49 protein-coding genes and 1 tRNA gene (1 of these 50 cut by a window edge) are annotated in these 57671 nt (G+C 35.8%); 19 read left to right on the top strand and 31 right to left on the bottom strand.

Annotated features, from left to right (window positions below; translation table 11 throughout):
- The 4 genes from lpxL to ABN099_RS10730 form a co-directional block, all read right to left on the bottom strand.
- A protein-coding gene (gene lpxL / locus ABN099_RS10745; RefSeq protein ID WP_349463764.1) for an LpxL/LpxP family Kdo(2)-lipid IV(A) lauroyl/palmitoleoyl acyltransferase crosses the window boundary here: on the bottom strand, window positions 1-86 show its 5' portion. Its footprint begins 844 nt before the window's first position; the window shows 86 of its 930 coding nt (coding positions 1-86); it begins with the start codon at window positions 84-86; its stop codon lies off the left edge, out of view.
- A gap of 493 nt (window positions 87-579) precedes the next feature.
- The gene (gene cspE, locus ABN099_RS10740; RefSeq protein WP_064719564.1) at window positions 580-792 is read right to left on the bottom strand and encodes a transcription antiterminator/RNA stability regulator CspE; all 213 of its coding nucleotides are present in this window, start codon (window positions 790-792) and stop codon (window positions 580-582) included.
- A gap of 465 nt (window positions 793-1257) precedes the next feature.
- Window positions 1258-2118 (bottom strand): alpha/beta fold hydrolase, encoded by an 861-nt coding sequence (locus ABN099_RS10735; protein ID WP_349463763.1) that lies wholly within the window; start codon window positions 2116-2118, stop codon window positions 1258-1260.
- A gap of 447 nt (window positions 2119-2565) precedes the next feature.
- Window positions 2566-2898, bottom strand: a complete 333-nt coding sequence (locus ABN099_RS10730) for an MliC family protein (RefSeq protein ID WP_349463762.1) — start codon at window positions 2896-2898, stop codon at window positions 2566-2568.
- A gap of 362 nt (window positions 2899-3260) precedes the next feature.
- Here ABN099_RS10730 and ABN099_RS10725 point away from each other — a divergent pair, with 362 nt between their 5' ends.
- Window positions 3261-4157, top strand: coding sequence for a helix-turn-helix domain-containing protein (locus tag ABN099_RS10725; protein WP_349463761.1), 897 nt, complete (start codon window positions 3261-3263; stop codon window positions 4155-4157).
- Window positions 4158-4248: 91 nt separating this feature from the next.
- On the opposite strand, the gene ABN099_RS10720 is transcribed toward ABN099_RS10725, so the two are convergent.
- Entirely contained in the window at window positions 4249-5745 is a 1497-nt protein-coding gene (locus ABN099_RS10720) for a C69 family dipeptidase (protein WP_349463760.1), read from the bottom strand.
- A 570-nt stretch (window positions 5746-6315) separates the two neighbouring features.
- Between ABN099_RS10720 and dkgB the strand changes: the two genes are divergently transcribed.
- Complete coding sequence (dkgB, locus tag ABN099_RS10715) at window positions 6316-7119, top strand: 2,5-didehydrogluconate reductase DkgB (RefSeq protein WP_349463758.1); 804 nt, start codon at window positions 6316-6318, stop codon at window positions 7117-7119.
- A 47-nt stretch (window positions 7120-7166) separates the two neighbouring features.
- Here the strand turns inward: dkgB and yafC are convergent, their stop codons facing one another.
- The 4 genes from yafC to ABN099_RS10695 form a co-directional block, all read right to left on the bottom strand.
- Window positions 7167-8057, bottom strand: coding sequence for a DNA-binding transcriptional regulator YafC (gene yafC, locus ABN099_RS10710; RefSeq protein WP_349463757.1), 891 nt, complete (start codon window positions 8055-8057; stop codon window positions 7167-7169).
- Between the two features lie 90 nt (window positions 8058-8147).
- Complete coding sequence (cbpM, locus tag ABN099_RS10705; protein ID WP_349463756.1) at window positions 8148-8477, bottom strand: chaperone modulator CbpM; 330 nt, start codon at window positions 8475-8477, stop codon at window positions 8148-8150.
- Complete coding sequence (cbpA, locus tag ABN099_RS10700; protein ID WP_349463755.1) at window positions 8477-9454, bottom strand: curved DNA-binding protein; 978 nt, start codon at window positions 9452-9454, stop codon at window positions 8477-8479. Before cbpA ends, cbpM begins: the two co-directional genes overlap by 1 nt.
- 167 nt (window positions 9455-9621) lie before the next feature.
- Window positions 9622-10494 (bottom strand): LysR family transcriptional regulator, encoded by an 873-nt coding sequence (locus tag ABN099_RS10695; RefSeq protein WP_349463754.1) that lies wholly within the window; start codon window positions 10492-10494, stop codon window positions 9622-9624.
- Between the two features lie 98 nt (window positions 10495-10592).
- Here ABN099_RS10695 and ABN099_RS10690 point away from each other — a divergent pair, with 98 nt between their 5' ends.
- From ABN099_RS10690 to ABN099_RS10680, 3 genes are all read left to right on the top strand, one after another.
- On the top strand, window positions 10593-11045 hold the full coding sequence (locus ABN099_RS10690; protein WP_349463752.1) for a multidrug/biocide efflux PACE transporter: 453 nt from the start codon (window positions 10593-10595) through the stop codon (window positions 11043-11045).
- Between the two features lie 172 nt (window positions 11046-11217).
- Complete coding sequence (locus ABN099_RS10685) at window positions 11218-11679, top strand: hypothetical protein (protein WP_349463750.1); 462 nt, start codon at window positions 11218-11220, stop codon at window positions 11677-11679.
- Window positions 11680-11688: 9 nt separating this feature from the next.
- Window positions 11689-12213, top strand: a complete 525-nt coding sequence (locus ABN099_RS10680; protein WP_349463748.1) for a DUF4303 domain-containing protein — start codon at window positions 11689-11691, stop codon at window positions 12211-12213.
- A gap of 80 nt (window positions 12214-12293) precedes the next feature.
- On the opposite strand, the gene ABN099_RS10675 is transcribed toward ABN099_RS10680, so the two are convergent.
- The 3 genes from ABN099_RS10675 to ABN099_RS10665 all read right to left on the bottom strand — a co-directional run bounded on the left by ABN099_RS10675 (window position 12294) and on the right by ABN099_RS10665 (window position 15891).
- Complete coding sequence (locus ABN099_RS10675) at window positions 12294-13709, bottom strand: DKNYY domain-containing protein (RefSeq protein ID WP_349463747.1); 1416 nt, start codon at window positions 13707-13709, stop codon at window positions 12294-12296.
- 183 nt (window positions 13710-13892) lie between these two features.
- On the bottom strand, window positions 13893-15443 hold the full coding sequence (locus ABN099_RS10670; RefSeq protein WP_349463746.1) for a methyl-accepting chemotaxis protein: 1551 nt from the start codon (window positions 15441-15443) through the stop codon (window positions 13893-13895).
- Between the two features lie 360 nt (window positions 15444-15803).
- Window positions 15804-15891 (bottom strand) — tRNA-Ser (locus ABN099_RS10665).
- A 181-nt stretch (window positions 15892-16072) separates the two neighbouring features.
- Between ABN099_RS10665 and tusE the strand changes: the two genes are divergently transcribed.
- Entirely contained in the window at window positions 16073-16402 is a 330-nt protein-coding gene (gene tusE / locus ABN099_RS10660; RefSeq protein WP_349463745.1) for a sulfurtransferase TusE, read from the top strand.
- 47 nt (window positions 16403-16449) lie between these two features.
- Here tusE and ABN099_RS10655 read toward each other — a convergent pair whose 3' ends face one another.
- Window positions 16450-16728 carry an acylphosphatase gene (locus ABN099_RS10655; protein WP_349463744.1) on the bottom strand — a complete coding sequence of 93 codons (279 nt, stop codon included), beginning with the start codon at window positions 16726-16728 and terminating at the stop codon, window positions 16450-16452.
- 201 nt (window positions 16729-16929) lie between these two features.
- Between ABN099_RS10655 and hspQ the strand changes: the two genes are divergently transcribed.
- Window positions 16930-17250, top strand: a complete 321-nt coding sequence (hspQ, locus tag ABN099_RS10650; RefSeq protein ID WP_349463743.1) for a heat shock protein HspQ — start codon at window positions 16930-16932, stop codon at window positions 17248-17250.
- Between the two features lie 70 nt (window positions 17251-17320).
- Here hspQ and ABN099_RS10645 read toward each other — a convergent pair whose 3' ends face one another.
- Window positions 17321-17734 carry a CoA-binding protein gene (locus tag ABN099_RS10645; RefSeq protein WP_349463742.1) on the bottom strand — a complete coding sequence of 138 codons (414 nt, stop codon included), beginning with the start codon at window positions 17732-17734 and terminating at the stop codon, window positions 17321-17323.
- A gap of 139 nt (window positions 17735-17873) precedes the next feature.
- Here ABN099_RS10645 and ABN099_RS10640 point away from each other — a divergent pair, with 139 nt between their 5' ends.
- Window positions 17874-18332 carry a methylglyoxal synthase gene (locus ABN099_RS10640; protein WP_349463741.1) on the top strand — a complete coding sequence of 153 codons (459 nt, stop codon included), beginning with the start codon at window positions 17874-17876 and terminating at the stop codon, window positions 18330-18332.
- A 2-nt stretch (window positions 18333-18334) separates the two neighbouring features.
- Here the strand turns inward: ABN099_RS10640 and helD are convergent, their stop codons facing one another.
- Entirely contained in the window at window positions 18335-20386 is a 2052-nt protein-coding gene (gene helD, locus ABN099_RS10635; RefSeq protein WP_349463740.1) for a DNA helicase IV, read from the bottom strand.
- A gap of 115 nt (window positions 20387-20501) precedes the next feature.
- Between helD and yccS the strand changes: the two genes are divergently transcribed.
- The gene (gene yccS, locus ABN099_RS10630; RefSeq protein WP_349463739.1) at window positions 20502-22670 is read left to right on the top strand and encodes a YccS family putative transporter; all 2169 of its coding nucleotides are present in this window, start codon (window positions 20502-20504) and stop codon (window positions 22668-22670) included.
- A gap of 156 nt (window positions 22671-22826) precedes the next feature.
- On the opposite strand, the gene ABN099_RS10625 is transcribed toward yccS, so the two are convergent.
- Window positions 22827-23426, bottom strand: coding sequence for a TfoX/Sxy family DNA transformation protein (locus ABN099_RS10625; protein ID WP_349463737.1), 600 nt, complete (start codon window positions 23424-23426; stop codon window positions 22827-22829).
- A gap of 226 nt (window positions 23427-23652) precedes the next feature.
- Between ABN099_RS10625 and sulA the strand changes: the two genes are divergently transcribed.
- The gene (gene sulA / locus ABN099_RS10620; protein WP_349463736.1) at window positions 23653-24204 is read left to right on the top strand and encodes an SOS-induced cell division inhibitor SulA; all 552 of its coding nucleotides are present in this window, start codon (window positions 23653-23655) and stop codon (window positions 24202-24204) included.
- 348 nt (window positions 24205-24552) lie between these two features.
- The gene (ompA, locus tag ABN099_RS10615; protein ID WP_349463735.1) at window positions 24553-25638 is read left to right on the top strand and encodes a porin OmpA; all 1086 of its coding nucleotides are present in this window, start codon (window positions 24553-24555) and stop codon (window positions 25636-25638) included.
- 209 nt (window positions 25639-25847) lie between these two features.
- Here the strand turns inward: ompA and matP are convergent, their stop codons facing one another.
- A complete protein-coding gene (gene matP / locus ABN099_RS10610) occupies window positions 25848-26312 on the bottom strand; it encodes a macrodomain Ter protein MatP (RefSeq protein ID WP_349463733.1) in 465 nt (154 codons plus the stop codon).
- A 350-nt stretch (window positions 26313-26662) separates the two neighbouring features.
- Here matP and ABN099_RS10605 point away from each other — a divergent pair, with 350 nt between their 5' ends.
- A complete protein-coding gene (locus ABN099_RS10605) occupies window positions 26663-28405 on the top strand; it encodes a Lon protease family protein (RefSeq protein WP_349463732.1) in 1743 nt (580 codons plus the stop codon).
- 83 nt (window positions 28406-28488) lie between these two features.
- Window positions 28489-29007: a bifunctional 3-hydroxydecanoyl-ACP dehydratase/trans-2-decenoyl-ACP isomerase gene (fabA, locus tag ABN099_RS10600; RefSeq protein WP_349463731.1), complete on the top strand. Its 519-nt coding sequence runs from the start codon at window positions 28489-28491 to the stop codon at window positions 29005-29007.
- A gap of 512 nt (window positions 29008-29519) precedes the next feature.
- On the opposite strand, the gene rmf is transcribed toward fabA, so the two are convergent.
- The 6 genes from rmf to rlmKL all read right to left on the bottom strand — a co-directional run bounded on the left by rmf (window position 29520) and on the right by rlmKL (window position 37975).
- Window positions 29520-29690, bottom strand: a complete 171-nt coding sequence (rmf, locus tag ABN099_RS10595; RefSeq protein ID WP_064719533.1) for a ribosome modulation factor — start codon at window positions 29688-29690, stop codon at window positions 29520-29522.
- A gap of 652 nt (window positions 29691-30342) precedes the next feature.
- Window positions 30343-30906, bottom strand: a complete 564-nt coding sequence (gene pqiC, locus ABN099_RS10590) for a membrane integrity-associated transporter subunit PqiC (protein ID WP_349463729.1) — start codon at window positions 30904-30906, stop codon at window positions 30343-30345.
- Window positions 30906-32558 carry an intermembrane transport protein PqiB gene (pqiB, locus tag ABN099_RS10585; RefSeq protein WP_349463727.1) on the bottom strand — a complete coding sequence of 551 codons (1653 nt, stop codon included), beginning with the start codon at window positions 32556-32558 and terminating at the stop codon, window positions 30906-30908. Before pqiB ends, pqiC begins: the two co-directional genes overlap by 1 nt.
- Window positions 32551-33876: a membrane integrity-associated transporter subunit PqiA gene (gene pqiA / locus ABN099_RS10580; protein ID WP_432807505.1), complete on the bottom strand. Its 1326-nt coding sequence runs from the start codon at window positions 33874-33876 to the stop codon at window positions 32551-32553. Before pqiA ends, pqiB begins: the two co-directional genes overlap by 8 nt.
- Before the next feature lie 46 nt (window positions 33877-33922).
- Window positions 33923-35854 (bottom strand): ABC transporter ATP-binding protein, encoded by a 1932-nt coding sequence (locus ABN099_RS10575; protein WP_349463725.1) that lies wholly within the window; start codon window positions 35852-35854, stop codon window positions 33923-33925.
- 6 nt (window positions 35855-35860) lie between these two features.
- A complete protein-coding gene (gene rlmKL / locus ABN099_RS10570; RefSeq protein ID WP_349463724.1) occupies window positions 35861-37975 on the bottom strand; it encodes a bifunctional 23S rRNA (guanine(2069)-N(7))-methyltransferase RlmK/23S rRNA (guanine(2445)-N(2))-methyltransferase RlmL in 2115 nt (704 codons plus the stop codon).
- A 106-nt stretch (window positions 37976-38081) separates the two neighbouring features.
- Between rlmKL and ABN099_RS10565 the strand changes: the two genes are divergently transcribed.
- On the top strand, window positions 38082-39239 hold the full coding sequence (locus tag ABN099_RS10565) for a YcbX family protein (RefSeq protein ID WP_349463723.1): 1158 nt from the start codon (window positions 38082-38084) through the stop codon (window positions 39237-39239).
- A gap of 335 nt (window positions 39240-39574) precedes the next feature.
- Here the strand turns inward: ABN099_RS10565 and ABN099_RS10560 are convergent, their stop codons facing one another.
- The 4 genes from ABN099_RS10560 to pyrD form a co-directional block, all read right to left on the bottom strand.
- Entirely contained in the window at window positions 39575-39832 is a 258-nt protein-coding gene (locus ABN099_RS10560; protein WP_349463722.1) for a colicin E3-like toxin immunity protein, read from the bottom strand.
- Window positions 39833-39845: 13 nt separating this feature from the next.
- Window positions 39846-40982 carry a colicin E3/pyocin S6 family cytotoxin gene (locus tag ABN099_RS10555; protein WP_349463720.1) on the bottom strand — a complete coding sequence of 379 codons (1137 nt, stop codon included), beginning with the start codon at window positions 40980-40982 and terminating at the stop codon, window positions 39846-39848.
- A gap of 387 nt (window positions 40983-41369) precedes the next feature.
- Window positions 41370-41921, bottom strand: a complete 552-nt coding sequence (locus ABN099_RS10550; protein WP_349463718.1) for a cell division protein ZapC — start codon at window positions 41919-41921, stop codon at window positions 41370-41372.
- A 220-nt stretch (window positions 41922-42141) separates the two neighbouring features.
- Entirely contained in the window at window positions 42142-43152 is a 1011-nt protein-coding gene (pyrD, locus tag ABN099_RS10545) for a quinone-dependent dihydroorotate dehydrogenase (protein WP_349463716.1), read from the bottom strand.
- A 470-nt stretch (window positions 43153-43622) separates the two neighbouring features.
- Here pyrD and ABN099_RS10540 point away from each other — a divergent pair, with 470 nt between their 5' ends.
- Entirely contained in the window at window positions 43623-44654 is a 1032-nt protein-coding gene (locus ABN099_RS10540) for a PDDEXK nuclease domain-containing protein (protein ID WP_349463714.1), read from the top strand.
- A 164-nt stretch (window positions 44655-44818) separates the two neighbouring features.
- Here the strand turns inward: ABN099_RS10540 and pepN are convergent, their stop codons facing one another.
- Window positions 44819-47434 (bottom strand): aminopeptidase N, encoded by a 2616-nt coding sequence (pepN, locus tag ABN099_RS10535; protein ID WP_349463712.1) that lies wholly within the window; start codon window positions 47432-47434, stop codon window positions 44819-44821.
- 341 nt (window positions 47435-47775) lie between these two features.
- Here pepN and pncB point away from each other — a divergent pair, with 341 nt between their 5' ends.
- From pncB to ABN099_RS10515, 4 genes are all read left to right on the top strand, one after another.
- Window positions 47776-48990, top strand: a complete 1215-nt coding sequence (gene pncB / locus ABN099_RS10530; RefSeq protein WP_349463711.1) for a nicotinate phosphoribosyltransferase — start codon at window positions 47776-47778, stop codon at window positions 48988-48990.
- A gap of 306 nt (window positions 48991-49296) precedes the next feature.
- The gene (gene asnS / locus ABN099_RS10525) at window positions 49297-50697 is read left to right on the top strand and encodes an asparagine--tRNA ligase (RefSeq protein WP_349463709.1); all 1401 of its coding nucleotides are present in this window, start codon (window positions 49297-49299) and stop codon (window positions 50695-50697) included.
- A 341-nt stretch (window positions 50698-51038) separates the two neighbouring features.
- A complete protein-coding gene (locus tag ABN099_RS10520) occupies window positions 51039-52127 on the top strand; it encodes a porin (protein ID WP_349463707.1) in 1089 nt (362 codons plus the stop codon).
- 482 nt (window positions 52128-52609) lie between these two features.
- A complete protein-coding gene (locus ABN099_RS10515; protein WP_349463705.1) occupies window positions 52610-53800 on the top strand; it encodes an amino acid aminotransferase in 1191 nt (396 codons plus the stop codon).
- A gap of 109 nt (window positions 53801-53909) precedes the next feature.
- Here ABN099_RS10515 and ABN099_RS10510 read toward each other — a convergent pair whose 3' ends face one another.
- The 3 genes from ABN099_RS10510 to ldtD all read right to left on the bottom strand — a co-directional run bounded on the left by ABN099_RS10510 (window position 53910) and on the right by ldtD (window position 57304).
- Window positions 53910-54560: an MBL fold metallo-hydrolase gene (locus ABN099_RS10510; protein ID WP_349463703.1), complete on the bottom strand. Its 651-nt coding sequence runs from the start codon at window positions 54558-54560 to the stop codon at window positions 53910-53912.
- 37 nt (window positions 54561-54597) lie between these two features.
- Window positions 54598-55146, bottom strand: coding sequence for a YcbK family protein (locus ABN099_RS10505; protein WP_349463701.1), 549 nt, complete (start codon window positions 55144-55146; stop codon window positions 54598-54600).
- A 355-nt stretch (window positions 55147-55501) separates the two neighbouring features.
- Window positions 55502-57304 carry a L,D-transpeptidase gene (gene ldtD / locus ABN099_RS10500; protein WP_349463699.1) on the bottom strand — a complete coding sequence of 601 codons (1803 nt, stop codon included), beginning with the start codon at window positions 57302-57304 and terminating at the stop codon, window positions 55502-55504.
- Between the last annotated feature and the right edge of the window lie 367 nt (window positions 57305-57671).

Below are 57671 nucleotides of genomic sequence, written 5' to 3'. Positions count from 1 at the left end.
AATAAAAAAAGAATAAAGACGCCAAACCAAGTTAAAAAATATTTTGGGTGTAATAAATGCAATGAAAAAAAATTTTTAGCGTACACAGGTTTTGTCCCTTAGAAGCTTAAAAGACCTTCCTTTAAGCTGTATTTATATTAGACAGCAGTTATCCAAGATAAATCATTAATAATATATTTATTTTTTTCTTTAAATCATATTTTTATCATTTATCTGATATCTTTATATTTTAAAGTAACTTTTTTCTTTCTTTTCATTGAAAAACCCCTTCTCACTCTACTTAATTTTCCTATTGTGAGATTTTTATTACTTTTCAAAAATATTTTTCAAAACTAACTCTAACTTTTAAACTAAATAATAAGCTTATAATTGTTAATTAGTTTAAAAGCTTTACATTACTTTAATAATATTATTTTCTGTAAAAGTTTCTAATGCATATGTGGCATATGAAATTAGAGGATCAATAGATATAAAAAAACCCCACCAAAGTGAGGTTCTTAAAACAGTTTTGTTAATTATATCGATAGCTATTAAGCTAGACAAAAATGATAACAAAAAAGCTGTTTTATTATCTTCGTCTTACAGAACGATTACATTCGCTGCAGCAGGACCTTTAGCGCCATTTTCGATAGAAAATGAAACTTCTTGGCCTTCTTTCAGTGATTTGAAGCTGTCGCTCTGGATTGCAGAGAAGTGAACGAATACGTCTTTGCTGCCATCTTTAGGAGTGATAAAACCGAAACCTTTATCATCGTTGAACCATTTTACTGTACCAGTCATTGTATTAGACATAGAATTTCCTTTAATTAATTTAGTTTGCCATAGGGCTTTGTTTGCGGTTTGATTTCGATTTTTACTTATGGGTACTAGAACTAATTAGAAGGAATTCGCAACGCAGAGGTATCATATACAAGGATAACACTAAACGGTGAACTTCTTAAAACTGGACTAACATAAATAGGTCTGTACTTCCAAACCAATGCCGCTATTAAGTCATAGAATTCATTATATAGCAAACGATTTTCTATTTTATTTTTGTCTATCTATCTTTACTAAAGAAAACAATGTCATTTTGACCTCGAACTGGCTAAATATTCAACTAAAATACACTTTTTTACTTGTGCAAATAGCCAAATAGAAACTTGATTTTTTGTTTATATCCAAACAAAAATAGACACCAACACACGACCAAAAATTTTTAGTATAAAGTGCTAGCATCTATTTATTTAATTTAATCTATTTCTAATGACTCAAATTTTAGTCAACAAGTTGCGTTAGGATCTTCTCAGTCTGGGTCCACAATAATGAGCCGCCTTCATTAGGATATTCATGCCGCAGGGCATCAGAAAAGCGTTTACATAACGTTTTGCCAAAATCTGGAGAATGCACCGTACTCGAGTCTTTCATTCCATACCACAATGTGGTTGGCGTCTTTATCTCTTCTGGCGTAAATCCCCAAGGCTGTAATGTATTTAACAGATCTTGTGTATAACCACCATTACCTTGCTTAAATGCTTCTTTCATACATTGCTGATATGCAGAGAAAAAATCCGGCGATTGATAAACCGCTAAATCAACTTCAGCACTGTAATTTAAAATAAAATTCATTAGCCAATTTGCGGTTATATTTTGTTTAATCCAACTTACAAGTCCATCAGGATTATCTATAGCTTGTTTTTGCATATTAACAACCTCAGGTATCAGTTGTTTATTTGTTGTTGGATAATCAAATTGATCTTGTCCTGCAACAATAGCAAGTTTATGAACAGTGCCATATTTACAAAGCGCCATAGCGTAAACTGCACCTTGAGAAAAACCAATAACACTAAATTTATTAATACTAAGATGTTGATTTAGTAGAAACAATATATCTTCAGAAAAAGATTTTAATGTTTTTTTCGGTTCAAAAGTTGAATCACCCAAACCAGCTCGGCTAGGTGTAATAAGTCTAATATTTAATTTATTTAAAATATTAACATCAACACCAAGTAAACCACTCATGCCAGCACCAGTGCAAAATAGTACTGGCGTTCCGTTTTCAGGTCCTGATTCATACCAACTGAGAACTCGATTATTTGATAATGTTATATTCTGTTTTCTTGTGTTTTTAAACGTCATTATATTAGTCTACAATTTATACATACGAAATTAACACCCATAAAGATATTAATATGGCTATATATTTCAATCGATTAAATAAAAACCGACTATTAATTAAATTAATTGTAAGACTAGCTAAGGGTAAGATTTCATATTAACTCACAATAAACGTTATTTTATTTCTCTATAAAAAGGATTCTACATATGTCGAATAAATTATCGAATATCCAGTGATAATATCGTTTTATATACTAAAATAACAGTAATGTTAAGTAGAATATTAACATTGTTTACTACTGAAAATGATCACTTAACATTATTGATAAGCTAATTTAGTTCCGTAAACTAAATTCTTATTAACTTATTTTTATATTTCACTGTTTATAGGAAATTTTTCTATTTTATAAAAGATAAGGGCGAGATATCTCGCCCTCATTAGAATTGTTAATTCTCAAATAATTAAACCTATTTTACTAATTTACAGGTACGACCTTTATCTTCAGCGACTCGACCATTCACTGCATCATCTTCTGAAATAGTAGCTAAATTAAATTCATTTTTTCCTTTAGCCCATATTTGAAAATTTTCGCCTACATAGCGAGCGCCACTGGCTGAGATTGCCTCTTTCAGCACGATCAATTCATCGCTATAATACATCACAGCAGTTTTGTCATCAGGAAAAGATACTTTAATTTTCTGACCATCACAATTATAGCTATCTGTTTTTGCAGCCATTGCAGGCACTGCTAATAATGAAGAAACCAAAGTAATTGCCGAGATAGAAAGTAATTTACGCATTTACAGCTCCTAATATAACGGGTTAATTCATTTATATATTCAAACTAATCTTTAAGATGAAAATAAAAAATAAGATATCTCCGTATTTTATTAAAATTAACATCAAAAAATACGTGTCATTACATATAAAACTCATTTTATAACATCTGGATATTATGTATAAAATTTTCTGTTCTAATTTTTATTTTATGAAAATATCATACATAACTTTACACTATTCTTGTGTAGTTTTACCTAATATTAAGTAACAGTCGCTATTTGATATGTTATTATTTGCTCCCTAACTAATAAATTCATTGCAGTTTAATAAATTTTTCGATTTGATTGAATTTGATCGATAGAGTGAAATCATAGGAACACTCATGCTTCAAGAAAATGTCGTTAAAGATATCATTATTTGGATAGAACAAAATTTAGACTCACGTTTATCGTTAGATGTCATTGCTAAAAAATCAGGCTATACAAAATGGCATTTTCAGCGTTTATTTAAAGCATACACAGGAATATCTTTAGGAAAATATATTCTTGCCCGTCGTTTATCTTGTGGAGCGTATGCACTACGGATCACCAAAAACAGTCTGTTAGATATCTCATTGAAATATCAATTTGATTCGCAACAGACTTTTTGTCGTGCATTTAAAAAACAGTTCAATATTACACCATCAGAATATAGAAAAAAAATTGGCTGGGATATTAGTGAGCTATTTTTTCCTGCTTTAGATAGCGTTGAATTAACAGCAAAATATGAGGTAATGACCCTTCCTTCTATTCATTTAGTGGGTACACACCATTACTATAATAAAGATATATCAGCATGGAACTCAGATAAAAAGAGATTTCGAAAAGAATTCTGGGAGAAATTTTTAAGAGAAACACAATTTGTACCATCAGAGATGTATGCAATGCACAGAGCATCTGCAGGTTCACTTGATGACACTGCTTATATCTACACTACAGCGATAGATCAAGCGCAACTACCCACTTCTGTTAATGTGTCTTCTATGACTCAAATGGAACTACCTGGTGGTAACTATTTAGCCATTACTTTTACAATGGACGAAATCCTAGATTCAATCAAAGGTTATGATGACATTATCTACACCGTATATACCAAAGTTCTTCCTAAAATGAATTTACTGCGTAGACCAGGGGCAGATATTGAACGCTACACACTAAAACAGCCTGTTAGTTATGACAAACTAGTTACACAGAGTGGAAAACATCTACAAGAAATAAAATACTATATACCCGTTATTTAATGATTAATTAAATCTTTATATGTAAAAAGATCTCAATAAAATAAATTGAGATCTTTTAGATTTTATTATCTAATTCGAAAATAATCTTTAATTAATCTTTTTTGGACTTGTTAGCAAAGAAGATGTCACTCTGAATATCTTCAGTGCGAACAGTAAATAATTCATTAGTAAGATTTTCTGTTAATTTTTCAGCATCAGCCATTACGCGTAAATTAAATTCATTAAGCATTTTATCTGCGCCTGCTTTATCTGTTTTGACCATTGCTAAATATTTGGTTTCCATCTCTTTTTGTTCTAAAGCAGTTTTAGCTTCCCATTCTTGATACGCTTTTTTTACAATAGGAGCAAGCGTTGGATAATCAGTCATAACAAGAGTTTGTAATTTACGATATTTCCAATAAATAGAATTACTATCTGCCTTATCTGTTCCAACACCATAATGTTGAGGATATGCTTTTAATCCACTGTAATAAGGAACAAATGCAGTTAAATCAGCCATACCTAAACCAACATAAGTTACTTCACCAATTTCTTGAGGAAGTTCAGGGCGTACTTGCATAACATGAGCTTCATAAGTTCTAAATACACTGATAGGACGCCAAGACTCATTGCCATTTAATCCATTTGTATAAGGGTCATGTTTAGTTCCTTCAAAATGGTTACGAAGCATAGCTTTAGCATCATCAACCGACACTTTTTTCTCTGGTACTAAGAAAGGTGCAAAATTTCTTCCGTCATCAACTGCTTGTTTTAACGATGGATTAAATTGTTGCTGAATAACCCATACTCGTGGATCGTTATATGTACGATCTCGTTCATCATCTCGGGTATAAGCTTTAGAAAAATTAAATGTCCCTTCTTTTGCAGGATTATACAGTCCTTTTTCTACCGCAAATTCCACCAGATTTTTAGATCCTAATATATCTTCACTTTTTACATCATAAAGTTGTAAGCGTCCTTGATTACCTGTAGCAAAATATTGATCTTTAGGTAACCGTTGAGCAATCCAATGATGCCCTGTACCTGTTTCCAAATACCAAAGTTCATTTTTATCAACAACTGCAACACCAAAACCTTCACCCGCACCTTGCGTTTCAATAATATTACCTAATAACTCAATAGCTTCGCGGGCTGTTTTTGCCCTAGATAATAAAACATCTGGAATATCATCTTCAGTGATCCCAGTCTCTTCAACATATGGGTCAAAAGAGAGTGCTTTAGGTGAAGCAAAAATAGATTCTGTGCCACTAACTCCAACGCCTAATTCATTAAATCCTGTTGCGCCATGTAATTGTGTTTTCCAGTTTGGCACAGTGGTATAACGCAATGAGTTTTTAGGTAATGGATAGGTAAAATTATTTGCGCCATTATGTTCTTTAGTGCTGTAAATACCGGTTTGATTATCTTTAGCTGGATGAATAACAAAGTGTTGCGCTTTTAATGCATCGCTATCTGCGCTACGAGCGATAATTAATGAACCATCATTTGTTGCTTCACTACCTGCAAGAAGTGTTGTGCAGGCAAAACCTGAAGATATTAATGCTATATTAATTGACAATGCGATAACACATTTTTTAAATAGATACATATTTATACCTCATTTGCTTGTTATTTATAATTTATATATCAATTAATTATCCTTAAAAATCAAAATAAAAAACTAGATAACTAAAATGACGTAGGATATTAGCAATGATTAATGTTCAATTACCGTGATTAACGTCTCAATGATTATTATATTAGAATAAAGAAATGATTAATTAAACAAATTATATAAATACAAGAAATAAAACAAATGAAGCAATCATTAATATAGATTAAAAAGAGAGTTTTTTACCGACTATATCTGTGTTTATATTATGTTATTATTTTATAAATAAATGCATTAATGTAACCGATAAAAGATAATCATTTCATAACACATGATTTTATCGTTATCTCCTACTTTTATTTAACATGCAATAACGTGAATTTAAAAATAACCACAACATAAAGCTTACTTTATTTATTACCATTTATTATTGTCAATTTCGTAAAAGTCTTTTGCGTTTCCTCTACTTTTTAGAATAAAAAAAACACATACAATAGCTAACATTCAACGATTACAGAAGTAACTCACGTCAAAGTGATTAACCCTTTTATTTTTAGAGAGAATATTATGAGCATTCCTGCATTAGGTCTTGGTACTTTTCGTTTAAAAGATGATGTTGTTATCGCATCAGTTAAAACTGCGTTAGAACTAGGGTATCGAACCATTGATACTGCGCAGATTTATGAAAATGAAGCAGCCATTGGTCAAGCTATTATAGAGAGTGGTATACCTCGCAAAGATCTTTATATTACGACTAAAATTTGGATTGAGAATTTAAGCAAAGATAAGCTAATCCCTAGCTTGAAAAAAAGCTTGAGTGATTTACAGACCCATTATGTAGATTTAACACTGATTCATTGGCCTTCGCCTAATGATGCAGTATCTGTAGAAGAGTTTATGCAAGCATTATTAGAAGCTAAAAAATTAGGCTTAACTCGTGAAATTGGGATCTCAAACTTTACTATTCCATTAATGAAACAAGCTATTGCCACTGTTGGAATTGAAAATATTGCCACACATCAAATCGAATTATCACCTTATCTACAAAATAATAAAGTGGTGAATTTTGCTAAAGAGAATGGGATCCATATTACATCATATATGACTTTAGCTTATGGCAAAGCTTTAAAAGACAATGTTATTCAATCTATTGCGGAAAAACATGGCGCAACACCAGCTCAAGTTATTTTAGCTTGGGCAATGGAAAAAGGATATTCAGTAATTCCTTCCTCAACAAAACGAGAAAATCTGGCAAGTAATTTACTCAGTGTAAATATAAAACTTGATAGTGAAGATAAAAAAGCGATTGATTCTCTAGATAATAATGATCGCCTAGTTAATCCTGAAGGACTAGCACCTAATTGGGATTAATCGTTATTAAGTAATTTATGAGAAAGGGTGATGTTAGTGCTATCACCCTATTTTCTTGCAATATACTCACTTAATGCATCAATAAATACACGTATACGTTGGCTTACCATCTTTTCACTATAATAAACGGCATTAAAAGGCCATGATATAGGTTGCACTTTATCTGTCAGTAACTCAATACAGTGCCCTTTCTTTATATCATCTATCAACATAAAATCAGACAAACATGCAATTCCATTTCCCTCAAGGCAAAGCTGCCTAATTGTTTCACCGCTATTTGAGGAGATACCTGGTTTTATTTCTAATAGCTGTCCATCTTGTAATGCAATAGGCCATGTATTTAATGAAACCGGCTCAGTAAAAGTCAAACATGTGTGTGCTTTTAAATCTTCTGCGCTTTTTGGCGTTCCATAGCGTTCAAGATATTTTGGTGACGCAATAATCTTACGATAACTACTAAAGAGAGGACGAGCCCGTAAACTAGAATCGGTTAAATTTCCGACCCTAATCGCGATATCCACTTTATGCTCTATTAAATTTATAAACGTTTCTGAAGAAATTAAAGAAAGCGTTATTTCTGGATAAGCTTGCTGAAACTGTTGAATAAAAGGCACTAATAAATGTAAAACAACCGGTGTTGCTGCATCAATTCGTAATAAACCTTTTGGTGAATTTTGAGTATCAATTAACTCATTTTCTGCGGATTCCATATCTTGTAAGATTATCTGCATACGATGAAAATAACGCTCACCTTCTTCTGTTAAACTTAATTGCCGAGTTGTACGATTCAATAAATTAACACCCAGTTTAGATTCTAGTTTTTTCACTGTTCGACTGACAGCAGAATTGGCTAATGTTAATTGCTCAGCCGCTTTGGTAAAACTGCCACACTCGACTACAGTAATAAAGACTTGAACTTCTTCTGAGGTTGCTTTCATTACTTCCCTTTTATTATCTTATGCTTTAATAGGTTTATAATTTTCCTATTAAAACATCTTCTTATAAAGCTATTATTAGTAACGAATAACTTATTCACTAATAAAGCGCATTAATTGTTGTCGCAGATGCTTATTATCTCGTTTAAGGCGCTCATTTTCATCTAAAAGAGTAAGTGCAATAGCAATACCATGCCAATCTAAGGCTAGTTCTTTATGTAGTTTTAATGCTCGATGCATAATAAGAACAGCATCATCATCAAAACACCACTCTTGAGTTTCTATTGTTAACGGTTCAATGACACCTAAGCTAATAATTTCATTTAATTCATCTTCAGATACACCCGTATGAAGACAAAACTCAGTTACAGTAAATACTGTTGTCGTTAATTGTGTAGTCAAATATGTGGTTAAAGGCGCCATTATTTATTCTCCCAATCTTGACGTGGATTATAAGTAGCTTGGCTATCTGCAATTTTTTGCCATAATGCGAGAGTTTCTTCATCTGCTTTTGGTGGCATTACAATTTTTATAATGGCATAGAGATCACCACTATGTTGTTTATTAACCAATCCCTTACCTTTAATTCGTAATCGCTGCCCTGCTTGGCTCCCAGCAGGAATAGTTAATAAAATTTTGTCTTTTATTGTTGGGATAGGAATTTTTGCACCTAATGCCGCTTCCCAAGGTGCAATAGGAACGACAATTTCCAGATCATGTCCTTTAATATCAAAAAGCGGATGGGGCGCAATACGGATAGTTAACCATAAGTCACCATTCTCACCGCCATTTTCACCGACTGTTCCTTGACCTTTTAATCTAATACGCTGCCCATCACTCACACCCGCAGGAATTTTTACATTAAGTGTCTTAGGAATTTCTTGTTCTAATATGCCGAAAACATTATAAACGGGTAGATGATAGCTAATAGTACGTTTATGTTCTTCTAAGGTTTCTTCAAGGAAGACAGCTAGCGCTATTTCTAAATCGTGTCCACGTTGCTTAGGTGGTTGTTGATGACGTGATTGTTGATAACCTGATTGCTGATAACGTTGTTCTTGTTTACCAAAAGGAGAATCTTTACCAAAGAATGAGGCATAAAAATCATCGAAACTTTCTTGATCAAAATGTTCTTGATGTGGTTGTTGGCTTTGCTGTGTAAATTGCTTAAATTGAGGATCGTTACGATGAGCCCAAAGTTCATCATATTCAGCTCTACGTTGTTCATCTCCTAATACTTGCCAAGCTTCAGCAACTTCTTTAAATTTCTCTTCAGCATTAGGCTCTTTACTAACATCAGGATGATATTTTTTGGCTAAACGACGATAAGCTGTTTTAATTGTTTTGAGATCATCAGTCGGTTTAACACCCATTATGGTGTAGTAATCCTTTAATTCCATAGTCATGTCTCGTTTATAATCAATGAAGAATCAGTATGCATCTGTTCATCTATTAATTATAGGACAGAGAAATCATCCTCGTTAATTAAATCTAATTGATAAATTTTATCCTATTCAAACTTAGAATAATTTTCCAACAGAATCAAACGTTATGTAACTCATTATTTTTATTCAGAAAAAATAACATTACTTGTAAGTAATTTATCAATCATCCAATATCCCGCTTTTCCTGGTGGATTATTTTTAGACCACACTAAATCGAGATCTATTTTTTTAGGCCACCAATCATAATTAAGGCTAATTAGTAAATCATGACCAAATTGTTCCACTAACCAAGTCGGCAATATTGCCCATCCCATTCCTTGTTCTGCCATTTCAAGAAGCAATAAATAGTTAGGTGCTAACCAGTTTTTTTCACTGTTAATAACCATTTGCGCGCTGCTACTTAATCTTAGCTGACGGCTCATAGTTAAATGCTGATAAGTAATCTTTTTTTCTTTAGCTAATGGATGTGTCTGTTTTGCATATAATCCTAGCTCACCTTGAATAGGTAATCGAGCAAAAGCAATATCTGTAGGATATTCAATTCGTGACTCCATCATACCAATATGAGCTTGTTTATTTCGTAGCATATTGATGACATCGTCATTTTCAGCAACCAAAAATTCAAATTCAATATGTGGAAATTCTTTATCTAATATTCTAAGTAATTGCTCAGAATGTGGAGGCTGATAGATATCAGAAAAAGCGCAGCTTAATCTTGGTTCGATATCAGGCGAGAGTTCTGTTCTTAATGCCTGCAAACGCTCGTCTGCTGATAATATATCTTCAACTAAGCTCAATACTTTTCGCCCAGCAAAAGTAAGCGTTGACTCTCTACCTTTACGATCAAAAAGTGCAAAGCCCATATCATCTTCAAAGCCAGTTATCGCACTGCTAACCGTAGATTGGCTTTTATTTAATTTTCTTGCTGCAGCAGAGAATGATTTTAATGAGGCGGCTTCCACAAAGGTACGCAAAGTTTCAATAGAATAGTTCATATGGTATCGCTTTTATCGATGGCTCCTATTTTGTATATATATAAAATTTTGCTAATAATTGCACTTGTTTTTTTATTACCAATAAATTTGAGGTGTTTATGAGCAAATATCAAAAAACATTTACTGAGCGCGTTTTTCACGCGGTTTCATTTGAAGTTATCGCTATTGCAATAACGGCACCGCTTAGTGCATGGATTTTGGGACGCTCTATTTTTCAAATGGGCATGGTCGCCATTGTGTTATCAACATTAGCAATGCTTTTAAACTTATTTTATAACATGCTTTTCGACCGTTACTGGCCCCTATCAAAGGGACCTAGACCAGCAAAAATCCGTGTTATTCATACAATTGGCTTTGAATTAAGCTTTATTGTGTTTGGTTTACCCATACTCGCAATTTTGTTAAATATGTCATTGTGGAATGCATTTATGCTCGAAATTGGATTTTTTGCCTTTTTCCTTTTTTATACTTATGCATTTAATCTTAGTTACGATAAATTGCGTGAAAATTGGTTTGCCCGTAAAGAAAAACAAATTGTAGTACGTAACTAGTACTTCTGATTTATCAGCACCGCTTTTTATAAAGTGGTGCTTTTTACTAACATAAATAGATTTCACTATTTTCTTACTTTTAGCATAAGAGGCAGCGCTAGCTGTTACTCTTAATTACAATATAAGGTATAACTAAAGAAATTATTTTTGAAAAAACAATTGAGTGATAAAAATGAAAGAGTTTATTCAATTAACAATCGAAGATACTCAAACCACACTGCAATCTCAATCAGAGAAAATGACACTTCCCATTGGTATACAGCAAATCGATGGTTATAGTTTTCAACATTCTCCTATTACGCCTTATGAAGCAGAAGTTGCAATAGAGCATATTGAAAATGTGATAATTCCTGCCAGATACAAATTCTCCACGGATAATCCTATATTGCAATGTAATGATATTCGGCTTATACATCTTTTTGATAAAAATAATCAGACTGTTGATTTTTTATCTACACAACATATTGAAAATGCATTCAATGAGCTTGTTAATGTGATAAATGGCAGCCCAATAAACACGACAACATTGCCTGTAGATAAATCATTCACTGCATTTTTATTGATCTTGCGAGAGATTTCCCATCATTGGCAACTATCAGGAATTACCGTTAAAATAACTGATAAGCTTAAATAGGGTTTTATAATGTTATTAAATCAAATGCTTATTAACAAAATCAAACAGGATGTAGTCTCTTTTGCTATTGAAGAGACTGAAAATTTTCTAAAAGAAAACGAAGGTAAAATATTTTATGCCTTTGCATTTGATCTTAATGCTGAATATGGTGAACTTAATCTTTGCTTTAATACCAAAGAAGATTTTAATAAAACCTTGCAACATTACCAAAATAGCAATAGTTCTTGTGATTACCGTTCAGAAGAAGAGATACAAAATTTAAAATATAATACAGGAGATTGGGAGTATCAGTGTTTTAGTACAATCTATCCTATCAGCGAAAATGAGCTAACAGCAATTTTTCAAAAATTACCAAATGATGATTTACTTTCTAAATTTATTGAAGAAATTGTGCAAATTTTCTCTGAATGCCTAACATTATTTAAGCAAACCGAAACTTATCAAAAAATTCCTAAAACAACTGATTTTATTGTATTTACTATCGATCATGATGAAGAAGTAGAAGAAGCATTATCTCGATTAGATAGATACTAGCTTAAATGTAACTAAATAAGAAAATATAGAATATATTTTCTTATTACCCCCACTTAAAACGTTAATTAAACAAACCTTTTTCACTCTTTAATAAAATCAAAAACATTAATTATTGTATTTTTATATTGTGTTTTTGCACTTAACACTTCACTTCCAAAAACATTAAGTAAATTATTATCATCTACCATTTTACGTATATCTTTTGGTAATAAAGGCTCGTTTAATAAACGGTCTAATACTTTTTTACCATTTATAATATAAATAGTATGACCAAGAAGTTGAGATGAGCCCAAACGATCAAAATAGTAATAATTTTCACCTTTCTTCCATATTTCCCCGTAATGATGACGAGCTACATTACCAATTTTTTCCCAACTTGTTGATGGATCCTCTTCTAAAAGATAAAGTGTTGTACTACGAGAAATTAGACTCGGTGATTTTCTTCCACCCCGGCTTGATGAGTCCTGTAAATAATAAGTTTGATTATTATAAGTAAACACGAATGGTGCTATCTCTTGCCAATGCCCGTGTAAAAATGGATTATCTCCAGCTCTACGTATCTTTTCTTGTTTTTGGTCGTAAAAATAAACACCTTGTTTAGATAAAAACAGTACATGATTAACATGTCCGCCATAACGGCTAATTAATTGATACGGCGTAGACTCTAATGGAAATACGATATTATTTATTGCAACTTCTCCTGATTTAGGCTCAAAAAGATAGGCTTCTCGTTGCAGACCATCGACATAAAAACTATACAAGTTTTGACTATTTTTTATTGATAATTTATTTTGTTGATAATAAACATTGCTGTCATCATGATAAAAATCGTTACTTTTCCATTTGCTGTCATCATTGCGGATTATATTAATTGCCTCCAGTTTTTTAGGGTTAGCATCAGGCATTAGTTCTCCTCTAAAGAAAACCCGCTGACCGTCAGTAACTAAGTCGCCTTCTAATATAGATTGGTAAGAGGTTGTCGTTGTTGGAAGCACGATAAGTGGATAATAGTAAACTTGAGGTTTATCACCCTGTGACCAGCCATAAAGCCATGTTTGAAATAGATTTTTCCAACCTGAAAGATCATCGTTTATTTTCGTAAACGGTGCACAATAAACGGTATTTTGTTCATCAGTAAAATAACTATGTCCTAAAGATTTCGCTGTTTGGGGATTAAAATTAGGAATAACTCGATTACCGCAATAACTATTGTTTTTATCTATCGCAAACTGACGCTCTTTATAATTAAAGTCTTTATATATCATTTTAAAACTTTGAGAGTCTGCAATATCAATCAAATACTCACCATTACTGGGGACATTGGCATATATTTTTCCTTTATAAAGAGTATAAATACTATGATTTATTTCTTTACCTTCACTTCCTATTTCATAACCTGAATCTTTATACATTGATAAAATAAGACCTGATAGAAATATCATTGAAATTAAAATCATACCTATTGCAATATACGCTGCGATCTTCTGTTTTTTCATAGAATATATTTTTCTCTACCAGATTGAAATATTTTCAGGAAATAATAGTTAGTTTAACTCAAAAGTATTTTTTTTGATAAAAAATATGCAAGTAATCTTATTAAGATATTTATATAAAAGGCTATTACACAATTATGTAGTAATAGCCTTTAAAAAAATAATAAATTTTAATATGGTAATAAATTAGAAATGATTAATTTTAAAATAGCCAACTAATCGATTAAGATTGATAGCTTGTTCATTTAATGAACCCGCAGCTGCAACAGATTCTTCTACTAATCCAGTATTTTGTTGCGTTGTTGAATCTAACTGAGCAATTGCATTATTTATTTGCGAGATACCATCACTTTGTTCACTGCTGGCTTGTCCAATCTCCCTTAATAATGCACTTATTTCTTCAACATCAGAAACCATTTTTTGGATCTGTAGCCCTGCTTGTTCAACTAGATTCATTCCTTCTTGTGTTTGTGTTGATGAATTATCAATCAGAGCGCGTATATCATTTGCTGAGGTAGCACTTTTTTGGGCTAATAATCTGACTTCACTTGCAACAACAGCAAAACCTTTACCATGCTCTCCTGCTCTAGCAGCTTCAACAGCCGCATTTAACGCAAGAATATTAGTTTGGAATGCTATTGCATCAATTAAATTAATAATATCTGCCATCTTCGCTGATGATGTATTAATAGCTTTCATTTTCTCAGTAACTTGATCCATCATGGTTCCATTATGATGTACTGCGACTTCCGTTTTTTCTGCAACTACAATAGCATTATGAGTATGCTCAGTTGTATTTTTAACCGTTGAAGTCATCTGTTCCATCGAACTTGCAGTCTCTTCTACTGATGTTGCTTGCTCTTCTGTTCTTGCTGCTAAATTTTGACTACCTGAGGTAATTTGCTCAGCTGCTGCCGAAATGCTTTCAGAACCACTCTGTACTTCTTGCACTATTTCTAATAAATGCGCATTCATGTCTGATAATGCGTGCAATAAAGTGCCTGTTTCATCACGAGAAATAATCTTAATATTTTGTGTTAAATCACCACTAGCTATTGCTTGCGCAAGATTAACTGCTTGATCTAATGGACGTGTTATTGTTCGAGTTATAAACCATCCCATCGCACTGCCAATAACGATACTTAAGATAGCTAATAATATTAAATGCATTCTTTTTTCAATAAAATCATATTCAACTTCATTACCAAATTTATGCATTTTTTGGTTCTGTAATTCAATAAATTGAACCATTTTATCTCGATACATCTTTTGAATATCCGATGTATTCGTTAACAGTTCATTAATGGCGGCTTGTCGATTATTTTCACTAACTGCTTGAACAACATAGTTTTGAGAATTTATATATTTTTGTCGAATTTCATATACTTCAGCTATGATTTTCTTAGATTCACTATCGTGTGTATTTTCTTCTAATTCTTTCAGTAACTGAGCAACTTTTGCGGTGATCTCTTTCTTTTTACTTTCTTGCTGACTACTCAATGTGCCTTTTTCGTCTAACATTGTTAGCTGTTGAAACCCAATAAATTCATTAAAGTAATTAATCAATAAATTGGCTTTGACTGTAGAGGGATATATATCATTTACAACGTTTTTTATCCCTTCATTTGCACGATTTAAACCTACTAACCCAAGTGTAGAACCCAACATTATTAATATAATGAAGGTAATAAATGCAGTAGCTAACTTTGTACCAATCTTAAAATTTTTAAAGAACATATTTTGCCTTTTGTGCATCTGTCATTAATCAATACCAGTAACTTATTGAAGAGTTGACACTATCGGTACTCCATTAAAGAACTTTAGTGACTTAGGCAAATATATTTAGCTAAAAAAACTTGCATTGATTCTTAACACAATATTGTGACTCTAAAGAGGTTCTATTAGTATTTTAATGCGATGGATATGAGTGGTCTGTTAGGAAATATTTGTAGAAAATAAAGCCACATTGAGATTAGCAAGACTATGGTAATTAGTTACAAAAGACACTAAGAGAGAGCAAAGAGAGTATAATTTAGTGATTAAGTCTGATTTTACTTGGGATTAGGAGACTTCAGGAGACGCTAGGAGATGATGAGATGGCGGAGGAGGAGAGATTCGAACTCTCGGATGGTTTCCCATCGGCGGTTTTCAAGACCGCTGCCTTCAGCCGCTCGGCCACCCCTCCGCAATGGGGAGCAATATAAACATCTAGGCTTATATTGTAAAGCCCTTATTCTACTGTTTGCCTTAAAATTAAACGCATTGAAGTTCAATGGCTTAATTAATCAACAATTTATCTGTTGCGCTTGGGTATTTCACTCATTTTTGCTAAATTAACTTATTATTTTTTATTGGTTATATCGCATATGTTTGTATTTAATGGACGAGAAATCGAGACAGATAGTCACGGTTATTTAAATAATAGCAATGAGTGGACCGAAGACATGGTTCCAATCTTAGCTGAGCAAGAAGAGATCGAACTGACAGAGCAACATTGGGAAATTATCCGCTTTGTACGCCAATTTTATTTGGAATTTAATACTTCTCCGGCAATTCGTATGCTTGTTAAAGCGCTATCCCAAAAATATGGTGAAGAAAAAGGCAATAGTCGCTACCTCTATCGTTTATTCCCTAAAGGTCCAGCAAAACAGGCAACAAAATTGGCGGGTTTACCAAAACCTGTCAAATGTATTTAACCTATTACCTTTAGTTAAGATTTTAGCTATAAATAATCTAGTGCACTCTAGAAATGGCGGATTGAAAAATCCGTCATCTGTTCGTATTGGCAAGGTGTTGCTGACCAAAAAGTAATTTTACACCCTATTGGCCCCCCCGCTTCTAACCATTGTTCTAACAATTTTAAATTCGACTCATTGCCAAATGCTTTTATTCCTACACTGCCATCTTGGCGGTTCCAAACGTAACCTGTAATAGGTTTTTTTTGCATCCATCGATATGTATGAAAACGAAAACCGACACCTTGAACATGCCCTTGAATAATATACTCTCTGCCTATTGTCATTTTATCTCCATATTGTCCGTTTAAAATAAATATTCTAATAAGGTTATTGTCTTTTCTTTATACAATAGATAATCTGATTTTGTGGGGTGTTTAGTTCACTATGAAAAATAAAGAATTTTATTTTTTTACTCATTTCTTGAAATTTCACTTTGTGCCCTCACATATACAGTTAATAAAGCAAGGCTCAGTGGAGGTGATAATATGATGATCGCCAGCAAATTTGGAATAGGTCAGCAAGTTAGACATAAATTACTCGGATATTTGGGAGTTGTTGTCGATGTGGATGCTGAATATTCCCTTGATCAACCCAATGAGGATGATATTGCATCTAATGTAACCTTGCGAGCCGCACCTTGGTATCACGTTGTGATGGAAGATGATGAAGGACAACCCGTTCATACTTATCTTGCCGAAGCGCAAATTACCTATGAGATCTCGGATGAACATTTAGACAATGATTCATTAGATGAATTATCACAATCAATCCGAAGTCAATTACAAGCACCACGATTAAGAAACTAATAACACAGCTTAAGTTAGTATCAATGATAATCGCCGAACTGGTTTCGGCGATTTTATTTTGCCTTGTAAATTACCAAGGTAAACCATGTGCTTCAATCTCTTGCTTAGGGCAACGATCCATTACCACTCGTAAACCGGCTTTTTCTGCTAGAACTTTGGCTTCTTCATTAATAACACCTAGCTGTAACCATAATACTTTAGCCTTAATCTCAATTGCCTCTTTTGCGATATCTAACGCAAGAGATGATTGGCGAAATACATCTACCATATCAACAGCAACTGGAATATCACCCAACGAGGCATAACATTGTTGCCCAAGTAGAGTTTGTCCGGTCATACCAGGATTAACAGGAATAACCTCATAGCCTTGTTCTAATAGGAATTTCATTACCTTATAACTTGGGCGCTCTTCTTTAGCACTAGCTCCCACTAATGCTATTGTTTTGACACTTCTTAGAATGTCATAAATGTCGGAATCAACCATTTATATACTCCGTTAATTAAGCAGAAGATCGAAAATGTTATGATACATCATAGTATCTTGATGAGTTTATAGCTTGTAGAATAAAAAAAAGGTATTTTGACAATTGGAATAATAACTGTATTTATTTTAAAGGTATCAAATGGAACAAATTGACCGCACGCTCCCTATAGAAAAAAATATCGCGCTTGTTGCACATGATCACTGTAAAAGCTCGTTACTTGAGTGGGTTCAAAATAACCGAGAACAACTTGCTAACCACCAGCTATTTGCAACGGGTACAACAGGTAACCTAATTAACCATCATACTGGATTAACGGTAACTCAAATGCTAAGTGGCCCAATGGGCGGCGACCAGCAGATTGGGGCAATGATTGCTGAAAAGAAAATAGATATTATGATTTTCTTTTGGGATCCACTAAATGCAGTTCCACATGACCCTGACGTTAAAGCATTACTGCGTTTAGCGACGGTCTGGAATATTCCTGTTGCAACGAATCGTTCAACAGCAAACTTTCTAATTTCATCGCCTCTGTTCGCACAAGAATCAAAAATAAAAATTCCTGATTACGAAGGCTACTTAAAAGAGCGCTTAAAATAGTCTTAAGGTTTTTTCTGTATAGGAACACCTTGTGCTTTTAGCTCTGCAACAAAACAAGATGGCTGTTGTTTATTAAATAATAGCCATACTTGTTTTTTAGCTCTTGTAAGTGCGACATACATTAAACGTCGCTCTTCTGCATTAGGATAATCTTCAATTTTGGGTAATAAAGCGGCTTCAATAATAGATTCTCTTGCGAGTGCTGGGAATCCATCTTTTCCTTCTTGTAATCCCAATATAATAACATAATCAGCTTGTTGACCTTTTGACGCATGAAAAGTCATAAATTGTAGATTTAATTTAGGCCAGCGTGTTTGTGCTTTTTTCAATAAATCCGGTTGTAGATAGTGATAACGCGCGAGCAATAATATGGTTTCATCTTCGCTAACATAGCCGCTCATTTTATTAAGCAAGTTTTCCAGTTGATCATCTGGCAGTAATACCACAGATTTTTTATTACCTTTTACTAAACTATTTAATGGTTTTGTTAACTGAGCCGGATTTTGTTGAATAAATTCATTAGCGACCTGACCTATGGTGTCATTAAAACGGTAAGTTGTGTCTAATGCACATTCGGCGCCTTCACCAAATTGGTGATGAAAAGCAGTTGTTAATAATAATTCTGCACCACTAAAACGATAAATAGCCTGCCAATCATCACCCACAGCAAATAAAGCGGTCTGTTTATTTTGCTGTTTTAATGCCATAAGTAATTTGGCTCTTAATGGCGATATATCTTGAAACTCATCAACTAAAATATGTTTCCAAGGATTAATAAAACGCCCTTTTTCAATAAGATTAATTGCCTGATGTAGCAAACCAGAAAAATCTATCGCACCTTCCTCTTTTAATGCCGTCTTCCACGCTTTTAATAATGGTGCTAATAATTTTAGATATTTTTTAAAACTATCTATAAATTCAGGTTGAATATTTTCAATAATATCTTTCTGACTTCCACCTTGCATTCTTAATAAACTAATCCAGCGTTCTAATCTAACGGATACTCGGTTTTCTAATTTTTTATCATGCCAAAATTCACCTTCTGGAATATCCCATTCGAGCTCTTGAGATAACCATTCTCGCCAACCTTTAGCCTGTGCTTTTTTCTGTTGACATTGATTACGCCACTCTTCTAATAATAAGGTTCGACGTTTTTTACTATCAGTTTCTAAGCTACTTATTTTAGGCTGTTTTTTCGTTGATTGTTGAATAATAAATAAGGAAAGAGCATGGAATGTTTTCGCTGTGATATCAACACCGAGTCGTTCAGAAATGCGTTCGTTCATCTCTTGGGCAGCTTTACGACCAAAAGCTAATAAGAGAATTTGGTCAGATTGCGCTAATTCACGACGAAGTAACCAACCTGCCTTAGCAACTAATACCGACGTTTTTCCACTACCCGCTCCCGCCAATACAAGGATATTATTTTCACCATTAACAATCGCTCGACACTGAGACTCATTTAAAGGGGAAGATTCTATAGTATTAAAGAACTCTGCATGCTCATTTAGCATACGTGTTGTCCAACGACTATTTTCTTCTTCAATTAAGGTTTCACCTTGTTGCAACCATTGTAAACAGCGCTGATAAAGATCTCGGCAATTATCAAATTGAGTAAGGCGTTTAAGAGGCAAAGGAATAGCAGAAAAACTGTCTTGAATAGCGTGTTGAATTTCACTAAGGCGAGAATGTTTTATCCATTGATTTAAGTTGATAGCATCACTAATAGAGCGGATCTGTTTTTCAAGAACCTGAGCGCTTATTTCACTCATTTCTTGACTCCACTTTTGCCATATTTGCTGAAGATAGCGATAAAATTGTTGGGTCTCTTCCCAATCTGTTCCATGCAGTCGAACAACTTTATCTTCTGGAAGTAAAAATTCTAATTCCCCCCACACTATTCCCTTTTTGCAATAAATATCGATGAGTTCATTAAAAGGGATTACGTATTGATGTTTTTCACCACTAACTTCAATACCTGCATTTAACAATTTGACTCTATTATAAGGATGCTGTGCTAAACGTTGCCCCATAGGGGTGGATTTCAGTTCCATACTGTAATTCCTGCAATAAATAACAAATAGTCTGTTGTTAAACTCTTTTTAATCGATGATAAACCCTATATTCTAAGAGGTAATTATCTTCATCTTGTTTATTTAAGGGCTTTATGTGTTCAATCTGCTAAATGGCGCCCGCCGATTTATCTATAATAGCCACTTTTTATATTATATTCGCATAATAATCGCACTTACGGGAACGACTTTATTTCCTTGGATTTTAGGACAAGAGCCTAAATATACAATACCACTCACTTTAGGTGTGGTTGCTGCGGCATTAACTGATTTGGATGACAGACTTGTCGGTCGGCTAAAGAATTTGGTTATCACCTTATGCTGCTTTTTTATTGCTTCTGCATCAATAGGTATACTCTATCCTTATCCTATTTTATTCTTTTTTGGTCTTGCGTTCTCTACTTGGGGTTTTATTCTGTTAGGTGCGTTAGGACAACGCTATGCCACGATTGCGTTTGGTGCACTACTCATTGCAATTTATACCATGCTTGGGATGCCTATATTTCCGATTTGGTATGAACAACCCGCTTTACTACTTTTGGGCGCGATTTGGTATAACGTATTAACATTAATTGGTCATCTTTTATTTCCTATTCGCCCAGTTCAAGATAGTTTAACTCGCTATTATCAACAGCTTTCCACTTATCTTGAAGCAAAAGCAACTTTATTTGACCCTGATATCGACGAAGATTATAAGCAATCGCTTTATACCTTAGCGATGGCAAACAACCAGTTAATTGAGGCAATGAGCCAAACAAAACTGACACTATTAAGTCGCTTAAAGGGCGACCGTGGTCAGCGTAGTAGCCGTTTTACTCTTCATTATTATTTTGTTGCTCAGGATATTCATGAACGAGCAAGTTCATCTCATGTTCAATATCAACTATTAAGCAATGAATTACGCCATAGTGATGTGTTATTTCGTTTTCAACGTCTACTTTCTATGCAGGCTAGAGCTTGTGAGCAAGTTGCTCAATCTATACTCTGGCATAAAAAATATCAGCATAATCCACACTTTGAACGCGCAATTAATTATTTAGAAAATGCGCTTAATCTGTTAAAAAACACCACAACAGAGCCTAATTTAATTGGTCCCTTATATAATTTATTGCAAAACCTTCAAGGAATTGATGCTTTATTACGAAGCATTAGTACCGAGCAATATCAAATATCTCATGACCAAAAAGAAGAGACTCAGCTGTCTGATGAAGGTTTAACAGGATGGCGAGATATCGCATTACGAATAAAACAGCACCTTACTCCTAAATCGGCGCTATTTAGGCATGCTGTTAGAATGTCTCTCGTTTTATGTATTGGTTATGCCATTATTCAATTTTTTAATTTAGATAGAGGCTATTGGATCTTATTAACCAGCCTTTTTGTTTGTCAGCCTAACTATAATGCAACTCGCCGACGACTCACTCTTCGTGTAAGTGGCACTATTATTGGGATTCTGATTGGCTTTCCTATTCTCTATTTTGTTCCTTCAATTGAAGGGCAACTGGTATTGATTGTGGTGACAGGAACGCTCTTTTTTGCTTTCCGAACGATACAATATGCCCATGCCACACTTTTTATTACTTTATTAGTATTATTGAGCTTTAATTTATTAGGTGAAGGTTATGATGTCGCCTTGCCACGGATTGTAGATACTATAGTGGGTTGTGCTATTGCATGGTTTGCAGTGAGTTATATTTGGCCGGATTGGAAATTTCGCCAACTACCATTAGTCATTAATAAAACCATGGCGCATAACTGCTATTACCTTGATGCTATTCTTATTCAGTACTATCAAGGTAAAGATAATAGCGTGAGTTATCGTATTGCGCGTCGTAATGCACACAGTAGTGATGGTGAACTCGCTTCATTAATTTCTAATATGGCATCTGAACCTAAAAGTTACCAAACATCTCAAGAGGATGCTTTTCAACTACTCTGTTTAAATCACACGTTATTAAGCTACATCTCAGCATTAGGTGTTCATCGTAATAAAATGGAAGATGAAGATGTGCTTACATTGCTCAATGATACGGTTTGTTATATTGATGGTGCGTTACGTAGAAAAGAGTATCAAGACGATGCATTTAAACTGAGTCATGATCAACTTCTCGAACGAGTGAATACACTTTCTAATGCAGAAGATAGCCGAACTCAATTAGTACTCACTCAAATTCGGCTATTACTCGATTTACTTCCACAAATAGTCAGCTGTATCCAACTTATTGAACAAAGTAAATTAGGTAAAACAGTACCCGTTAAACCTTAAAAATAGTTCTTGTCTGTGATGCCCCCTCCCCCATACAAGGCGAGGGGGTACAGCAAATTTTACCAATTCTATAAGAACATTAAAGAAAGTAACGTTTAGATCTGACTTACTACCGTTATTTTATATTATTTCCATTCAATAGAATCACGATAAAAATTACAATTCATTGTGCCAATCCAGTAATTCCATTTTTAATTGATCAGGTAATACTGAGCGATGACATCCAACAATTGCTCCCGCTAAAGCGAGTAATAATTCACTATTTTTACGGTTATACAGTTGCATTAATTTTAAATAACTCGCTTTTGCGCCAACAAGCCGTAACTCCTCTACTTTATTAATCCCAATTTGATTTAGCTTTCTCTCTAACATAACCCCAAGATTTGGAAGATCTTTTATTCGACTAGGTTGTTTGCGCCGCCTTAGATACTCCTGAACACTATAGTGATATGACAAATCAATATATTGCTCTAATTTTCGTTGGTCTTCCCATATAAGATCAGTAACACGATAGTAGCGTAACGTTATTGGACTCCCCTTTTTTAAATAAACATAAGCATTCATTTTGGTTGCTTTGTACAGTGTTTCTAAAAAACCACTTCCTTTTAAATAGAATTCACCATCTGAATTTATTGCCAACATAATTTCATCAACCATCATGCTAAAACCACCAAATTGAGATTTGGTGGTCAACTCTCCATATTTCGCAATACGCGATAACATATGAGCCGTCCGTTGCTCAGATAAAAACAGCATTAGTACTCCATAATTGGTATTTCATCTTTTATCTTTGAATTCAAAGACATGAATACTACTTGAGTACACCAGACAATAAATAATTTATCTTTTTCTGCCAATAGTTACCCGTCCCAAAATATGGATTTACATAAAATTTGAGAGCAACGTTAAAAAAAATGAACTTGATTTAAGCGAAATTTAGATATACTGTATGTTTATACAGTACACAGTGAATGAGGTAAATATGAAAATCTCAACATCATCTCCGACAAGACAACATGCCATTCTCCAAGAGATCTCAAATGAGGTATTACCTCTATCTATAGCATCTACTGCTATAGCTTCTGTACCTAACGATAAACATGGCATGGTAAGCGAATTACTTTATCAAAACCCATTGGTTATCAACCATATTTTACTACCACTGCTTAAACAGTATAGCCATGAATCACGTTGGTTACTTTGGGTTAATCCACAACAAAAGTTAAATCGTAATTGGTTGCAACAAGCAGGGTTACCTTTAAATAAAATTATACAACTGAACCATATTCAGCCAATAACTACTGTAGATTTAATGAAGAAAGCATTGATGAGTGGAAATTACAGCGTAGTTTTAGCGTGGTTACCAGAAATATCGCCAGAAGAGATGAAATCTTTAGAATCTGCTGCTAGCCAAGGGAAAAGTTTGGGGCTTATTATGCGGCAACAGAATAAGAATAATATCCAAATAGAAAGTACAAATACTTTTAAACGACATTTGAATTCCGTAAAAATTCATTCATTACACTACCATTAGTGAAATTTAAGAGTTTTCCTAATACTCATAATACCCAAATATCATTTAAGATAAGCAATAAGTATTTATAACCTAAATCATGAAGTTACAACAAATTTAACAAAAACACAGAATGTTCCCTATTGTACTAATCGACGGATTTTTTTAAAATTTTAAGTCGAATTTTAAAGGGATACTTGTAACTTTTTAAGTTCATTGTAGACTTTATGTCGTTAAGGTTATGCTTTAAATCCCAATTTTTGGGATCATCATTTGATGAAAGCATAGAGTTCCTAACAATAATTTAACCAAGGGCAAATAATAAGGCTTAAAGCCAAATGCCTAACTTGGATGATAACGAGGCGTAAAATGAAAAAGACAGCTATCGCATTAGCAGTGGCAGTGGCAGCTTTCGCAACTGCAGCGCAAGCAGCTCCAAAAGACAACACTTGGTATACTGGTGGTAAATTAGGTTGGTCACAATACCAAGGTACAAGTAACCATTTTGATGGTACTTCTATCGGTAACGGTAATACTCACCGTGATCAATTAGGTGCCGGTGCATTTGCTGGTTATCAATACAACCAATACTTAGGTTTTGAAATGGGTTATGACTGGCTAGGTCGTATGACTTATAAAGGTTCATACGATAATGGCGCATTCAAAGCTCAAGGTGTTCAACTAACCGCTAAATTAAGCTATCCAGTAATGGAAGACTTAGACGTTTATACACGTTTAGGTGGTATGGTATGGCGTGCAGATTCAACTGCAACAGTTGGCGCTACTTCATTAAACCAAAAACGTTTCTCTGAAAATGACACTGGTGTTTCTCCAGTTGTTGCTTTAGGTACTGAATATGCGATCACTCCAAACATCGCAACTCGTATCGAATATCAGTGGATCAACAATATTGGTGATAAAGACACACTAAATACTCGCCCAGACAATGGCATGCTGAGTGTTGGTGTTGCTTACCGTTTCAACCAAGAAACTCCAGCTCCAGTTGTAGCTCCAGCACCAGTTGTAGCTCCAGCTCCAGTTGTAGAGAACAAAACCTTTACTCTGCGTTCAGACGTTCTGTTTAACTTCAACAAATCTTCACTGAAAGCTGAAGGTCAAGAAGCTCTGAATGGTCTGTACAGCGAACTGGCTAACATCGACCCAACTCAAGGTCGTGTAGTTGTTATCGGTTACACTGACCGTATCGGTTCTCAAAACTACAACCTGCCTCTGTCAGAAAAACGTGCTCAATCTGTAGTAGATTACCTGGTATCTAAAGGTATCCCTGCAAACAGCATCTCTGCAGAAGGTCGTGGTAAAGAAAACCCAGTTACTGGTAATACCTGTGACAACGTTAAAGCTCGTGCAGCTCTGATTGACTGCTTAGCGCCAGACCGTCGTGTAGAAATCGAAATCCAAGGTACAACTGAAGTTGTTGTTCAACCTGGTAACTAATTCTGATAGTAGATTTATCTACTACTAAAGAATTCAAAAACCCTGTCAAACTGGCAGGGTTTTTTTTATGTTTTTAATCATTATCTAACTAATTTATATAAAATATTTACCGGAAACTGATTAGAGAATATAAATAAATGACAATATAAAGGAGTGGACTTAAGCAACAAGCCTAAGAACAAAAATAGAGCAATAATATATAAGACACACTATTTCTTCGTTTTATCTTTTTCTAACAGCTCAATTAACCCATCTTTTAAACTATGAACTTTTAATGCATATTGCTCTTTTCGTTCAGCATCTTCAATTAATTGAACAATCGTTTCTGACAACGTTATTCCCCGCCGTTGAGATAATGCAGAGAGTCGCTGCCAAACTTTAAAGGTAAGGTCGATGGATTTTTTACGTGTGTGTTGATGTTCTGCATTAAAGTAACGTTTTCTTCGCGCTCTAATAGTTTGCTTCATGCGGTTTGATAATTCAGGGCTCATATGCAAATCAATCCATTCCAATACTTTTATTGGCTGAGATTCAATAAGCAACAGTTGCTCTACAGCATCTTGAGCGGCACTTTTTTCTATATGGCGGGTAATTAATTCACCTTCGCGGTGCTTTTTTACCAAATAAGCCCACTTCCAGCCACATTCTAGATTCTCTAATTGTTGATATTTCATACAAATTCCAGTGACAACGTAACTATATATAAGCATATCAACAATTTTACAAAATTACTGCCACTGAACCGAAATTTTTTGGTTATTTTATAGGCGGTTTACCTCAGATACGCTTTTTTATCAATCTATAACAAGCTTTGATTAAGGATAGTTTTCTGAGCACGTTGTGATAGAATCGAACGTCGCTATTATAAAACCTAAGCAACATGCCTATAAGGTATTTTTGTGAGGTAATAGCAAAATATTGCCTGCCAATGCCTTTAATGACAGCAAACTTGCAGGATAGATATCTCATGTTAGATATCATAATAATGACTCTTTTCACTAACCAATAATAAAAAACGGTAACCTTGAAAAACAACGAATTAGAATGGCAGGCGTTACGTCCTGATTACGCCTCCTATCAGACTTTTTTCCAAACAGCATCTCAATTGCCTGCATCTCTGCTCCGTGAGGTTCAACCTCGCCTGTACGAAAGCTTACAATGGCTTAATAATGCCGAGTCAGGTCAGTTTATGCTGTTAAAAGCAGAAGATTCTGCTGCATATTTTGATACGCTATCCGACACATTACGACAATCAGAAATTCAAACTTATCCTGTGGTGGGTACCTATCAAGTTGAATCCAATAAAATTTACTGGCAAGACAATGTACAAGGTGCGTTTTCATCATCAGTGCCCATTGCCTGCTGTAGTTGGATTGAACCAGAACAGCTTTTTGGTTCATTCTATTGCCATAAAGAGACCGTGACCGTAAACCCTGGTTTATTGCATCAGGTTAATGGCGGAATTTTAGTTCTCTCGATTAAAGCGTTATTAACACAACCACTTATGTGGTTTCGACTCAAGAAAATGGTAGAAGAGCAACGCTTTGAGTGGCTAATTTGGAATGAAAACCAATCATTGCCACTTCCTATTGAAAGTATGCCGCTCAATTTACGCGTTATTCTTGTTGGTGATCGTCTAAGTCTTGAAGAGTTCGAATTTATGGAGCCAGAATTAAGCGAGTCTGCTTTATATGGCGAATATGAACAAGACATGTATTTAGAAGATGAGGCAGCACTTACTCAATGGTGTGGTTTTGTTAATGCACTATGTCAAAAGTATCGCTTACCTTCTTTATCACCTGAAGCTTGGGAAGTGTTATTAACACAAGCGGCTCGTCGTCATGAAGATCAGCTTATTTTAACGTTTGACCTTGAATGGATCTTACGTCAGCTTCGCAATGCTTTACGTTTTAATCATGATGCTTATCTCAATGCAGATGCACTAAAAAAAGCGGAAGAAAATCGCTCATGGCGTCATAGCTATCTGTTAGAACGTAGTCGTGATGAGATTTTACAAGGTCAAGTTATGATCCAAACTGAGGGTGAAGTCATTGGACAGATCAATGGGCTCTCTGTATTGGATTATCCTGGTTATCCCGATTTAATTGGTGAACCCGCTCGTATTACCTGTGTTGCCCATATTGGTGATGGCGAATTTACTGATGTAGAACGAAAAGCTGAGTTAGGTGGCAATATTCATGCAAAAGGCATGATGATAATGCAAGCCTACCTTAATTCAGAGCTACGTTTAGACCAGCCACAGCCATTCAGTGCTTCTGTTGTCTTTGAGCAATCCTATGGTGAAGTTGATGGCGATAGCGCCTCATTGGCTGAACTGTGTGCATTAATCAGTACACTTGCACAGCAACCTATCGACCAACAAATTGCAGTAACAGGTGCAGTGGATCAATTTGGTCAAGTTCAACCTATTGGTGGCGTTAACCAAAAAATTGAAGGATTTTTTGATATCTGCCAAGAAAGAGAACTCACAGGTTCGCAAGGTGTTATTATTCCTTTAGCAAATATTCGACATTTAGTTTTAAATGAAAATGTTGTGCAGGCTATCAAAGAAGAAAAATTTCATATTTGGCCGGTTACCCATGTTGCTGAAGCCATTACCTTGCTAACTCGTCAGCCGTATTACGAAGGACAGTGTGAAGAAAATCAATCTGATGAACACCTGTTAGCTGTTATTCATGATCGTATAACACTAGCAAATAATCAGGATAGACCGAGATTACCTTGGTTTCTTCGCATATTAAGATAATTCTGTTTCAAGTGATCGGAGTTGTTCAGCGTACAAGTGTAAGCTATTCTGTCACCTTACAAATGATAAAGGCTATGTAGACAATGGTTGATAAACGCGAATCTTATTCTAAAGAAGACCTCATTGCTTCAGGTCGTGGTGAATTATTTGGTCAGGATGGACCGCCACTGCCTTCTGGTAATATGTTAATGATGGATCGCATCATTAAAATGACTGAAGATGGCGGCACCCATGATAAAGGCTTTATTGAAGCTGAATTCGATATCAAACCTGATTTATGGTTTTTTGATTGCCATTTCGTTAATGATCCTGTGATGCCGGGCTGTTTAGGGCTTGATGCCATGTGGCAGTTAGTTGGCTTCTATTTAGGATGGCTTGGTGGCGAAGGCAAAGGCCGCGCACTAGGCGTTGGCGAAGTCAAATTCACTGGGCAAATATTGCCAACAGCAAAGAAAGTAACATATAAAATTAACTTCAAACGTGTTATCAATCGTAGACTGATTATGGGTATTGCTGACGGTGAAGTTTTTGTTGATGGTAAACTGATTTATGAAGCAAAAGACTTAAAAGTCGGCTTATTTAAAGATACCACTGCATTCTAGAATCTATAATTATTTGAAATTATTATAGAAAATAAGATACCGCGTAAAATAAATACGCGGTATTTTTTTCTATTTTAGCGACTCTACTCGTTATTATCTTCATATAAAGCAGCTTATTTTTAATGTGTATTTTTTATCTGCATTATGTTGATTATCTATTTTTAATAACTGGAAATAGTGTTTGATTTTGAGTAAGAAAAATATCGGAAAAGAGTGATTAGCTATATAACACCAGCAATATTGGTCTAGCTATTTTACTTACTATAGATTTAGCTTACGTAAAAAAATTAATATATTCCAACCTAAAAATGGATCTCTATAGAAAGTAAAAGGGCTTACATAATGTAAGCCCTTTTACTTTCCAATTCATATGTTATTTAAATTGTCCTATGTACAACTAACCGCATAGGAATATCTATAAATAACCCGCTTTTGATTGTCGGTAAAACCGCAATAATACAACCTGAACTCGGTGAAAATGGCTCATTTGTATTTTATTACGATGGGTTATTTTATTTTACCAGACCGGGGCGATCCTCCATTGCCTGTCGCCAACCTCCCAGCCAGTGCGAACGCGCATCTATCGCAAAATAGGGGCATAACTCTTTTGAACGTCCTTGAATACCTGCTTGATAACCTTTCGATAATGCTCTAGCTAAACGATCTCGTTTCTGTCTTTTCATCTTTAGACAACCCTCACGTTATAAGTTTAAGCGGAAAGATAATGATTGTTTTTTCAACAACCCTATAAATTGATACGCTTTCTTGAAGGTTTAAGCAAGTAAAGAAGTTAATATAAATGTCATATTTGTGATATCAAGCTGGCTCTATTTTAAATAACCTTAGATTACAGTTAATTATATTTAATGTTATTGAGTTGAAGTTTATTCTAGATTTACATTGGCATATAGAAAATATTTCTTATTTATTGATAAATAAAATAATTTTATCTTTTGATAAATTATTTTATTAAACATAATACTTATTATCAATAAATTAAGTAAAAATAAATAATGTTTATTTTTCAATCTATGTCAATAGAACGCTTAATCAAGAGATATAATTTTCGAGTCTATTTATATTAATAAATAAAAAAAACAGTTTATATTACCCTATATTTATTAAGGATATAGCCAATATGCACTTAATAAAAAATTAATGATTATTATTACATAGTTCAATCAATTCAAATTCTTCAAAACTAATGGTACGAAAGTATCCATTTTTCAGGCGATTTACATGTGATTTTATCAATCTCAAATAAAAGCCCAATATTCAGCTTAAAATAACGTTAAGTGAATATCGGGCTTTCACAAATAGAGAGAAGAGCGTTAATTAGCGCTGAGTGGTAATTGCCTGCGCTATATTTGCCACAACTTGTTGCCAACCTTGACCTAAAGTTCGCACTAACGCTGGGTAGCCATCTTCATTTTGATCAATAGTGAGTGAAAAAGGTTGTTTAATCACCTTGTTACCCTCAACGTAAATCCAATCTCCAGCAATTACTGCTTTTCCATCATAACGACCTTGGAAGTAGTTAACTGAAACCGTTAATCTTGCCAAGTTATCGTCTATTGGTTGTGTGGCTACAACTGTATCAGGAAACGCTTGAGATAAACCTGATACTAAATTTTGTTGTAACTGCTGATCCAATGGATTAACCCAAAGATGTTGATTAGCGACGGTATAGTTAATATCTGTTGTTTGATACACAATTCCCGCACTCACTAACATGTCTGATAAGCGGATAGGCTGAACCCATATTTGTGATTTTTGTACACTCTGTGCTTTAAGCGCTACCACTTGCTGAGGTTCTACAGGCAGCTGATAATACGCTTTATTAGGCTGACTTGAACATGCAGTCAACATCAATACAAATATCCCAATGATATATTTCATTATTTCTCAGCCCTCTTTGGTTCTGGATCTTTCCCTTGTGGTGCTTCAAAAATCAATGCATTGCTCTTGTTGTTTAGGGTTTTCAACAATGGCTGCATCTCTCTTAATACTTGATCCAATCGCTGCATATTATCAATCATTTTGCCATATGCAGGAGAGCCCGGCTGGAATCCTTGCATACTGCGATTTATCTCTTTAAGAGATTGCTGAATTTCATTTGGTAGATTTTTGAATTCATCGCTACCAATCATAGTATTTAATGATTTCAGTGTTTCTTTCGCTTCAGCTACTGCTTTTTGGCTTTCAGATAATGTTTCTGTCATCTGTTTAAGCATTGGTTCAACAGGTAAATTATTAATTTTATCCAGTGATGTCAGCACTTTTTGCTGAATTTGAGCTAACCCTGAACTGACCGTTGGAATTTGCTGGAAACCGGCAACGGTTTTAGCCCCTTTCCATTCGCCTTCATCTTGATAAAAATCGAGGTCAATATAAAGTGCACCAGTTAACAAGTTACCCGATTTTAAAGAGGCTCTTAATCCACCATTAACCGCAGAAGAGATCTCTTTAATGTAGTCAAAGCTTTTACCAACATCATCAGCAAAACGCTCAGGCTCAACATGAATAAGCACTGGAATACGGAAATCTTTATCAAGAGACTGCTGCATACCTTTTGTATAGAAAGGAACTTGAACAACAGTACCCATTCTAATACCACGAAACTCAACAGGAGCGCCGGGTTGTAATCCTCGAACAGAGTCAGAGAAGAACATAATATAGCCACGGTAGTCGGTATAAAGAGAGTTTTGAATACTTTTTTCGTTATCGTAAAGTTTGAATTCTACTTTAGGATCAACTTCATCACCCGGTAACCAACCTTCTGGTACATCAAAGCTCACACCACCACTAAATAGAGTTGAAAGTGATGCCATTTCAACACGTACACCTGATGACGACATATCAAATGCAATGCCAGAGTCTTTCCAGAATCGTACATTTGATGTGACCATTTTGTCGTAAGGCGCTTTAATAAAGAGTTGGTAATGCATATCACGGCTATCAATATTAAATTCACTGGTTTCAACAGAACCTACTTGATAACCTCTAAATAAGACCGGATCACCAGGATTTAACTGCCCCGCTCTTTCACTCACTAAGGTAACACGAATACCTTGTGCATCCGGAGAAGCGAGTGGTGGAGAATCAAGTAAGTTAAATTCATCTTGCTCTTTACCTGTTAAGCCCGGTTGCAATTCGATATAAGCACCTGATAATAGCGTTCCTAACCCAGTTACACCCTCTTTACCCACTTGAGGTTTAACAACCCAAAATGCCGTATCAGCACGTAGTAACTCTTTCATTTCTGTATCAAGTCGCGCTTTTATAATAACGCGACTGAAATTACTATCGAGTGTGACGGTTTCTACTAAACCAATATCCACACTTCGACTTTTAATTTTTGTTTTTCCGGCTTCAATTCCATCAGCATTATAGGTAATTAATGTAACTTCAGGTCCTTGATGGCTGAAATGATAGTAAAGGATCCATGCCCCAATAAATAATGTGACTAGCGGTATTATCCAAACTGGAGACCAGCTCTTTAATTTGTTAATTTTTGCTTCAGATAAAGCAGTTTCATTCTTTTCAGTCACCCTTAGGCTCCTTAATCATCGGTTTATCATCTTCGGCAGTACATTTATCCCATGTTAACCGAGGATCAAACATCATTGCAGAGAACATGGTTAACACCACAACCAATGCAAATAGCACTACGCCAAAATCTGGGTAGATACTCATCAGACGTCCCATTCTGACTAATGAAGCTAAAACAGCGATAACAAAGACGTCAATCATTGACCAACGTCCAACATATTCAACAACCTCATAGAGAAAATGCATTCTTGCAGGATCTCTTTTTCCTTTTGTTTTATGAGCATCCCAGCATAACCAAGCAATGGCTATCATTTTTAAACTAGGCACCATAATACTGGCAATAAAAATAACCATTGCAACAGGATAAGAGCCATCTTCCCATAGCAATATTACCCCCGCCATAATGGTCGAATAGAGATTATTACCTAATGATTCTGTCACCATTATTGGTAATAAATTGGCAGGGATATAAAGGATCAAAGAGGTAATTAATAGTGAGACCGTCCACTGTAAACTTTTAGGTCTTCTTGCATGACCTTTTACTTCACAACGGCTACATTCGTATTGATCTGCTGGTAATATTGCTGTGCATGAACGACACAGTCTTACACCTTGCTTTAAACCTGACTTTCCTGATTCAATAGGAGGATAAGTGGGTCGTGGCTCTAACTTTTCCCATAAAGTATGGCGATCTAGACACTGAAAAGCTCGGATTTGTAATAAGCAAAATAGGACATAAGGTAAGAAACTCAAGCCTAATCCGATATCACCATAAGCCATAAGTTTAACAAAGCTAACTAAGATACCCGCCAGAAAAATTTCTGCCATACACCATGATTTAAGCTGAAAAAGAATACGCGATAACCAAATTTGTAATTTTCTAGCTAATTTTATTGGCGTACAAAGTAACACAATCGCAAACATACAAAATGCAGGCACAATTTGTACAAATAATAAGAAGAAAGCACCAAGTTCAACATAGTTCTCACTAAACATCACCCTTGGGATTTGTAATAGCGTCACATTATTTGCAATGCCGGCGACTTCCATACTGACAAAAGTAAACTGACACGCCATAAGCAGCATAAACAGCGCGCTAATGGCTAAAGCAACAGGTTGGCGAAAAGGTTGTCTCCAACGTGCAATTAACACGGTATGACAACGAGGGCATGTTGCTTTAGTACCTTGAACCAATTGAGGTACGCTGACCACCAGATCGCACTGAGGACATAATATCTGCTCATGTTTATGTTCATGCTTATGTTGTTGACCAGAGCACACTGCTACACCTCTTATCTTTTGATTATCAATAAACATTGCATACCAGAAGAAAAAACGGGGCTAATGCCCCGTTTTAAATTGGCTATTCACCGTTTTGCATTAACTCTAGCTCTTGCCATCTATCAAAAGCTGTTTCTAGCTCTTGTTCTTTATCTGCGAGCGCTTTTAACACTTTCTCAGTCTCTTCATGAGGACGAGTGAAAAAGTTAGGATCACTCACCTCTTCTTGCAGCGCACTGAGCTCAGTTTCTAAACTTTCTAATTTTGCTGGAAGCTGTTCAAGTTCTCTCGTTAAATGATAACTTAACTTATTAGCAACACGATTGCTCTTTTTTGCGCTCTCTTTAGTTTTTATCTCTTTTTCAGTTTTTTCTGGTACTGAACGCGATTTATTCGACTCACCACGTAAAGAGACTGATTGCGCTCTTTGTTGTTGAGCGTCGTAATATCCACCAACATAGCTGCTGATATTACCATCACCTTCAAAGATCCAGCATTCAGTAACACTGTTATCAACAAATTCTCTATCATGGCTTACTAGAAGAACGGTTCCTTGGTAAGCATCAACCAGTTCTTCTAATAACTCTAATGTTTCTACATCAAGGTCATTTGTCGGTTCATCGAGAATAAGTAAGTTACTTGGTTTTAAGAATAAACGTGCTAGTAACAGACGATTTCGCTCACCACCCGATAATGCACGAACAGGCGTCATTGCACGCTTAGGTGGGAATAAGAAATCTTGTAAATAGCCTAGTACATGGCGAGGACGCCCATTTACCATCACTTCTTGCTTACCTTCAGCAAGGTTATCCATTACTGTTTTATCAGGATCAAGAGTTGCTCGGTGTTGATCAAAATAAGCAACTTCAAGTTTAGTTCCGCAATGAACACGACCACTATCTGCTTTTAAATCACCTAACATCAATTTTAGCAGTGTCGTTTTACCACAGCCGTTAGGTCCCACCAGCGCGATTTTATCACCACGTTGTACTTTAGCTGAAAAATCACGCACTAAAGTACGCGACTCAATGCTGTAATTAACATTTTCTAGTTCAAATACAATTTTACCTGAACGTGCTGCTTCTTCGACTTGCATACGAGCACTACCAAGCACTTCTCGGCGCTCACCGCGTTCAACTCTAAGTGCTTTTAATGCGCGAACACGTCCTTCATTACGAGTACGACGCGCTTTGATGCCTTGTCTGATCCATGTTTCTTCTTGGGCTAATTTGCGATCAAACTCTGCATTTTGTTGTTCTTCAACACGCAGTGCTTCTTCTTTGCTTTCAAGATATTTGTCGTAATTTCCTGGCCATGATGATAAATGCCCACGATCAAGGTCAATAATACGTGTAGCCATATTACGAATAAATGAACGGTCATGGGAAATAAAGACAATGCTGCCTTGGAAATCTTTTAAGAATTTCTCTAACCAAAGAATGGTTTCGATATCAAGGTGGTTTGTTGGTTCATCTAAGAACAGCACTTTTGGTGCGCTGACTAAAGCACGACCTAATGCGGCTTTTCTTAACCAACCACCCGATAAAGAAGAGAGCTCTGCTTCACCATTTAAGCCCAATTTTTCTAATACTTCGGCAATACGGCTATCAAGTAACCAAAGATTACGGTTATCTAATACTTCTTGTAGCTCTGCCATACGATTAAGATTTTTGTCAGAAGGATCTGTCTCAATGATCTTAGATATATGGTGATAATCCGTTAAGTATTTTGCATCTTCTTCAACACCTTGAGCAACGAAATCGAAAATGGTGCCTTCAATATTTCTTGGGGGATCTTGTTGCAAGCGTGCCGTAACAAGATCTTGCTCATAAACAACCTGACCATCGTCTAATTGCTGTTCTTTTGCTAATACGCGTAATAGTGTGGATTTTCCCGCACCATTGCGCCCTACTAGGCAGACGCGTTCATTTTCATCAATAAATAAATCGGTATTATCCAATAAAGGAGCATCACTAAACGCTAAATAAGCTCCAGTCAAACTAATTAATGGCATTGTAAATTATTCCTCACCAGCATGACATAATAGCCAGCAATTGTGGATTTGACGGTTACGTGCAAAATCTTGTGATAATGTCTTTTGCGTAATTTCTTTTGCAGATAGTCCGATTGTTGCTAGTTCGTCATTATCCATTTTGAATCCACGTTTGTTGTTAGAGAACATAATTGTGCCCCCTTTTCTTAACAAACGTTTGAGATGTTTCATTAGCTCGATATGATCGCGCTGAACATCAAATGTGTTTTCCATCCGCTTTGAGTTAGAAAAAGTGGGTGGATCAATAAAAATCACATCGAACTGTTCATTACTTTGCATTAGCCACTGTAAACAATCCGCTTGCATTAAGCGATGTTGTCTACCGGTTAAGCCATTTGCTTGAAAATTCTTTTCTGCCCATTCAAGGTAAGTTCGCGACATATCAACAGTTGTGGTACTTTTCGCGCCGCCTAATCCTGCATGAACAGATGCGGTTCCGGTATAAGCAAAAAGATTTAAGAAATCTTTTCCTTTACTCATTTCACCCAGCATTTTACGTGCGATACGATGGTCTAAAAATAACCCAGTATCTAGGTAATCGGTTAAATTCACCCAGAATTTTGCACCAAACTCATCAACTAAGAAAAAGTCGCCCTTCTCAGCCATTTTTTCATATTGCAGTTTACCTTTTTGGCGTTGGCGTGTTTTTAATATCAGTTGATCAGAACGTAACGCTAACACTTCCATGGTGGCACTGATTACATCAAATAGACGTTGACGCGCTTTATGCTCATTAACTGTTTTAGGTGGCGCATATTCTTGAATAACAACTTTTTCGCCATAACGGTCTACTGCAACATTATATTCAGGTAAATCAGCATCGTATAATCGATAGCACTCAATCTGTTGTTGTTTTGCCCATTTCGCGAGTTTTTTCTCATTTTTGCGTAAACGGTTTGTAAAATCTTCAGCTAAACCCGTATTGATAGTTGAAGGTGTATCAGAAAGTAAATAGTTTTTCTGTACACAATCAAGTGGACCATTTTTGGCTTTAAACTCACGTTCAGCACGTAACTGAATACAACTTAATAATTCTGGTGAAGCACTAAACAGTGATAATCTCCAACCAGGAAAGTGTGCTTTTATAGCTCTTCCTAACTGACTGTGTAAGGCAATTAGTGCGGGTTCGCTTTCTAAACGCTCACCATAAGGCGGATTACTGATAATAGTTCCTTTAATTTCACCAGCAACAGGATTAGTCAGTTTTGCCGCATCACCCTGTGTAAAGGTAATAAGATCAGCAACATCAGCTCTACGGGCATTGGCTCTTGCCATATCCAGTACACGTTTATCAACATCTAAACCATAAAAACGGGCAACCGTACTCTTTTTACCTTCACGAAAGCGAGCAAATGCTTCTTGAGTCACTTCTTTCCATAATGTTTCATCATGACCTAACCAATGACGAAATCCCCAATTCACACGATTTAATGCTGGCGCACAATCTGTTGCCATCATTGCGGCTTCTATTAATAAGGTGCCTGAGCCACACATTGGATCAATCAGGGGTGTATCTGTTTTCCAACCTGAACGCATAATAATAGCAGCGGCTAGGTTCTCTTTTAATGGCGCTTGACCTGTAAGATCGCGATAACCACGCTGATGTAAACCATCACCACTTAAGTCTAATGATAAAGAAGCTTTTTCTTTATGTAGGTGAATAGTCAGCCTGATATCAGGAGATTGTTTAGCGACATCAGGACGTTGTCCTAACTTACGTTGAAATGAATCAACAATGGCATCTTTTGCTTTTAATGCGCCATATTGGCTATTACGAATAACGTCGTTTGTGCCACTAAAATGAATTGCAAAGGTTTCATTAACAGTAAAAATATCACTCCAGTCAATTGCTTGCACACCAAGATATAAATCTAAATCACTGTAGACATTAAATTCATTTAGCGGAAGTATGATCCGCGATGCTAAACGGCTCCAGAGTAAAGATTGATACATGGTTTTATCATCAGCACGAAAATAAACACCACCTTGAGTTATCTGGCAAGACTGAGCACCTAAGTGTTCAAGTTCAGATTTTAATAGTTCTTCCAGACCTCGGCCTGTGCTGGCAAACAGAGAGCGCATAATATTGTTACCACCTAAAATAAAATTGTTGGGCATTATAGCTAATTGTATTACGTTGTCATAAAGTTACTGGCTATAAAAAATAATAAAGTCTTTTGGAGCAGCCATGATCAACGTATCACGCCTTTATGTTCACCCAGTTAAATCAATGAAAGGAATTCGCCTTTCTCAGGCTTTTGCTCGCGAAAGCGGATTCACGTTTGATCGTGATTTTATGATAACTACCCCTGAAGGCACTTTTCTTACGGCACGAAAATTTCCTAATTTGCTGTGTTTCATCCCAACCGCTATGGCTAATGGTATTTATATTCAAGCACCTGATGGCGAAGGTATCGCAATTACTTATCAAGATTTCAAAACCACATTGCAGCCAACAGAAGTTTGGGGAAATCATTTTACCGCGTATATCGCGCCAGATGAAATAAATCAATGGTTCAGTCGTTATTTAAATAGGGATGTTCAACTACGATGGACTGGCGAAAAGCCAACTCGTCGTGTTAAAAAGAGCCCTGATACTGCAGTTTCTTTTGCGGATGGTTACCCATACTTATTAATTAACGAAGCTTCATTTCAATATCTGCAACAGCGTTGCCCTGCTTCAATTAATATTGAGCAATTTCGCGGCAATATTTTAGTCACTGGTGCAAAACCTTTTGAAGAAGATACTTGGCAAACTATACGTGTTGGTTCAGTGGTTATGGATCTGATGAAACCGTGTAGTCGCTGCATAATGACAACTATCAGCATTGATAAAGGCATTAAACATCCTAACACAGAACCCCTTGCGACACTGCAAACATTCCGCAGTGATGAAACAGGTGATGTCGATTTTGGACAAAATATCATCATCCGCCAAACAGGCATTATTCGTGTGGGAGATGCTGTTGAGGTATTAGCTTATAAAGAAGCCAAACAATATCTTGTAACAGCCCCTGTTGAAACACAATTAACTCCTATTGTTGAACACACACCCAAACAGGCTGTCAGCATTGAATTTAACGGTGAGATTTTTGAGGGTAATAACCAAGAAGTCCTGTTAGAACAGCTTGAAAATAATGGTTATGCTATTCCCTATAGTTGCAGAGCTGGGCTTTGTGGCTCTTGTGTTATCCAATTAGATGAAGGCGATGTTAATGCATTAAAAGCCGGAGCCATTAAACGTTCAGGCAAAATTTTAGCCTGTAGTTGTGTGCCTAACGGTAATGTGAAACTGTCACTTAAAGATAATAAAAATGAAATTACCATAAACAAAGAAATGAAATAAAGAACTCAATATAAACACAGTTATGTATGATATATATCGTTATCAGTAAATATTAAATTGATTAGCTTTCCCCCAATCATATATAACTGAGTTTATTGAATCCCAAAGTTCAAGTAATTTCCCCCCAATATTCATTACATCGTCAATCGTTATGATTTGCCAGAACAGTATTACCTTGTTAAGTATAAAGGTAATGAAAAGGATTCTCTTGAGAATAAGTACATTAAGATTGATTAACTAACTAATTTTTAAGAGGATACCTCATAACTCAATAAAAAAGTCTCCATTAAGAGACTTTCAAAATGATGTAAATGAGTATTATATACACTTGTTCATTACCATTTATCACGGTAATCGAAAGAAATTTGATAAATATACTTATTCAATTCAATTTTATGTGTAACATGCTTTTGAATAGCTTTAACCCAATCTTTATGTAAATCAAAAACCCCATTATTAATTATATTTTCATCTTTTGGATCAATTGTTTCATCAATCAAGAAATCATCATCACCAAAATCTTTTGAGTATTCCTCGCCTATAATTTCTTCTGTTTTTTTATCAAACCACTGAGTATGTAATTTCAATCCCATAATCTTATCTACCTTATAGAAATTTTTTGATATTGCGTTTAGGATCTGCAGGTTTTAACTGCTTACCTGTTTTGGGGTCAAATGCCCCTATATGTTGACCATCACTGGCGCGGTATCCTTCCAGCTCGCCATGCTGTGAATCCCACTCATAGATCCTTCGCCCTTTATCGCCTTTCCAGCGATTACGTTTGCCTGCTCCACCTTGTTTAGGTGTTTTACCTTGAATGGGCTTAAGGATGCCCAATCCTTTAATATCTTCAGCTCTTGGTGCTGGGTGATAACTATGACCACGCTCTTTTACGCCTTGGCGAGGTTTATCTTTCTTTCCTGTTGATAAATAAATTGGTTTTATTCCCAATTCCCATGGAAATACCAAAATTATAGGCTCTTTTAGCGAAGACTGTTCTTTCTCACTTTCTGTAAAAAAAGTAGGTGCATCTAAAGGTAAGGTATTAAACCTAGGAATATCATATATCTTACCAGGTAGATATTTATGTCTTTCTGGCTGAGGTAATGCAGTACCCGTTAAGATCTCCGCACTACCAATCTGAACTATTCTTTCTTGTTTCTCATTTGGTAAAGTATAAGCAAAAATACCTTTCTCAACCGTTTTTCTTGCTTCAACTACACGAGTTTTAACTGGTGTATTCGTTTTGACTAATTCAATTTGTTTCGTCCCATTAACAATCTGTTCAATTACAGTTGCCGAAGTATTAATGATACCTTTTTGCCTTGCTATATCTCTCAATTGTGTTTCTTTGGGAATATTTAATTTCAATCCAGTCGCAGTAAGCGCAGTTTCTTTATTTTTAGGGTATTCTTGATAAATCATTGGAGGGTATCTATCACTCCCGACACCAACGGGAGGAGAATACAGCATAAGACCCGCACCTAAACCTAACGCTCGACCTAAAATAGCACCCAACGTTTCCGTAGCCGTTGCATTTGTCGTTGTTATTGCTGGAGTAAATATAGCGACTGGAGCTAATGTGGCTTTATCGATAGTCTTTCCCGGGATTAACCTAGACTGTGCAGATGTTATTGCTGTATTTAACACAGAAGGAATACCGATTGGTTGCTTAGGTGTCGAAATAAACATTTCGACAATAGAATCATATGATTCAACTGCGTACTTTAAACTACCACTCATCATCCCCGCATACGGTAGATAGCGCTGTGTATAAATTTTTATTGCTCTACTTGTGTTACCTTCTCTCAGCCATAACGCTCAGGCAAAATTTTAGCCTGTAGTTGTATTCCTAAAGGAAATCTAAAACTTTCTTTTAAGAAAAAATAATACCCTCTTCATCACAAACAAAAAAAGGCAATTCTTTATTGCCTTTTTATTTATTCTCTTGTTTCACTCAATATAATTAAATATTTTTAATAAGAATATTCTTATCAATTACCAAACCAATAAAGCTATTTTTTGTTTTTCTTTGTGGGAATATAGCAGAGAGAATAATGATAATTTGATTTTGGGAAGTGTTGTTTTGGCGTAATGATAAAAAAGAGTAAATCCTTTTTACTCTTTTTGTTAAATAACTTTTCCGTACAATAATGATCCTGACTCTGACACTCTATGATATTCGCTTAACCTGTCATTCATAATTTTTATTGGGTCACAAAAATTAAGTGTTTTATCAAATAACGCTAATTGCGGTTGAGCTAATAAACATAAACAAGCTTGAGTACCCACTTCCGTCACTAAAAAAAGGGCTTTTTCATTGCCATCTTTTAATGAAACTTCGACCACTTGCGCTAAATAAGGCGTTAATTGATTATAATTAACTGCAAAATACCAGCTTTTAGGCATCAGTGGTTTTAAAAAGCGATGGGCAATTAATGCATTTAAAGCTAACTCAGCTCTTGATTCAGATGGCATATCTATTTTACGAATTTGCTCATCATATCCATAATAAAGAGCGGCATCATCAACGGTAAAAGGTGCTGATTGACAAGCACTCTCACTTAACATTTTGCTTGAAAAACGGGAACGAAAAACCATACCGTTTGCTAAATCAAGCATGAGCCGTTGTTGTTCATCATCAAAATACCAACGCCAGCGATCATCGGGTTTTATTATCACTAATTAATCCCCCTTCGATTCATTACCTGCTTTATTGTCTATACAACTAATCGAAAAACAGATGACATAAATAAAATATTTAATATCACCTATCAAAAACAGGATTCATTTTACTATTAATTAAGCACAATTGGTGCAATTTAATAAAAAATAATCAACTAGAGGCAATATAAACGAGTTAGGGACAGAAGAAAAGCCCTGTCCCGTTATTTAGATATAATTAGATATGATTAATTATAGATTTGATAAGTGCGGGGCCGTGATAAATGAAACCAGAATAGATTTGAATAAGAGATGCACCAGCATCCATTTTTTCTCTTGCGGCTGTTAATGAGTCAATTCCACCTACACCAATAATAGGTAATGCACCTTTTAATTCATCATTTAATTGCTGGATTATTTGCGTACTTTTAGATTGCACAGGACGTCCACTTAATCCACCTGCTTCATTACAATAATTTAATCCATTAACTAATGTTTTATCTAATGTTGTATTTGTCGCAATAACACCATCAATATGATGTCGAACTAAACTATCTGCAACTTGGATTAATTCTTCATGAGTTAAATCTGGTGCTATTTTTACTGCAACAGGTACATATTTTTGATATTTACCTTGTAACTCAAGTTGTTTATTTTTTATCGCAGATAAAAGGTCATCTAATGCTTCACCATATTGCAGTGAGCGTAAACCTGGAGTATTTGGTGATGAGATATTAATCGCAATATAACCCGCATAAGGATAGACTTTTTCCATACAAATTAGGTAGTCATCTTTTCCTTGTTCTACTGGGGTATCTTTATTTTTACCAATATTAATACCTAGCACACCACCATAACGTGACTGTTTTACGTTCTCAATCAGGTTATCTACACCTAAATTATTAAAGCCCATTCGGTTAATTAAACCTTCAGCTTCTACTAAGCGAAATAACCGAGGTTTATCATTTCCTACTTGAGGACGAGGTGTCACTGTACCCACTTCAATAAAGCCAAAACCCATCGCACCCAATGAATCTATGCAATCGCCATTCTTATCAAGACCAGCAGCAAGACCAAGTGGATTTTTAAATGAGAGTCCCATACAAGAAACAGGTTTAGCAGGAAGCGATTGTTGAATTAGAAATTTAAAAGGGGAATGAGATAAACGCTTTAACTGGCGGAATGTAAAATCATGGGCACGTTCAGGATCTAGCCGAAACAATGCCTTCCTGACTAGGGAATAATACATACGATCTCCATTGAGAATATCGGGTATTAGGAATGATGTGTCTACGACGATTTAAGCGTCGTGCATCATATAGATAAATATACTAAAAGTAAATGCTCTAATTTAACAATCACGCATAAAAAATCCCCAGACTATGCTGGGGATCTAATTATATTTATGATCTAACACTCTTTATTCACTTATAAAGTGATATAAGCCGTTATATTAATCAGCTAATGCTTTAGTGACTTTTTCATATAAATCACATAAGTAAATTGAAGTAATCCTTAAGCAATAAAGAGATTTAAGATTTTTTTCATGTTTAGCAGCAAACAAAATAAGTAACAATTATTAAAAATAGCTAAAAACAGCGAATCACATAAAAACGTAATTCAAGTCAGATACCTTACAATTAATTGTAATTAAACAAAGCTAAATTTGGGAAGCAAACTGTGTGATATCCGATAAATTACTGAAACGGAAACCACCTAATGAGAGATACAGACACACATATACCTTTACTTACCAATATCCGTAAACTTCTTACTCAAGGACGAAAACAGACTGCGCAATTAGTCAACAATATAATGGTTCAAACTTATTGGGAAATCGGGCGCTTGATTGTCGAAGATGAGCAACAAGGACTTGTACGAGCAGAATTTGGTAAGGGTGTTTTAAAGTCATTATCTATTGAATTAACCAAAGAGTTTGGAAAAGGTTTTGACACTTCAAATCTTCGTTATATGCGACAATTTTATCTTAAATTTCCAATTTGTGACGCAGTGCGTCACGAATTAAGTTGGACACATTACCGAACTTTACTTCGATTGAAAAGCGAACATGCACGTCAATGGTATATAAATGAAGCAATAGCACAATCTTGGTCTGCTCGTGCCTTAGAACGACAAATAAGTACCTTGTATTATGAACGATTAATTTCTACTCAGGGGAAGCAACAAGATATTCTACCCGTGTTAATTGAAGGACAGCAAAAAACAAGAGAACTTGAGCATTCTGTCCAAGATTATTTACGTGATCCCTATATTTTCGATTTTTTAGGGCTTCCTAATATCGCATTACAAGAAAATAAACTAGAACAAGCTTTAATTGATAACCTGAAAGAGTTCTTACTCGAGCTCGGCAAAGGATTTGCTTTTGTCGAAAGACAACAGCGTATTAGTACAAATGATGGCGATTATTATATTGACTTAGTGTTCTATAATTTCCATTTAAAATGCTTTCTGTTAATAGATTTAAAAATGCATAAACTTACCCATCAAGATGTAGGACAAATGGATATGTATGTACGAATGTATGAAGAGAAAAAACGCCGTAATGATGATAATCCAACCATAGGTCTAATCCTTTGTACCGAAAAAAATCATACTGTAGCTAAATATTCAATTCTTAATGAAAGTAAACAACTGTTTGCTTCAAAATATATGCTAGAGCTACCTAGTGAAAAAGAGCTGATTTCACAACTAGAAAAAGAACGTCATAAATTACTTAAACAGAAAATATAAAGTAATCAAACCTCATTGGTTATTTATAATAAAATCATTATTTACCTAAATAAAATCAAAGAATTAAAAATAAAAAACACCCCAAGATTGGGATCCAACTTTGGGGTGTTTTATTTCTGATCTAACGCTCTTTATTCACTCATAAAGTGATATAAGCCGTTATATTAATCAGCTAATGCTTTAGTAATTTTTTCATATAAATCACCTGATAAATTGTCTAACGCTTTTAGCTTTAATAACTCTGCACGCATTTTTTCTTGGCGTGCTGCATCATAACGTTTTAAACGAATAAAAGGCTCGATTAAACGAGACGCTACTTGTGGATTACGGCTATTTAAATCAGTCAGAATTTCTGTCAGTAATAAATAACCAGAACCATCTTCAGCATGGAAAGCCACTGGGTTATTAGTTACAAAAGCACCTATTAATGCACGAGTACGGTTAGGGTTTGCTAATGTAAATGAGCGATGAGATAGCAAACTACGTACTGTTTGCAATACATCTTTTGCTGGGCTGGTGGCTTGTAAGCTAAACCATTTATCCATTACTAAGCCGTCTTGATGCCATTTATCATCAAAGGCTTGTAACAACGCATCTTTACAAGGTAAGTCAGCCATCACCGCCGCATTTAAAGCGGCAAGTGCGTCAGTCATATTATCGCTATTATGATATTGCGCTTCGACTAATTGATTACCAGTCTGTTCATTTTCAGCAGCTAAATAACTAAGACAAACATTTCGTAAATCACGTTTGGCAATATCACCATGATCAACACGATAAGCACCGATATGCATTGAGTGGTAAACCGCAGAGAATTCATCTGCCATCTCTGTTGCTAATGTTTTACGAATAAAATGCAATGCGTTATGAATAGCAGTTGGATCAATAATTGCGAATGCTTCACCCGCTTCCAGATCTGTCGGTAATGTAAGAATAAGTGCAGCTAATGCGGGATCAATATCTTTATCTAGTAATACAGAACGGAAAGCATCAATAACCATTTCAGGTAAAACTAATGTCTCACCTTTTTGTACTCTAGCCACGTTTTCTTTTATATAGCGACCAAGCAGTGATTGCGCCGCATCCCAACGAGAAAATGCATTACGTGCATATTTCATTAAGAAAGAGAGTTGTTCATCAGTAAATGGATAATCCAGTTTTACTGGTGCTGAAAACTCACGTAATAAAGAAGGAATTGGCTGTTCTGGTACATCATCAAACACAAATTGTTGCTCTTCACGCACTACATTTAGCACATTAGAAACAACCTGACCTTGTGAACGCAGAGGAATAACATCCCCTTTTGTATCATATAGTTCAATATCTAATGGAATATGCAGTGCTTGTTTTTCTGCTTGTTCCGCAGTTGGCGGTGTCATTTGACTCACAGTTAGTGTGTATTGTTTCTTTTCAGCATTATAGCTATCACGCACTGTTAATTGTGGTGTCCCTGATTGGCTATACCAACGGCGAAATAGAGTAAGATCCACATTAGAAGCATCTTCCATCGCTTGAATAAAATCATCACAAGTTGCAGCGCTACCATCATGACGATGGATATACATCTGAATACCTGCTTGGAATTGCTTTTCACCCAATAAAGTGTGGATCATGCGAATAACTTCAGAACCTTTTTCATACACGGTTAAGGTATAGAAGTTATTCATTTCAATTACACTATCAGGACGAATAGGATGTGCCATTGGGCTTGCATCTTCGGCAAATTGCGCAGTGCGCATAACACGAACATTGTTAATACGATTAACAGAGCGAGATCCTAAGTCTGAGCTAAATTCTTGGTCACGGAAAACCGTTAAGCCCTCTTTTAGGCTTAATTGGAACCAATCACGACATGTAATGCGGTTACCTGTCCAGTTATGGAAATATTCATGGCCAATAACGGATTCGATACCTAAATAGTCTTTGTCAGTTGCTGTTTCACTTTTTGCGAGCACATATTTAGAGTTAAAAACGTTTAAGCCTTTATTCTCCATTGCGCCCATATTAAAGAAATCGACCGCTACAATCATATAAATATCGAGGTCATATTCTAAATCAAAACGAGATTGATCCCATGCCATCGCGTTTTTCAATGATGTCATCGCCCAATCAGCACGATCAAGATTACCTTTATCGACAAATAACTCTAAAGCCACTTCTCGACCACTTTTGGTGGTGAAAGTATCACGTAGAACATCAAAATCACCAGCAACAACCGCAAAAAGGTAACTTGGTTTTGGATGTGGATCTTCCCATGTTACCCAATGGCGCCCCTCTTCTAATTCACCTTGAGCAATTCGGTTACCGTTTGATAGTAAATAAGGATACTGTTTTTTATCTGCGGTAATTGTGGTGGTGTAACGCGCTAATACGTCTGGTCTATCTAAATAATAAGTAATATGGCGGAAACCTTCGGCTTCACATTGTGTACACAGCGCATCACCAGATACATATAAACCTTCTAATGCAGTATTTGCAGAAGGATTAATCTCATTAATAATTTTTAAAGTAAACTGTTCAGGAAGTTGCTCAATAATGAGTTTGCCGCTTTCTTCTTTATAGTGAGTCCAAGCAACATCATTAACAGTTATCGATTTTAGTTTGAGATCTTCACCATCTAATACTAAAGGGACTTGCGTTGAAGCTGTACGCTTACATTGGCTAATCGCTGTAACCTGTGTATTTTCTTTATCGAGGATAAAATCGAGATGAATATCGGTGATTGTGTAGTCAGGAGCGCGGTAATCTGTACGATATTTAGCAATTCTTTGTTGTGTCATAGAAAAAACCCTTTAGTTAACACGACTATTTAACGGTTATATAACCAAAGCTTACTCGTCAAAAATAGCTTTAGCCAGTCGAAACTTCAATTGAAAACATTAAAAGTCAACAGAATGTTAATGATTTATTAATACATGTAATCAATTTATTTGGTAAATGATGCTAACATACTCCCAAATTATGTTTAACGTGGTAAACTATTCGAAGTTTTACAGCTTGTTTTTATGTCACAGAGAAATATCATCGATTAGTGACTCCATTGTTGTCATATTCGGGTATACTCTCCAACCTTAACGATTTAGCTGACATAAAAACGCTCCGTGAGGATGCTTGACGCGCTATGATTTTAGACGCTACACCGATTATTACATCGCTGCTGGATACTGATGCTTACAAGCTTCACATGCAACAGGCAGTTTTCCATCATTACAGTGATATTCCTGTCGTTGCAGAGTTCCGTTGTCGGAGTGATGAACGTCTAGGTGAATATGCAACAACCTTGCGCCATCAAGTTAATATGATGGCAGACTTGTCATTGAGCAATGAAGAGTTTGACTATCTTCAGAGTCTCCCTTTTTTCAAAAATGACTATCTGCAATGGTTTAAGCAATTTCGATTTAAACCCGAACAAGTCAACATTTCTGCTACACCAGAAAACCAACTAAGAATTAGAATAACAGGCCCTTGGCGTGAAGTTATTCTATGGGAAGTTCCATTATTGGCGTTGGTAAGTGAAATCGTTCATCGTGAACGTTCACCTCAAATAAGCCCTGATGATGCAGTTAATCAATTACGTAAATTAATTAACGTGTTTTATCAAGATGCCGCGGAACAACAAATTGATTTAGCTGATTTTAAACTTATGGACTTTGGTACTCGCCGCCGTTTTTCTTATGATGTGCAGTGCGCCATTGTTGATGAGCTAAAAAATCACTTTCCTTATCTTGTTGGTACTAGCAACTATCATTTAGCTGAACGTATGCAATTAGCACCAGTAGGCACACAGGCTCACGAGTGGTTCCAAGCTCATCAGCAAATTAGTCCTGAATTGGCGAACAGCCAACGAGCGGCATTACAATCATGGTTAGATGAATACCCAGATCAACTGGGCATTGCTCTTACAGATTGCATTACGATGGATGCTTTTTTACGTGACTTTGATAGACCTTTTGCAAATCGCTATCAAGGATTACGTCATGATTCTGGTGACCCTATTGAATGGGGTGAAAAAGCCATTGCGCATTATGAAAAACTTGGCATTAATCCAATGAGTAAAGTATTGGTGTTTTCTGATAGCCTCGATTTCCAGAAGGCATTGGTGCTTTATAAACATTTCCATAAGCGTATTCGCCTTATTTTTGGTATTGGAACACGGTTAACTTGCAACATTCCAATGGTTACCCCACTTAATATTGTTATTAAGCTAGTGGAGTGTAATGGTAAACCCGTTGCTAAACTATCTGATAGCCCAGGCAAAACCATTTGTGAAGATAATGACTTTGTTGATAAGTTACGCAAAGCCTTTGATGTTCCACTGGTTAAACAAGCTTGCTAATTAAGACTAACAATTAATTTGTTATCTAAATCGTTACCACAGCAAACGTTGTTATCAAAAAGTACTATATAGAAGAAAGGGTATTTACTACCCTTTCTCTCGTAATAAACCCCTCTTTTCATCAATGAATAGCCAATTTTTATCAATTTATTTTATACAAAGGCTTTTCTCTTCTTTATTCACTCTTTAAACTAAAATTTCCTACTTGTTTCCTGCGCTATTGCAAGTAACATAGAAAAACTGTCCAACAGGGGCAGAGTGAATTAACCAAACAATTATTTTAATTAAACGAAGAGAGATTTATTTATGATCGTTGCGCCTGTAGTTGACGTACTGCAAGGCCTTATCGCGGTTGGCGAAGATGTCACCGTTCGCGGTTGGGTACGTACAAGAAGAGATTCAAAAGCTGGTATCTCATTTCTTACCGTTTATGACGGTTCCTGCTTTAATCCAGTACAGGCCATCATTAATAATAATTTACCGAATTATCAAGATGAAGTGCTGCACTTAACCACAGGTTGCTCTGTGGAAGTCACCGGTAAAATTGTTGAATCTCCGGGCCAAGGACAGAACTTTGAAATTCATGCTACTGCAATCAAAGTAGTAGGAATGGTTGATGATCCGGAAACTTATCCGATGGCCGCCAAACGTCATAGTATTGAATACCTGCGTGAAGTTGCACACCTTCGCCCACGTACTAACTTAATTGGTGCCGTTGCTCGCGTTCGCCATACTTTGTCGCAAGCACTACATCGTTTCTTCGATGAACAAGGTTTCTTCTGGGTATCAACGCCTCTTATTACTGCGGCGGATACTGAAGGTGCTGGCGAAATGTTCCGTGTCTCTACATTAGACATGAACAACTTGCCACGTACAGATAAAGGCGAAGTAGACTTTAGTGAAGACTTTTTTGGTCGTGAAGCATTCCTAACGGTGTCAGGTCAGCTTAATGGCGAAACTTATGCTTCTGCACTAAGTAAAGTCTATACTTTTGGTCCTACTTTCCGTGCTGAAAACTCAAACACCAGCCGCCACTTAGCGGAATTTTGGATGGTTGAGCCTGAAGTGGCGTTTGCTGATCTTAACGATATTGCCGCACTGGCAGAAAAAATGCTGAAATACACCTTTGCAGCAGTATTAGCTGAACGCAAAGATGATATGGAATTTTTTGCACAGCGTGTTGATAAAGATGCCATTACTCGTTTAGAAAACTTTATTACTTCTGATTTTGCCCAGATTGACTATACAGATGCAGTCACTGTATTAGAAAACTGTGGTGAGAAATTTGAAAATCCTGTTTATTGGGGCGTTGATCTCTCTTCTGAGCATGAACGTTACCTTGCAGAGAAGCACTTTAAAGCACCTGTCGTAGTTAAAAACTATCCAAAAGACATTAAAGCATTCTATATGCGTATGAATGAAGATGGTAAAACTGTTGCGGCAATGGATGTATTAGCACCGGGTATTGGTGAAATCATCGGTGGTTCTCAGCGTGAAGAGCGTTTAGACATATTTGATAAACGCTTAGAAGAGATGGGAATGAATAAAGAAGATTATTGGTGGTATCGTGACCTACGTCGTTACGGTACAGTGCCACACTCTGGTTTTGGGCTAGGTTTTGAACGTTTAGTTGCTTATGTGACTGGTGTCGCAAACGTTCGTGAAGTTATTCCATTCCCTCGCACACCAAGAAACGCTGATTTCTAATTTTTTTGCTTAATAAATATTCAGCATGGCAGTTATGCTGTTTATTTATTATACTTGTTTTACTTAATACTAGAAGCCAACCTCAAGGTTGGCTTTTTTTATGCATGGTCCTTATTTGACTCAAAAGTTCCCTCAAATACATACTTTGAAATACATAGTTACAATTTGTTACACTTTTTTCGTTTTTGTAGCAAATTGGGGGTAGATAAAATTTTTCAGCAATGGAACACTGTCACCCGACACAGACGACACTTAACTCTCATAAATAGTTCCATAAAAATTAAGAAACTATTTCTGGCAGTGGCAAAGGTGTCTGAATAACACCAATGAGGGTAATAATAATGATGAAGCGCAATCTTCTTGCAGTGGTAATCCCAGCTCTGATGTTCGCTGGTGCAGCAAACGCAGCTGAAATGTATAACAAAGACGGCAACAAAGTAGATATCTACGGTAAAGTTGACGTTCGTCATTACTTCGCTGATAAAGATTCACATGAAAGCGGTGACGCTTCACGTGCACGTATCGGTTTCAAAGGCGAAACTCAAATCAATAAAGATTTAGTTGGTTTCGGTCGTTTTGAGTACGAAGTTAAAACTAACACCGTTGAAGGTGATGACAAAGCGAAAACTCGTTTTGCTTACGCTGGTTTTAAATTCGCTAACTATGGTTCAATGGACTACGGTCGTAACTACGGTGTAATTTACGACACCAACGCATGGACCGACATTCTGCCTCTGTGGGGCGGCGACTCAATGTCACAAACTGACGTTTATATGACTGGCCGTACTACTGGCGTTCTGACTTACCGTAACACTGATATGTTCGGTTACGTTGATGGCCTGAACTTTGCTCTGCAATACCAAGGCAAAAACAACGAAAACACCAATAATACTCGCAATGGCGAAAAAGCTAATGGCGACGGTTTCGGTTTCTCTACAGCTTATAACTTAGGCTGGGGCGTAACACTGGGTGGTGGTTACTCAAGTTCAGCTCGTACTTCATTCCAACAAGATTCTAGCACTGCTCACGGTTCACGTGCAGAAGCATGGAACGTTGGTGCGAAATTTGATGCTAACAACGTTTACTTAGCAGCTATGTACGGTGAAACTCGTAACATGACTACTTATGTTGACGGTATCGCTAACAAAACTCAAAACATCGAGTTAACTGCACAGTACGATTTCAAAGATCTAGGTATCAAACCATCTTTAGGTTATGTTCAATCTAAAGGTAAAGACTTAGATGCTAACGGCGGCTCAGCTGTTGCAAATGCAGATTTAGTTAAATATATCTCTGTAGGTTCTTTCTACAAATTTAACAAAAACATGACTGCAGTTGTTGATTACAAAATCAACCTGCTGAAATCTGATAACGATTTAGGTCTGAACGACGACAACGTTGTTGGTTTAGGTCTGACTTACCAGTTCTAATTACCGCTTAAGGTAATTAACAGTCAAGTTAATTGATTTGAAAAGCAACACTTTGGTGTTGCTTTTTTAATGCATTATTACTTACCATCTTGCTCTCTTCCTTTGCAACATTACTAATTAGTCTCCTTTTTCTCTACCGCTCTCCCATCCCTTTCCTACCTTATTAGTGTAATAAAAATAATAACCTACCATTTTATTGCTAACTATTTGGTTATTTTGACTATTTATCATTCATTTATTTGTTTTATTTGATAAATTAAAAAGTAGATAGCACTAAATTATCAATTGATTTTAGTCGTTATTATTACATGTTAATGTAATCACAGGATATTTACTTAATTACATCTTGATTTGCTATTTATTCTCACTTAGTTCACAACTTCTTGTTAATTTCACTACAAACAGTTGGCAAAAACTTGCCATAGCGGTACTCTTGTTACTCATATTTCGGCTTCGTTTTGAGCTTAGGGAACAATTACACTATGTTTGAAAAAATCATTGCTGCACCAGCGGATCCAATTCTAGGTTTGGCTGATAGTTTCCGTTCTGATACTCGTGAAAACAAAATCAACTTAGGAATTGGTGTTTATAAGGATGAAACAGGCAAAACACCTGTTTTAACAACTGTTAAAAAAGCAGAGAAATACCTGTTAGAAAACGAAACCACCAAAAATTACCTTCCTATCAGCGGTATTCCAGAATTTGGCAATGTTACCCAAGCACTTCTGTTTGGTGAACAGCATCCTATTATTACTGAAAAACGAGCTCGTACAGCACAAGCACCGGGTGGTACGGGTGCCTTGCGTATTGCCGCTGACTTTGTCGCTAAGCAAACGACCGCTAAACGTGTATGGATAAGCAATCCAACATGGCCAAATCATAATAATATTTTTGAAACTGCGGGTCTCGAAATCTGCAATTACGACTATTATGATGCTACTAATCGCGATTTAGATTTTGATGGTATGCTAGCAAGTCTTGCAAAAGCACAAGCGGGCGATGTCGTGTTGTTTCACGGCTGCTGCCATAACCCAAGCGGTATTGATCCAACAGAAGAACAATGGCGTCAATTAGCCGAACTTTCTGCTGAAAAAGGCTGGCTACCTATTTTTGACTTTGCTTACCAAGGTTTTGCCCGTGGTCTTGAAGAAGATGCGCAAGGTCTGCGTCTATTTGCAGAGAAAAATTCTGAGCTAATTGTTGCTAGCTCTTACTCTAAGAACTTTGGGCTATATAACGAACGTGTCGGTGCTTGTACTATCGTCACGAAAGATAGCGATACAGCAGAGAAAGCATTTAGCCAAGCTAAAGCGATTATTCGTGCTAACTACTCTAACCCACCCGCTCATGGTGCATCTGTTGTTACCACAATTCTTTCTAACCCAGAATTAAAAGAAGAGTGGATCCAAGAACTGACAACAATGCGTGAACGTATTCAACGTATGCGCCAACTGTTAGTGACTACCTTACAAGAAAAAGGTGCGAAACAAGACTTCAGCTTTATCATTGATCAAAATGGTATGTTCTCCTTTAGTGGGCTAAATAAAGAACAGGTTGAACGCTTACGCGCTGAATACGGTATTTATATCGTAGGTTCTGGTCGAATTAATGTTGCTGGTTTAACGCTTGAAAATATGGTTCCACTGTGTGAAGCCATTATTGCTGTTCTCTAATGCTAAATAGAAAACAGATAATTTTCTTTTAAGCTTGTAATACTGACAAAAAAGCCTTTTCTATCATGAAAAGGCTTTTTTATTTAAATTCGATTAGCGTAAACAACGATTACCAGATTGGCATTTCATCTTGTAAAAATGGATTATATTTGCGTTCATGCCCTAAATTAGACATAGGACCATGACCCGGAATAAATTGATAATCATCACCTAATGGTAAAACTTTATTTTTAATTGATGCAATAAGATCTGCATGGTTACCACGAGGAAAATCAGTACGACCAATGCTTTCACGAAATAAAACATCTCCCATAGAGATTAATTTATTTTGGTGATTAACAAAAATAATATGTCCCGGAGTATGACCCGGACAATGCAATACTGATAACGAAACTGTTTTTCCAACGGTTATAGTATCGCCTTCATTTAACCATTGATCTGGTGCAAAAGATTTTCCACCCGGAAAATTAAACATTCGGCACTGTTGCTCTAACTCTTCTAATAAAAAGTTATCATCTTTATGTGGTCCGTATACTGGCACATGAAAATGTTCAACAATTTCAGCAGTTCCTGCAACATGATCAAAATGACCATGGGTTAATAACACTTTTGTTAATTTTAACTGACGCTGTTCTATTTCTGTAATCAGCGTTTCGACATCTCCGCCGGGGTCAACTATTGCTGCTTCCTTCGTCTCATCACACCAAATTAAAGTGCAATTTTGCATATAGTTTGTCACAGGTACTATGTGATACATCATGAAACACTCCGCTCTTTAAAAACTGAATCTTAATAGATTACCATGAGCGGACAGGCCCTGTATCAATATGCACAAAATTACTTCTTGGATAAAACCCTACACCACCTGCTTTCATTCTTAATGCGACTTGGCGAACTTTAGATAAGTCAGTTCCGACTAAACGAAAATCCATTGCTTGCCCGCGAGTGTGATAGCTTTTCTTTGCTACACCACTGCTACTTTGGCGCAAATTATTATTAGTCACTAAAGAACGATAACCGGAGATAAGCTCAACAGGCTTATTATTATTAAGCATAACTTGCAGAAGATAGATTTGATCAAACAGCGCGGGGTCTATTGTCTTAATTTTATTCTGGCGATAGTCTCTAAATAAGTGATTAAGTTTAGACAGCTCATGTTTGTTATAACGTTTACCATCAAAAAATTCTGCTTTAATAGTTTCGCCTGTATTTAAATTATTAAAGCGGAGAATTTTTGGGCGAGGAGTTGCTAATGAAGCAAACGCATGAGAAGGAAGTAAACCTAAACCAACCGCTGCCATACCAAGGCCTAACCACTTTCGACGCTGTGAATCAATTATATCCATAGTATGTATACTCAATCAAAAATTATTCATAAGAGGGAGGAATCTTTATTATGACAATATTTTTCCTAAATTGTTTCCTCTTGTTTGTATAGTATTGTAAATAACGTGATATTTTAATTTACAATAATTCCGCATACTAATTAATTAGTTATTTGTACTAAATACACGTTTATTACTATATTATTTTATATAATTTAAAAAATATTTTATAGATTATATATAAATTTTATATCTCTATATAATAGCTATATATTAGCTAAATTTAACTTGGTTTAATTTATTGATTTTCATAAAAAAATAAAGGGTAAATAATATTTACCCTTTATTCGCTTTTGTGCTGCTAATGATGTCTATATTATAAATATCGCTTAATATTAGCTAAATAAGCATCTGCATCTGAAATACTTTGGTCATAAGAATAGATATCTGCTCGATATTGAGGCTCATTTTCCTGAGCAACCCAAGCTGTTTGATAATATAAATAAACCGGAATACGTTCTGGAATTGGCGCATATTGTGTTGCACCACGTTTTAATGCCGCATCAATACGATCTTGCTTCCATCCTGCATCGCCTAACAGAATTGAGGCTAGCTCAGATGCTTTATTTACACGAATACAGCCAGAACTAATCGCCCGCATATTCTTTGAAAATAGCGTGTGATTAGGTGTGTCGTGCAGATATATAGCCTCTGAATTTGGCATATTAAATTTATAGCGCCCTAATGAGTTAGTCGGTCCTGGTGCTTGCCAGATACGATAAGGGAAATTAGAAGCACTCATATTCTGCCAATCAATATCATAAGGATTGATCGGATAAGCATCGTTACCCCAACCTGAATAAATGGTATATCCTTTGCGACTAAAATAACTAGGATCTGCCTTCCCTCTTGGCACAATATCTTTGCGTGTCATACTTGTTGGCACACTCCAAGGCGGATTAACCACCACATTATTAAGCGCACTGCTCATAATTGGGGTTTTTCTATCTGGACGTCCAACAATAACTTTAGAGTCTAAAATAAGTTCATTGTTAGCATAAAAATAGAGTGAGAAATCAGGAATATTAACCCAAATACCCGTGTCAGCAATTGCCGGTGTTAAGCGCAAACGTTGCATATTAAGCGCCATAATGCTTGCTCGTTTAGCGGGAGTTGTATTTAACCAAACACGGGTTTGTTTACCGATAACGCCATCGGTTTCTAATCCATGTGCTGCTTGAAATAATTTTACCGCTGCAACTAATGATGCATCATATACTGTGGTTGCAATCTCTTGCTCATTAGCACCAAGTTCTGGCAGTAGCTTAAGATTACGCAAGATTTGTCTAAGCGCAATCACCTCTTCTGCTGATTGATTTGGTTTTAATGAGTTTGTCCCCTTCATTTCAGGCCAAATAACGTCTTGATGAAGCTGTTTACGCACTTCATTTTTCATTAATGCGTAATAAGGATGAGAAGGCGCAAAAGAGATAACAAAACTGCCTAGTGTGGCATTTTTGATATTTTGCTGAAAATCAGTCACCGATTTATCTGCAGGTGCGGTTAATGTTTGCATCGCCCCACGATAAAGTAACGAAACACCAGATTTATTAATTTGATCAACAAAGCTGATATACCCTAAGAAAGCATCTGATAAAATAACATCTCGCCCTTCTTGGGTTAATCCTGGAGCATCTAACTGCGCTAGCCAACGTCCAAATTGTGGTTGGATCCCCGAGAGTGCCACTTCAGCAATTTGCTGTTGCAGCTGTTCTGTGATTTTTTCGTCTTGCCAGATTAGTGCCAGATTATTATTTTGATAAACCTTAGTCAGCTGATTGAAATATAACGGCTTAAACTCCTGTGGTAACCATGACTGTAATTTAGCTCTCGCTTCTTGCTCTGTAACCAATGATATCTCTATTGCTACAACCGCAGGTGTTGCATTGTCTACAGGAATAAGAACAGCTGGTTCACTTGCAGGAACAAGCACTGTTGTTTCACTTATTGGCGCTGGAGCCTTTGCTTCATTTATAGGAGGAGTAGTTGCTGCTTTTTCCTCGGAGATAGATAACTCCATAGGCTGGCTATTTTCTGTCGCAATTGCACTTTGCCCAGAAAGAAGTGTGCCTATTACAACAGAATACACCATTGCTCTTTTAATTTGTTGTTGCGCCATAATTCCTCTTACCTCTTTCCCTTATTATTATTTTGGTATCCTAGAATATTAGATGAGTTAGAAGAAGAGTTTTATAGGAATAAACTAATATTTGTAAAGTTTTATAAGTTTCTTACGGGAATTTTTTTATTCAATCATCATAAAATGACTATTAAATTGATTTTTATACCTTTTAGAATATAAATCAAACAACACAGAAAAAATAATGAAATTTAGGTATCAACTAATAACAAGTAAGAGAAAAGTGAGGAAAGAGAAGAAGAAAGCACAATAGAGAGATAAGTGGAAACCGCATTATTAATAAAATAGTAAATAAGTTAACTTATTAGCCATCAAAAATAATCAAACGCTCAAATAGAAAAAGGCG

This window comes from Proteus hauseri (assembly GCF_040139125.1).
Lineage (GTDB): Bacteria > Pseudomonadota > Gammaproteobacteria > Enterobacterales > Enterobacteriaceae > Proteus > Proteus hauseri_B.
This window is presented reverse-complemented; position numbering and strand designations above follow the sequence as displayed.

Bases quoted from the DNA above. Each gene is read 5' to 3' on its own strand.
- cbpM (WP_349463756.1), bottom strand. From the start codon at position 8,477: ATGGCGCCTTTAACCACATATTTGACTACACAATTAACGACAACAGTA.
- ABN099_RS10640 (WP_349463741.1), top strand. From the start codon at position 17,874: ATGGAACAAATTGACCGCACGCTCCCTATAGAAAAAAATATCGCGCTT.
- ompA (WP_349463735.1), top strand. From the start codon at position 24,553: ATGAAAAAGACAGCTATCGCATTAGCAGTGGCAGTGGCAGCTTTCGCA.
- helD (WP_349463740.1), bottom strand. From the start codon at position 20,386: ATGGAACTGAAATCCACCCCTATGGGGCAACGTTTAGCACAGCATCCT.
- ABN099_RS10735 (WP_349463763.1), bottom strand. From the start codon at position 2,118: ATGACGTTTAAAAACACAAGAAAACAGAATATAACATTATCAAATAAT.
- ABN099_RS10695 (WP_349463754.1), bottom strand. From the start codon at position 10,494: ATGAACTATTCTATTGAAACTTTGCGTACCTTTGTGGAAGCCGCCTCA.
- ABN099_RS10510 (WP_349463703.1), bottom strand. From the start codon at position 54,560: ATGATGTATCACATAGTACCTGTGACAAACTATATGCAAAATTGCACT.
- ABN099_RS10730 (WP_349463762.1), bottom strand. From the start codon at position 2,898: ATGCGTAAATTACTTTCTATCTCGGCAATTACTTTGGTTTCTTCATTA.
- pncB (WP_349463711.1), top strand. From the start codon at position 47,776: ATGATTTTAGACGCTACACCGATTATTACATCGCTGCTGGATACTGAT.
- ABN099_RS10645 (WP_349463742.1), bottom strand. From the start codon at position 17,734: ATGGTTGATTCCGACATTTATGACATTCTAAGAAGTGTCAAAACAATA.
- ABN099_RS10520 (WP_349463707.1), top strand. From the start codon at position 51,039: ATGATGAAGCGCAATCTTCTTGCAGTGGTAATCCCAGCTCTGATGTTC.
- ABN099_RS10685 (WP_349463750.1), top strand. From the start codon at position 11,218: ATGAAAGAGTTTATTCAATTAACAATCGAAGATACTCAAACCACACTG.
- pqiA (WP_432807505.1), bottom strand. From the start codon at position 33,876: ATGTTTATTGATAATCAAAAGATAAGAGGTGTAGCAGTGTGCTCTGGT.
- ABN099_RS10680 (WP_349463748.1), top strand. From the start codon at position 11,689: ATGTTATTAAATCAAATGCTTATTAACAAAATCAAACAGGATGTAGTC.
- ldtD (WP_349463699.1), bottom strand. From the start codon at position 57,304: ATGGCGCAACAACAAATTAAAAGAGCAATGGTGTATTCTGTTGTAATA.
- pyrD (WP_349463716.1), bottom strand. From the start codon at position 43,152: ATGTATTATTCCCTAGTCAGGAAGGCATTGTTTCGGCTAGATCCTGAA.
- ABN099_RS10655 (WP_349463744.1), bottom strand. From the start codon at position 16,728: ATGACAATAGGCAGAGAGTATATTATTCAAGGGCATGTTCAAGGTGTC.
- ABN099_RS10565 (WP_349463723.1), top strand. From the start codon at position 38,082: ATGATCAACGTATCACGCCTTTATGTTCACCCAGTTAAATCAATGAAA.
- tusE (WP_349463745.1), top strand. From the start codon at position 16,073: ATGTTTGTATTTAATGGACGAGAAATCGAGACAGATAGTCACGGTTAT.
- yafC (WP_349463757.1), bottom strand. From the start codon at position 8,057: ATGAAAGCAACCTCAGAAGAAGTTCAAGTCTTTATTACTGTAGTCGAG.
- cbpA (WP_349463755.1), bottom strand. From the start codon at position 9,454: ATGGAATTAAAGGATTACTACACCATAATGGGTGTTAAACCGACTGAT.
- fabA (WP_349463731.1), top strand. From the start codon at position 28,489: ATGGTTGATAAACGCGAATCTTATTCTAAAGAAGACCTCATTGCTTCA.
- pepN (WP_349463712.1), bottom strand. From the start codon at position 47,434: ATGACACAACAAAGAATTGCTAAATATCGTACAGATTACCGCGCTCCT.
- ABN099_RS10555 (WP_349463720.1), bottom strand. From the start codon at position 40,982: ATGAGTGGTAGTTTAAAGTACGCAGTTGAATCATATGATTCTATTGTC.
- sulA (WP_349463736.1), top strand. From the start codon at position 23,653: ATGAAAATCTCAACATCATCTCCGACAAGACAACATGCCATTCTCCAA.
- ABN099_RS10560 (WP_349463722.1), bottom strand. From the start codon at position 39,832: ATGGGATTGAAATTACATACTCAGTGGTTTGATAAAAAAACAGAAGAA.
- cspE (WP_064719564.1), bottom strand. From the start codon at position 792: ATGTCTAATACAATGACTGGTACAGTAAAATGGTTCAACGATGATAAA.
- ABN099_RS10540 (WP_349463714.1), top strand. From the start codon at position 43,623: ATGAGAGATACAGACACACATATACCTTTACTTACCAATATCCGTAAA.
- ABN099_RS10725 (WP_349463761.1), top strand. From the start codon at position 3,261: ATGCTTCAAGAAAATGTCGTTAAAGATATCATTATTTGGATAGAACAA.
- ABN099_RS10675 (WP_349463747.1), bottom strand. From the start codon at position 13,709: ATGAAAAAACAGAAGATCGCAGCGTATATTGCAATAGGTATGATTTTA.
- ABN099_RS10505 (WP_349463701.1), bottom strand. From the start codon at position 55,146: ATGGATATAATTGATTCACAGCGTCGAAAGTGGTTAGGCCTTGGTATG.
- ABN099_RS10515 (WP_349463705.1), top strand. From the start codon at position 52,610: ATGTTTGAAAAAATCATTGCTGCACCAGCGGATCCAATTCTAGGTTTG.
- hspQ (WP_349463743.1), top strand. From the start codon at position 16,930: ATGATGATCGCCAGCAAATTTGGAATAGGTCAGCAAGTTAGACATAAA.
- ABN099_RS10670 (WP_349463746.1), bottom strand. From the start codon at position 15,443: ATGTTCTTTAAAAATTTTAAGATTGGTACAAAGTTAGCTACTGCATTT.
- pqiC (WP_349463729.1), bottom strand. From the start codon at position 30,906: ATGAAATATATCATTGGGATATTTGTATTGATGTTGACTGCATGTTCA.
- matP (WP_349463733.1), bottom strand. From the start codon at position 26,312: ATGAAATATCAACAATTAGAGAATCTAGAATGTGGCTGGAAGTGGGCT.
- ABN099_RS10575 (WP_349463725.1), bottom strand. From the start codon at position 35,854: ATGCCATTAATTAGTTTGACTGGAGCTTATTTAGCGTTTAGTGATGCT.
- ABN099_RS10690 (WP_349463752.1), top strand. From the start codon at position 10,593: ATGAGCAAATATCAAAAAACATTTACTGAGCGCGTTTTTCACGCGGTT.
- dkgB (WP_349463758.1), top strand. From the start codon at position 6,316: ATGAGCATTCCTGCATTAGGTCTTGGTACTTTTCGTTTAAAAGATGAT.
- rmf (WP_064719533.1), bottom strand. From the start codon at position 29,690: ATGAAAAGACAGAAACGAGATCGTTTAGCTAGAGCATTATCGAAAGGT.
- ABN099_RS10720 (WP_349463760.1), bottom strand. From the start codon at position 5,745: ATGTATCTATTTAAAAAATGTGTTATCGCATTGTCAATTAATATAGCA.
- asnS (WP_349463709.1), top strand. From the start codon at position 49,297: ATGATCGTTGCGCCTGTAGTTGACGTACTGCAAGGCCTTATCGCGGTT.
- ABN099_RS10625 (WP_349463737.1), bottom strand. From the start codon at position 23,426: ATGCTGTTTTTATCTGAGCAACGGACGGCTCATATGTTATCGCGTATT.
- rlmKL (WP_349463724.1), bottom strand. From the start codon at position 37,975: ATGCGCTCTCTGTTTGCCAGCACAGGCCGAGGTCTGGAAGAACTATTA.